Origin of the sequence: Pseudomonas sp. LAMO17WK12:I1, assembly GCF_900177315.1 — a bacterium.
GTDB lineage: Bacteria > Pseudomonadota > Gammaproteobacteria > Pseudomonadales > Pseudomonadaceae > Aquipseudomonas > Aquipseudomonas marginalis.
On record NZ_FWZV01000007.1, the window covers coordinates 281,784 to 338,418 of the forward strand.

Genomic DNA, 56,635 nt, shown 5'->3' on the forward strand with positions numbered 1-56,635 from the left:
CCGGTGACCGTCACCGACCCGCAATCCCACACCTACCTGCCGGACGTGGCTGCCAACGCCTGGGATGCCGGTGTTGACCGCAGCATGATCCCGATCTGCCAGGACGGTGACGATTACTACTGCGTCGAAGAAGACGGCACCGTGGTGCTGTGGTCCGGCGAAGAAGAACTCGTCACCGAAGAGACCTGGGAATCGGTGTGGCACTGGGCGCGGGACGTCTGGCTGGAAAGCTGACACCTACCCCCCGTGGCGAACGGGCTTGCGGTGGTGAGCGGGCTTGTCCCGCGCCGGGCCGCGTAGCGGCCCCCACTAGTGCTCCGGCGTATCCTTATGGTTATCCAGCGTCTCCAGCAAGGCGACCTGCATCCGCGTATGCACACGGATGAACCATCGCCAGAGCACCGCAGCCACCGCCGCCGTGACCACGGCAATCAGCACCAGCAACTTGTTGGTCGGCAGAATACTGGCCGACAAGGCTGCCAATAGCACAAAGATCACCAGCAGCGACAAAATCGGGATCAGCTCCGCAATCACCCGTCGCACACGCTGGGTATGCCGCCCGGCCATTTCCGGCTTCACACTCATCTCCGCCAGCAACATCGACAGCGCCTTGAGCTTGCGGTACGCCGCAATCAGGAACGGCAGCGACAACAGCAATGCCCCACCCCAGATCAACGCCTTCTGCCAGCTTGGATCACTGATCCAACCTTCCAGATACCCACCAATGCGCACCGCGAAAAAGCTTCCGGCGAAGAAAATCGCGATCACCAGCGCTAGGTTCACGCCCACCTGCAGGATGATCTTGCGGATCATCGACGCCAGCATTGCGCCCTCGCCTTGCGGCTGAATACTGCGCAACCATTCGCCGTACATGCCGAACACCCGGCTCAGGCGCTTGGGCATCACGGCGGCGATCTTCAATGACAAAGGGTCGGCGCCGCGAATCAGGTACGGCGTGAGCAGCGTCGTAATCGCCGAAACCGCCACCGCTACCGGATACAGGAAGTCGCTGGTCACCTGCAAGGTCATGCCCAGCGCGGCGATAATGAAGGAAAATTCGCCAATTTGTGACAGCCCCATGCCTACGCGCAGTGAGGTACGGCCGTCATTGCCGGCGATAAAGGCGCCCAGGCCGCAGGACAGCATCTTGCCCAGCACCACGGCCACGGTGATCACCGCGATCGGCCAGGCGTATTGCAGGAGGATCTGTGGGTCGATCATCAAGCCGATCGCCACGAAGAAAATCGCGCTGAACATGTCGCGAACCGGCTCGATCAGGCGCTCGATCTTAACCAATTGCCGGGACTCGGCCATGATCGCACCGATCAGAAACGCCCCCAGCACCATGCTGTACTCCAGTTTGACCACCAGCAGGCAGAAACCGAAACACAGGCCCAGCACGGTGATCAGCAGCATTTCGTTGCTTTCGAACTTGGCCACGTAGGCCAGCAGGCGCGGCACCAGCAAAATACCGATGACCAACGCGACGATCATGAACAGCGAGAGCTTGCCGACCGTGGAGAACACCTCGCCGGAACTCACCGTACCGCTGACGGCGATGCTCGAGAGCAAGGCGATGATGCCGATGCCGAGGATGTCTTCCACAATCAGCACGCCAAAAATAAGTTGGGCGAAGCGCTGGTTTTTCATCTTCAGGTCATTGAGTGCCTTCACGATGATGGTGGTGGAGGAAATCGCCAGGATCGCGCCGAGGAACAGCGAGTCCATGGTGTTCCAGTCGAACCAGCGGCCAATCTCGTAGCCGATCCAGATCATCAGGATGATTTCCAGGAAGGCTGCGATAAACGCCGTGGCCCCCACCTTGAACAGCTTGCGCAGGCTGAACTCCAGGCCCAGGCAGAACATCAGGAAGATCACCCCCAGCTCGGCGAGGGTCTTGATGGTGTCTTCGTCGTGGATCAGGCCGAACGGCGGGGTGTGCGGGCCAATGATGAAGCCGGCGACGATGTACCCCAGCACTACGGGTTGCTTGAGGCGGTGAAACAGGACGGTGACCACCCCTGCCACCAGCATGATCACGGCCAAGTCCTGGATAAAGCTGATGGCGTGCATGGTGAGGGGCTCCTTGAGGGTACTGGCGCTTTTCCCACTTCCGCACGCGCCTTTGAAAAATCGCAAAGTGCGGAAGGAAAAGTCTGCCTTGATCGTAAGAAATGCCCTGAGATGGGCTTTTGAAGGTTAACACCGCGACTTCCGCCGGAAAGCCGGTGCAATATATGGAAACAGATCGGTGAACGCGTGACGGCAAGCCGCCCACCGGCGTCCCGTAAGGGATGGCGCTGCAAAGATCCCAGCACCCGCAGAGGTGCCCCCCAACCAATGCCTACAACCCGTGAGTGTGCTATGGAACCCGGAAACGCCCAGCTGTCGATGACGGTATTGATGACCCCTGACATGGCCAACTTCTCAGGCAATGTCCACGGCGGCACCTTGCTCAAGTACCTCGACGAAGTGGCCTACGCCTGCGCGAGCCGTTATGCCGGTCGCTATGTGGTGACGCTGTCGGTGGATCAGGTGATTTTTCGCGAGCCGATCCATGTCGGCGAGCTGGTGACATTCCTTGCATCGGTCAACTACACCGGCAATACGTCGATGGAAGTGGGCATCAAGGTGGTGACCGAGAACATCCGCGAGCGCTCGGTGCGTCATACCAACAGCTGCTTCTTCACGATGGTGGCCGTGGACGACCAGCGCAAACCCGCTGCCGTGCCACCGCTGCAACCCCATAACAGTGAAGACAAGCGCCGGTTCGTGCAGGCCCAGCAGCGCCGGCAGATCCGCCAGGAACTCGAGAAGCGCTACCAGGAAATCAAGGCTGACGCGCTGTAAGTCCAACCAAAAATGGGGGAGGTTTGCCCCCCTCCCACATTGGGTTCTGTGTACTTACAGGCTGATCGGCGTCGCCTCGAAACGTACGCGAGGATGGGCGATGCGGTCCTGGGCGCGGACCAGTTCCAGCTCGTAACTGGCGCAGGCCTGGGTTTCCAGCAGCACTTCGTGCACCGCCGCGGCCGTGAACTCAAAAGCCGCCAACAGACTGTCGCCCAGCAACACCCGCGCCAGGAACAGCCCCGACGTCAGGTCGCCCACGCCCACCGGCTGGCGCGGGAACGCCAGCAGCGGCCGACGCAGGTGCCAGCTGCCCTCAGCGGTTACCAGCAGCATCTCGAAACCATCCGGCAACTTGCCCGGGTAATCCAGGTGCTTGACCAGCACCGCCTTCGGGCCACGGGCCAGCAATGCCTTGGCCATGCCCAGGCAGTCGAACAGCGATTGCGGCTTGCGCCCGGCAAAGCTGTCCAGTTCCAGTTGGTTGGGGCACAGGAAGTCGGCCATGGCCGCCGCTTCATCCAGCAGGAAATCGCTGACCTCCTGCGGCACGATGCAGCCCTTTTCCGGATGGCCCATCACCGGGTCGCACAGGTACAGGGCCTTGGGGTTGATGGCCTTGATGCGCGCCACACCGGTAAGAATCGCGCGGCCCTGATCCGCACTGCCCAGGTAGCCAGACAGGATCGCATCGCAGTTGCCCAGCTCGCCGATGGCGGCAATGCCTTCCACCAACGCAGGAATCTGCTGCGGCGCCAGCACTTCGCCCGCCCACTGACCATACTGGGTATGGTTGGAGAACTGCACCGTGTTCAGCGGCCAGACGTTCACCCCGACCCGCTGCATGGGGAACACGGCGGCGCTGTTTCCGGCGTGGCCAAAGACCACATGAGACTGGATCGCAAGCAGATGAGGTGTGCGTTTCATGCAGGAGATTTCCGTAAAGCCATTGAAATTCTGGCCGCGCAGTATGCGACTAAACGCAGCCTGTACGACAGACCGACGACACAGTTAAGCTGCTCTCACTTTGTTGGAGTTTTTCGCATGCTGACCCTGGGAAACATCTTCGTGTTGATGCTGCTGGCGACCGGCGCCGCCTGGGTATGGCACAACCACGGCCTGCGAGAGCGGGCGTTGGCGCGGGTCAAGCAGCATTGCGCCAAGCTCGATATCGAATTGCTCGACGGCGCCGTGGCGTTGAAGCGCATCGGTTTTGTGAGGGATGCCAACGGTCGGCGACGTCTGGCGCGTATCTACAATTTCGAGTTCACCGTCACGGGCGAGACCCGTCACAGCGGGACCATCACGCAATTCGGCGCCCACAGCGCGCAGATCGAACTGGCGCCCTACCCGTTCGAGGTCAAGGAAGCACTGCCCAGCGCCAATGTGATCGAGCTGAGCCAATGGCGCCAGGACCACGCCACCAAGAACCGTCAGTAACGGCAGGCGGCCAGTGCAGCCTGCAACGCGGCTACGTCCTGGGGTGCACTGAAGATCAATTCGATACGTGAGTCGCGACGCCATTCGCTGGGTTGCCAGGTCAGCGGGCTGTTATCCACAGCGTTGGCCGAGATCCATCCATCACGGCTGTGGATAACCAGTTTGGCGCGGCGCCACTCAAGGGATGTCAGCCACAGGTGCAGACGCTCGGAATCGAATTGCTGGCTCGGGTGCCAGCGCCAACCGATACTCCAACCGCCCTCCTGGACCTGGCTCAGGCAGATCGGCGATGCTGGATCGCTCCAGATAGCCGGTAATTGAGCCAACCCCTTGGGCACTGCGAAATTATCCACAGCCGCTTCAGCCTGCGCATTCAAGCCTGGCAGTTTGCCGAGCGGCACGTGCGCCTGGCGCGTCCAATAAATATCGCGGTCGGGTAGCTGTCGTTCGACGGCCTCGCGTTGCGCAGCATCCAACCCCTCATCCTTGTTCAACACCAACAGCCCGGCACTGGCCAGCGCTTCCTGCTGCGCTGGCGGCAAGGGTTTGCCCGCTGCCAGCGCCTGGGCATCCAGTACCAACACACAGGGCTGAACCGCCAGCACCTGCTGCCACGGCGCTTCGCGCAACTGCTTGAGCAACTGTGCAGGATGGCCCAGGCCCGAGGGTTCGATAAACAACCGATCCGGCTTGGCCTTACGCAGCAACCGGCCCAGGCCGACCTGGAACGGTGCGCCATTCACACAACAAAGGCAGCCACCGGCGACTTCACCCAGGGCAATGCCATCGTCACCCAGGCTCAGCAATGCCGCGTCCAGGCCGATCTGGCCGAACTCGTTGATCAACACCGCCCAGCGCTCGTTGGCCGGGCGTTGGGCAAGCAGGTGCTTGATCAGGCTGGTCTTGCCGGCGCCCAAGGGCCCGGCAATCACGTGGGTGGGAATGTTCTGCAGCATGGGTGCCATCTTTCGGACCGTGTAGAGGGTTTGATCCTACGCGGTTACGCGAGCCAATCCAGCGTCAGAATCAATCGGCGCTCATCCGCTTTCAGCGCGGGGGAGCGATGGATCAGGCCGTGATCTTCGTTGCCATGCCATTTGCTGCCTTTGAGCAGGGCCACTTCACCGCACTGGATCTGTTCGATGCGCTCACTCGGTTCGGCGTCCGGTTGGCTGAGCTTGCGGCGGTCCATCACCCCTTCGCGCAACCACTGGCTGCCGATGCCGGCATAGGTGGTGATCAGCCGTACCGGCACATGGTCAACGTGAAAACGCGGGCACATGGCTTTATCCAGCAGCCGCAGGCGCACACCGATGCGCTTGGCGCCGAGCAGGCACGCAAAGGCGCTGACCAGCCACGACACATCGGCGACAAAACCTTCGTAGCCTTCAAGATCGCGGCAACTGGATGCCAGACCGCACAGGTTCGGCTCGGCGTCTTCGTTGTTGAGTTCGATCACCAAGGACTCGGCCAACGGCTCATTGAGCGCCACCAGCAAGGCGCCGAACTCGGCAATATGCAACGGCAATTGGCGCTGCCACAGCGCCAGGTTCACGCCGTCTTCGAGAATATCGGACAGCGCCAGCGGGGTTTCACCACGGGTCTGGCGAACCATCGGGCGCAAAGGGATAAGCGGTGCCAGCATCAGGCGGCCTCTTCATACCAGGGACCAAACGGATCAGCCAGCAGGCGCCAACCTTCGACACCCAGGGCCAGTTCTTCATCGGTGAGCAAGCACGCGTCCAACTCGGCACGCATCCGCGCGAAGTCGATGTTTTGTCCGATAAACACCAGTTCCTGACGGCAGTCGCCGGTACTGAGCTGCCAGTTGCCCATGATGGCGGCGACGCTTTCTTCGTCCTGGGGCCATTGGCTTTTTGGCACAAAGCGCCACCAGCGTCCGGCAAAGCCATGGCGCATCAAGCCACCGGCCTGGGACCAGCTGCCCGCATCCTGGTGCTTGCTGGCCAGCCAGAAAAAGCCCTTGGAACGCAGCAATTTGCCGTTGACCCAAGGCCGGTCGATAAAGTCGAAGAAGCGTTGCGGGTGGAAGGGCCGACGTGCGCGGTAGGCCGTGGAGGCGATGCCGTACTCTTCGGTTTCCGGTACATGTTCACCCCGCAACTCCTGCAACCAGCCCGGCGCCTGCGCGGCACGTTCGAAGTCGAAGCGGCCGGTGTTGAGGATCTTGTGCAGCGGCACCTCGCCCATGACCATCGGGATGATTTCCGCCTGGGCGTTGAGACGTTCAAGGATCGCCATCAGTTCCTCGCGCTCATGGCTGCTGATCAGGTCGATCTTGCTGATCAGGATCACATCGGCGAATTCGATCTGCTCGATCAACAGGTCGGTGATCGAGCGTTCGTCTTCCTCACCGAGGGTTTCGCCCCGTGAGGCTAGGCTTTCGGCAGCCTGGTAGTCGATCAGGAAGTTCATGCCGTCGACCACGGTGACCATGGTGTCCAGGCGCGCGATGTCGGCCAGGCTTTGCTCGTTTTCATCACGGAAGGTGAAGGTTTCAGCCACCGGCAACGGCTCGGAGATACCGGTGGATTCGATCAGCAGGTAATCGAAGCGACCTTCCTTGGCGAGTTTTCCGACTTCTTCGAGCAAGTCTTCACGCAAGGTGCAGCAGATACAGCCGTTGCTCATCTCCACCAGTTTTTCTTCGGAACGGTTGAGGGTAACGTCGCGCTGTACCTCGCTGCCGTCGATGTTGATTTCGCTCATGTCGTTGACGATCACCGCCACGCGCAGGTTTTCGCGGTTGCGCAGGACGTAGTTGAGCAGCGTGCTTTTACCGGCGCCGAGAAAGCCGGACAACACGGTAACGGGGAGACGATTGGGCATCAGGTAATCCTCATCAGGGTTGGCCGGTCAAATCGCCCGTTTATGGCGTTCGCGCAGCTCTTCACGTTCTTTGGCTTCGATACACAGGGCGGCGGTGGGGCGCAGCAGCAGGCGTTGCAAGCCGATGGGCTCGCCCGTTTCGCGGCACCAGCCGTATTCGCCGCGGGCGAGCAGTTCGAGGGCGTCGTCGATTTTGTCGAGCAGCTTCTTTTCCCGCTCCAGCAAGCGCAGTTGCCACTGGCGCTGTTCTTCGGCGCTGCCCACATCGGCCGGGTCGCTGTTGGGCTCCTGCTCGCGCAGCACCAGGAATTCGCCCTCGATGCGCGCTTGAAGTTCATGGCGCTGAGTCAGCAGCAGTTCGCGGAAAAAGCCCTGCTGGGCTTCATTCATGTAGTCGGCGGGCGGTTGGGCCAGCAGGTCTTGTTCGGTCATGGGGAGCGGTTCACGGGTCAGGCTGCGCATTTATGTTATAGTATAACAATACAAATAAGCCAATCCCCCTTGCTCATTACGATGAAGGGCGCAATGCTTGAACACTTCCCAGCCCCGAGCCCCCCTATGAAATACCTGGTGTGCGCCCTGTTACTGGCAGTCGCAGGGCCTGCCTGTGCCCAAGCGCCAAGCTTGCTGGCCACGTGCACGCGCAGCGCCAACCTGTTGGCCTGTGTGGACCCCCTGGGCAATGCCTACAGCGTGGCTACGGTGGGCACCACCACGTATTTGCGTGGTTTCGAGGTGATCGGGAAACGTTATTGGGCACAAACCAACAGCCGCTACGGGCAACTGACGTTCTTTACCGGCCTGGCGTCGGATGGAGAGGCATGGGTCGGTTACACACGGCGCGTGGGCTGGACTACGATCAACCGGTTTTCCAGCTCCGGTGGCGCCACTGCCAAATTCACGTGCAGCCGAATTACCGGCTGTTAGGCCTGGGCATTCTTCTGTTCCTGAACCCAGGCCATATAGCTGTTCATCGGCGGGTTCTTCTGGAAGTAATTTTTCAGGCCTTCGAACAAGCCATCCGCAACCGCTTGTTGATGACGCGCCGTCACCAGGCGCTGGGCGTCCTGGGCATTGGAGATAAAGCCGGTCTCCACCAGGATCGACGGCACATCCGGTGACTTGAGCACCGCGAACCCCGCCTGTTCCACACGCTTCTGATGCAGGCTGGTGATGCTTTGCAGACTCCCCAGCACCGAGCTGCCCAGTTGCAGGCTGGAAGCGATGGTGGCGTTCATCGACATATCAAGAATCACCCCGGCCAGCATCGGGTCCTTATCCTTGAGATTGAGCAACGTGGTGGCGCCCAGCAAATCCGCGCCGTTTTCACGCTGGGCCATAAAGCGCGCCGTGGCCGAGGTCGCGCCGCCCTCCGACAGCGCATACACCGAGGCGCCCGAGGCCGTGAGCCGTGGCGCGGCATCGGCATGCACCGAGATGAACATATCGGCCTTGTGCTGACGGGCGATGTCCACACGCTTGCGCAGCGGCACAAAGAAGTCGTCGTTACGCACCAGTTTCACGTCAAAACCCTTTTCGCGCTTCAAGCGCTTGGCCAGCAGTTGGGCGATAGACAGCACCACGTCTTTTTCGCGCTGGCCCTTGGACCCGACAGCGCCGGGGTCTTTGCCGCCGTGGCCGGGGTCGACCACCACGATAATGTCGCGCTTGGGGTGCGCCTTGTTCACCGCGGCCACCAAGGGCACCGCCTCAGCCGCGATTTGACGCGGTGCACGGGTGGCGCTGGTCAGGTCCAGCACCAGGCGATGCCCCTGCCCGTCCTGAGGCGGCAATACAAAGCTGTTGAGCTGCATCGGCGCGGCCAGGTCGAGCACGATGCGCGTATCCGCCTTGCCGAAATGCCCCGAGCGAATCGAGGTGATCCCGCTGTTCTTCAGCTCAAGTTGAGAAAAGTCACCACTGAGACCGGCGCCGCTCAGGTCGATGATCAGGCGTTCCGGAGCAGTCAGGGAGAAGGTCTTGTATTGCACTGGGCCGCTAAGGTCGAACACCAGGCGCAGCTTGTCGTCCGAACGCCACAGGCGTGCATTGCGGATCTGGGTCGCGTGGGCGGCGAACGGCAAAGCAAATAAAGGGCTGGCCAGGAGCAGGTTGAGGAGCTGACGTCTGTGCATGACAAATACCGCAAATGGAGGAGCGTCCGTACTCCACATGAGTGAAAAAAGGCCGGGGCAGAAATTCATCGTCGACTCTATTGTTATACTATAACATGTCGAATTATTTCCAACGATGGACCTGCTTATGAATGCGCTGACTCTGCCGGATATTGCCGCGCAGGCTTCACGCCAAGCCTTGCCACTCGACTGGGTGGGCATGTGCGGCATCGCCCTGCCGATCCTCATTGACGGCCAACGCCTGAGCGCCAGCGCCGATGCCGGCGTCAGCCTGGACGATGGCGCCGCCCGTGGCATTCATATGTCACGCCTGTACCTGGCACTGGAGATGCTCGAACAGCAGCCCGTTACGCCTGCACTTCTGCGCAATGTACTGCAGCGGTTTCTCGACAGTCATGAAGATTTATCTAAGAACGCCTACCTGCGTCTGCACACGAATTTACTGCTGAAACGCCCAGCACTGGTCAGCCCATTGGCCGGCTGGAAGGGCTACCCGGTGAGCATCGAAGCGCGCCTGGAAAACCAGATGTTCCACGTGGAACTAAAAATTGACGTTACCTATTCTTCAACCTGCCCCTGTTCCGCCGCCCTCGCCAGGCAGTTGATTCAGCAGCAATTTCTCCAAGACTTCGGTAACACGCCGTTGCAGCATGAAGACGTGCTGTCCTGGCTCGGCAGCGCCAACGGTATCGTCGCCACGCCCCACAGCCAGCGCAGCAGCGCGCAGTTGCACGTGCACCTGCAAGGCGAGCATCTGGCGCTGACCGAGCTGATCAACGCTGCCGAAGCCGCCCTCGGCACCGCCGTACAAACCGCCGTAAAACGCGCGGACGAACAAGCCTTCGCCCTGGCCAACGGGCAGAACCTGATGTTCTGCGAAGACGCCGCCCGCCGCCTTAACCTCGCCTTGAAACGCTCGGATGCGGTCAAAGCCTTCCACCTCAAAGTGATCCACGCCGAAAGCCTGCACGCGCACGATGCCGTGGCTGAAAGCCGCTGGACGAGAAACCCTGCATGATCACCTGCACCGCTTTACGCTGGGGCGCCCCTGGCCAACCGCTCACTCCCGCCGTGGATTTCACCCTGGAAAAAGGCAGCCTCACCGGCGTGATCGGCCCCAACGGCTGCGGCAAAAGCAGCCTGCTCAAAGTCATCGCCGGCCTGCAAAAACCGTTGGCGGGCAAAGTGACCGTGGATGTTCCACGCCGAGGTGGCCTGTCGTTCCTGCCGCAGCAACAGCACCTTGACCGCCAGTTCCCCATCAGCCTGCAAGAACTGGTCGCCGCCGGCTTCTGGGGCACGCGCCTCACCCCGCAGCAAAGAAGCGAGCGCCTGCAAAAAGTGTTGGAAGACTGGTGCCTCAGTGGCCTGGAACAGCGCCCGCTGATGGCGTTGTCAGGCGGCCAACTACAACGCGCATTGCTCGCTCGCATGAGCCTTGCCGAGTCGCCAGTGTTACTGCTTGACGAGCCCCATGCCGCTCTGGACGAAGAAGGCCAGGCGCTGTGCTGGAGCCATATCCACGCCTGGCACGCCGAAGGCCGGACGTTGGTGGTGGTGTGCCATGACCTGGCTTCCGTACGCCAACACACCCAACAAGTGGTGCAGATCAAAAGCAGCGGCTGCGTGTTCGGTTCCAGCAAAGAGTTGATCCGCCCGCAGCCGCACATGCAGGTGGCCTGATGCACTTCGCCGCCCACCTGTGGATGCCTTTCCTCGACTTCGTCTTCATGCGTCGCGCCCTGATCGGCGGGCTGGTGCTCGCCTGCAGCACCGCTCCGCTCGGCGTATTTCTGATCCTGCGCCGCATGAGCCTGATCGGTGACGCCGTCGCCCACGGCATATTGCCCGGCGCCGCACTGGGCTTCTGGTTCGCGGGCTTGAGCCTCCCCGCGCTGACCATCGGCGGCCTGGGCGCTGGCCTGGGCATGGCCGGCCTGTCGGCGTGGATCACCCGCCGCACCGGCCTGCGCGAAGATGCCAGCCTGGCGGCCATCTATCCTATCTCCCTCGCCGCCGGCGTATTGATCCTGGGTCTGGCCGGCAAGCGCCTGGACCTGCTGCACCTGCTGTTCGGCTCGGCCCTGGCCGTCGACGAAACCACCCTGACCGGCATGCTCTGGGTTTCCGGGTTCAGCCTGATCGCCATGGCGCTGATCTACAAACCGCTGCTGCTGGACACCCTCGACCCGCTGTTCCTGCAAACCGTCAGCCGCCTTGGCCCCCTGGCCCACGGCTTGTTCCTGACCCTGGTGGTCCTGAACCTGGTGATTGGCTTCCAGGCCATCGGCGCCTTGATGGTGGTGGGTTTGATGATGCTGCCGGCCATCGCTTCACGCTTCTGGAGCCGGCGCCTGCCGGTGTTGATCGCGGTATCGGCGGTGCTGGGATGCCTGTCGGTGTGGTTGGGTTTATTGCTGTCGTTCTACTTCTCGCTGCCCAGCGGCCCGGCGATTGTGCTGGTGGCTGGCGGTGGGTACCTGCTGTCCGTGGTCTTCGGTCCGGTGCACGGCTTGCTGCGCCGCCCGCCTTTGCTTACATCCCAATGAGGTGTTTCCCGATGCGCGCTCTACTCGTGCTGTTCAGTCTGCTGCTGCCGTTGTCGATGGCCCAGGCCGCCGACAAACTCCAGGTGGTTACCAGCTTCAGTATTCTCGATGACATCACCCACCAGATCGGTGGCGACCACATCCAGATCAGCAACATGGTCGGCCCCGACGCCGATGCCCATACCTACGAACCCACCCCTGACGACGCCAAGGCGCTGCTCAAGGCCAAGCTGATCATCAAGAACGGCCTGGGCTTCGAGCCGTGGCTGGACCGCCTGGTGACCAGCACCGAAACCAAGGCCACGGTGGTCACCGCCAGCAAAGGCGTGATTTCCCACACCATGGAGGAAGACGGCGAAACCATCCCCGACCCGCACGCCTGGCACAACCTGGCCAACGCCGAAATCTATGTGAACAACATCACCAAGGCGCTGGTGGCTGCCGACCCGGCCAACAAGGCCGACTACCTGCGCAACAGCCAGGCCTACCTGAAAGAAATCTACCGCCTGCTGGCCGAAGCCAAGACCAAGTTCGGCGCGCTGCCGCCGGGTAACCGTCGCATCGTTACCTCCCATGACGCCTTCGGCTACCTGGGCCAGGCCTATGGCATCCAGTTCCTCGCGCCGCAAGGCCTGTCCACCGAACGTGAACCGTCGGCCGCCGAAGTCGCCGCGCTGATCACCCAGATTCGCAAGGACAAGGTCAAGGCCGTATTCATGGAAAACATCAAGGACTCGCGCCTGCTCAAACAGATCGCCGATGAAAGCGGCGCGCAGATTGGCGGCACGCTGTACTCCGACGCCCTGGCCGCAGAAGGGCCGGCGAGTTCCTTCACCGGGCTGTTCGAGTACAACCTCAACACCCTGTGCGCAGCATTGAGCAAGCCATGACCCTGAGCATGCTCGAACTGGAAGGGGCTGCCGTCGGCAGCCGCTTTCCACTCGCCGCCGTGCTCGACGCCCTGCCGTGGAACAGCGACGGCCTGATCGCCGCCATCGCCCAGCAACACGGCAGCGGCGAAGTGCTGATGCTGGCCTGGATGAACCGTCAGGCCCTCAACGAAACACTGGATACCGGGCAGGTCTGCTATTGGTCGCGCTCGCGTCGACAGCTGTGGCGCAAAGGCGAAAGCTCCGGCCACTGGCAACAGTTGGTGGAAGCGCGCCTGGATTGTGACGGCGACGCGGTACTGCTGATCGTCGACCAGCAAGGCCCGGCCTGCCACACCGGCCGCCCCACCTGTTTCTACAACGCCATCGACGGCGCCTACGTTCACATCATGACGGAGCCAGTTGCATGATCCGCAAGAACCCTTCCGGCGATCTGCCGGTGATTGCCGAATCGGCCTACGTCGACAAGACCGCGATCATCTGCGGCAAAGTCATCATCGGCGAGAACGTGTTTGTCGGCCCCTACGCCGTGATCCGCGCCGACGAAGTCGACGCCGGCGGCGCCATGGACCCGATCACCATCGGCGCCAATTCCAACATCCAGGACGGCGTGGTCATCCACTCCAAGTCCGGCGCCGCCGTGACCATCGGCGAATTCACATCCATCGCCCACCGCTCCATCGTCCACGGCCCCTGCACCGTCGGCGACCGGGTGTTTATCGGTTTCAACAGCGTGCTGTTCAACTGCGCCGTCGGCGATGGCTGCGTGGTACGCCACAACTCGGTGGTCGACGGCCGTGATTTGCCCGCCGCCTTCTACGTACCCTCCACCACCCGCATCGGGCCGAATACCGACCTGTCGCAATTCCCGCCGGTGAGTGTCAGCGCCTCGGAGTTTTCCGAAGACGTGGCACGTACCAACGTCGACCTGGTGCGCGGTTACAAAGCCCTGCAAAACGAGTTCTGAGCCATGAGCCGCCTGCTGATCCGCAACGCCCGCCTGGTGAACGAAGGCGAGGAATTCGACGCCGACGTGCTGGTCGCCCATGGCCGTATCGAAAAGATCGCCAGCAGCATCGGCGGGAATGCCGCGCCCGTGTCCATCGACGCCCACGGGCAGTGGCTGCTGCCGGGCATGATTGACGACCAGGTGCACTTTCGCGACCCCGGCGCGCCGGACAAGGGCAGCTTCTACAGCGAGTCCCGCGCAGCGGTAGCCGGCGGCATCACCAGCGTCATGGACATGCCCAACACCAACCCGGCCACGCTGAACCTGGAAGCCCTGGCCGATAAAAAGCGCCGCGCGGCCCTGCACTCGGTGGCCAACTACGGCTTTCACTTCGGGGTCAGCAACGACAACCTCGACACCGTCGCCGCCCTCGACCCGCGCGAAGTGGCCGGGGTCAAAGTGTTCATGGGCGCCTCTACCGGCAATATGCTGGTGGACCACCCACGGATCCTGGAACGGCTGTTTGCCGAAGTGCCGACCATTCTGCTGGCCCACTGCGAACACACGCCGAGCATCCAAGCCAACGAGCAGCGCATGCGTGAGCGCTTTGGTGACAGGATCCCCGCCGTCGCCCACCCGCTGATCCGCGATGCCGAAGCCTGCTATCGCTCATCCTCCTTCGCGGTGGAACTGGCCAAGCGTCACGGCACGCGCCTGCATGTACTGCACCTGACCAGCGCACGCGAGTTGGCATTGTTCGAAGACAAACCCCTGGCGCAAAAACGCATTACCGCTGAAGTCTGCGTGCACCACCTGCTGTTCGATGACCGTGACTATCACCGCCTCGGCCACCAGATCAAATGCAACCCGGCGATCAAGACCCGCGCCGACCGCGACGCCCTGCGCCTGGCCTTGCTGAGTGATCGTCTGGATGTAATAGGTACTGACCATGCGCCGCATACCTGGGCGCAAAAACAGTTGGGGTATCGTGAAGCGCCCGCGGGTCTGCCCCTGGTGCAACACGCGCTGCCAGCGTTGTTGGAATTGGTCGCCGATGGGCTGCTGCCCCTGACCACCCTGGTGGCCAAGACCAGCCACCGTGTCGCCGACCTGTTTGCCATCCCGGACCGGGGTTACCTGCGCGAAGGGTATTGGGCCGACCTGGTGCTGATCAAACCGGAGCCCGAAGGAAAACCGGTCAGGGACGAGCCGATTCTTGCCCGCTGCGGCTGGACGCCGTTCGCCGAACGCAGCTTTCGCCACAGCGTGAGCACCACCCTGGTCTCCGGCCACCTGGCCTGGCACAACGGCCAGGTGGTCGATAGCTGCCAGGGTTTACCGCTGTACTTTCTGCGTTAAGCGCGAGGCTTGACCGTGCCGCAATCGGTGCCCAGCCATTGGGCGTGGGTATCCAGGCTGCCCTTCTGTTGAACGCCGGTGGCATTGAAGGTGCCGTTGACGGTGGTGGTGAATTCTTTCTGGCTCTGGAAGGTAGCGACGCCGGTGCCCTGGGCTTTCGGGCAACTGAAACGGAATTTCCACTGGTTACCGGTCTTGTCGGTCACTTCCTGTTTGCAGCCCGATTGCGGGTCGGTCAGGGGGATCGAATCAGAGGCGACTTGTGCCGGGGTGAGGCACACCTGCACGCCTTTGCCGGCCATGGTGATGCCTTGTTTTTCCAGCATGGCGCGCTGTTCGGGGGTCATCTGTTGCTTGAGCTGACCGAGGATCAGCGACAGGTCCGGCAGGTCCTGGTTATCGACTTTCATATTGCTGGTGGTCAATTCCCACAAGCCCGGCGCCAGCATCTGCGCCTGCGCTGCCAGCGGCAACGACAAACCTACAACCATGGCCAAACCAAGCAGACGAGCATTCATCGGGTAACTCCTGGGCAATTGTGGGCGTTAGACGCCGCAAAAGTGCCAGTGTTGCACGGCAAATAAAATAGCGACATTCGCCGCCGTTCATGGTCTGTTAGGCATTGGATTGTCTGGAGTACCGTCGTCCATGGATTTCTTTGGCCCGCACCTGCTCGCCTACTTCATCGCCACGCTGCACTTGCTCGGGACTCTCGCCGCGATCCACGCGGTGCTGACCGTCAGGACCGCCCAAGGCTCGATCGCCTGGGCCCTGTCACTGATGTTCATGCCCTATCTCACCTTGATCCCCTACCTGATCTTTGGCCGCAGCACCTTCGACGCGTATATCCAGGCCCGTCGCCAGGCCAACCAGGAAATGCACACCGCGATCACCGAGCTGAACTGGCGCCCGTGGGTCGAGGAGGCTCTCGCCGCGCGCAACTCCAGTGCCTACGCGTCGTTGCGCGCCATGCCCAAGCTGGGCCGCATGCCGTGCCTGGCAAACAATGAAGTGCACTTGCTGATCAACGGCGAGGCCACTTTCCGTGCAATCTTCGACGCCATTCGCGGTGCCAAAACCGCCGTGCTGTTTCAGTTCTTCATCATTCATGACGATGAACTCGGTCGTCAGTTACAGGCGCTGTTGAAGGAAAAGGCTGCCCAAGGCGTGGGCATCTACGTCATGTACGACCGCATCGGCAGCCACGCCCTGCCCCATCAGTACGTGCAATCGCTGCGCGACGCCGGGGTGCAGGTCAAGGCATTCGCCACCCGCAGCGGTTGGCTCAACCGTTTCCAGGTCAACTTCCGCAACCATCGCAAGATCGTGGTGGTGGACGGTGTCACCGGGTTTGTCGGTGGGCACAATGTGGGCGATGAATACCTGGGCAAAAAACCGCCGCTGGCGCCGTGGCGCGATACCCATGTGCAAGTTACCGGCCCGGTAGTGGCCTGCCTGCAGGAGTCGTTTGCCGAGGACTGGTTCTGGGCTGCGCGCGAGCTGCCGCCGCTGATCCTGCCGGACGCCTACCCCGAAGACGGCGTGCTCTGCCAATTGCTCGCCAGCGGCCCGGCCGATCCCTATGAAACCTGTTCGCTGTTTTTCGTCGAGGCCATCCATGCGGCCACCGAGCGCGTGTGGATCACCAGCCCGTATTTCATCCCCGACGAAGCGGTGTTCGCCGCCCTGCGCCTGGCGGTCCTGCGGGGCGTGGACGTGCGCCTGCTGTTGCCATCGCGGCCCGACCACCGCATCGTGTACGCCGCGTCCAGCCTGTATGCGATCGAGGCGGTGCGCGCCGGTGTCCGGGTGTTCCGCTATACGCCGGGTTTTTTGCATCAGAAGGTGGTGCTGGTGGACAACGAGATCAGCGCCATCGGCAGTGCGAACATGGACAACCGTTCATTCCGGCTGAATTTCGAAGTGATGTTGCTGACGGTCGACGAAGCCTTCGCCAAGCAGGTTGAACAGATGCTGCTGGACGACTTCGCCCAGGCCCATGAAGTGAGCCAGGAAGAAAGCCGCGAGACCCGCCGCCTGCAGCAACTGGGCATGCGGGTGGCGCGCTTGATCTCACCGATTCTGTAGGAGCGAGGCGTCCCCCTCGCTCCTACAGTAATCATTCACTTTCAGCGATAAATGTCTTCCCGCGTCCACGGCAGTTCATGGCTGCCATCCGCGTGAGGCTTCACCGCGAGGATCTGGTGCAGGTTGATCCAGCCCCGCGCAAACGCATAGGCACACCCGGCCAGGTACAGCCGCCAGATGCGCAACGCCTGCTCCGGCACCAGCTTCGCCGCCGCTTCCAGGTTGTCTTCCAGGCGCTCGCTCCAATGGTCCAGGGTGCGCGCGTAATGCAGGCGCAGGCTTTCGACATCGACCACTTCCAGCCCGACTTCGCTGATCTCGGCAGTCATCATCGCCAGGTGCGGCAGCTCGCCGTTGGGGAACACATAACGCTCGATAAACTCCCCGGCGCCACGGCCTACGGGCCGGCCGTCGGTGTGCTTGGCGGTAATGCCATGGTTCATCACCAGGCCGCCTTCGCGTACGGCACCAAACAGGGTCTTGCAGTATTGCGCCAGGTTGGCGTGGCCGACGTGCTCGAACATGCCCACGCTCACCACTTTGTCGAAACGACCATCCTGGGGCAGATCGCGGTAGTCGAGCAGTTGCAGGTCGATCTGGTCTTCCAGGCCCTCGGCTTTCACCCGCTCCTTGGCCAATGCCAGCTGTTCCTTGCTCAGGGTGATACCAAACACTTTCACCCCGAACTCACGCGCCGCAAAACGTGCCAGCCCGCCCCAGCCACAGCCTACGTCGAGCAGGTACTCGCCGGGCTGCAAGCGCAACTTGCGACACAGGTGGCGGAATTTGTCTTGCTGGGCCTGGTCGATGGATTCGCTGCCGGTTTCGAAATACCCGCAGGAGTACGCCATGTCCTGGTCCAGCCAGAGCTGGTAGAACGCGTTGGACAGGTCGTAATGGTAGGAAATAGCCGCGGCGTCGGTGACCTTGTCGTGAATCGAGCGCACCGGCAGACTCCCGCCCTCATCCTCGACCAAGGCATGACTCAGCTCATCACAGACCCGGATCACTTCACTGATGGAGCCTTCCAGCTCCAGTTTGCCCTCGACGAAGGCTTCGCCCAACGAGTCGAGCGTGGGGTGGGACAGTTTGGGTACGACCGTGGGGTCCTTCACCACGATGGTCACACTGGGCTCGGGGCCCAAGTTGAATTCATGGCCATCCCAGAGTCGAAGACGCAGCGGCAGCTGTAGATTCTGTAAGGCCGGTGGAAGTTGCGCGAGCATGAGTAGTCCCCCCTTGTTTCAGACGTCTGGAATGAGGGTAGACCATCCCGATAAAAAGTAGGAGGCTATCGATTTGATAGCGTTCTTCTATGGGGCCCGGCGCTGGAGCAAACCGTCCTGGATCCACTGTTTCAGCCATGTCACCGCTTGCAGTGGTGCACCCTCTCCATAAGTGACTGCCAGTTGCGCACACAGTTCTGCGAAGCGCCAACCGGTCGTCACCATCCCCGCCAGCGCAAACGCCTCGGCCGGTCCCAGGCTGCGATAACGGCACACATTCTGATCGCGCCATACCAGGCAGATCTGTGCGAAGTCCAAGGTGTGGCTGTCGGGGAAATCCGCGCCATCCTTGCTGGCACGCCAGATGGCCACGGTGTTGAAGTGGCAAAGCCGCTGCTGTACGGATGGTGTCAGGAAGACCTGCAAACCGGGCCAATCCTCGGGCGGCAGCACCGCCATATCATCCTGGGTCAGCGGCTCACCCTGCGGCGCATCGAACGCCAGGGTGAAGGCCCACTCCAACTGGGCCAGTTCAACCAGCGGCGCACTTTGCTCGGCCACCAGGTGCTCGTGGATAAACGCCGGAAACCGTTCGCCCAGCCAGCGCAGGCTGTAGTGAGCCGAGGGATAACGACGCACATAGGCTTGCGTCAGCAGCGCAAACTCATCATCCCCCAGCCAATACCGGATGGCGCTGAAGTCGTGCCGCAACACCTCCTGCAGCCGTGCCAGATAAGCGTTGTGGTAGATCGCCAGGCCGGTGTCCACGTCCAGCGTCGGCCCACCCAATAACGTGGCGGCAAAGCCATTGGTGGTATCTGGCGTCTGCGCTGACAGGTGCTGTTCAAAGGCCAACTGCCAGTCGATCAGGCGCATAACGACCTCCGGGCCAAGGCTGCGGCGCCTAGCTTGCGGGCCTTTTCCAGCTCGGTGAGGAGCTCTTCGAACGGCGGGAAATGGTCATCGCGCTCCAACAGCGTCGAGACCGGCCCGAAATGCTCCAGGGTCTGTTGATACAACGCCCACACCGGATCGCACACCGGATGGTCGTGGGTATCGACCACGTAGTCGCCGTAATCCATATGCCCTGCCAGATGCAGCTGGCGGATGCTGTCGGGCGGCAGGTTGCGGATAAAGGTCCAGGCATCGAAGCCATGGTTGCGCGCACTGACATACACATTGTTAACGTCAAGCAGCAACTGGCAGCCCGACAGGTGGGCCAGGGCATTGAGGAATTCCCATTCGGTGAATTCATCCGCCTTGGCACGCACATAACTGGAGACGTTTTCCAGCACCAGCGGGCGCTGCAACACATCCTGCACTTGGCGAACGCGAGCAGCTACGTAGTAGAGGCTTTCTTCGGTGTAAGGCAGGGGCAGCAGGTCATGCAACTGGTGCGCGCTGCCACGACTCCAGCACAAATGATCGGAAATCCACGCGGGCTGGATGCGCTCCGCGAGCTGCTTGAGGTGTTTCAGGTAGTCCATGTCGACGGGGTGGGGGCCGCCGATGGACAGGGACACACCGTGCATCACCAACGGGTAACGCTCGGCTATCGCATCCAGGTAGTACAAGGCTTTACCGCCCTGCACCAGATAGTTCTCGGAGATCACTTCGAACCAATCCACGGCCGGCGCTTGTTCAAGGATCTGCTGGTAGTACTCACTGCGTAAACCCAGGCCGTAACCCAGACTTGGAAGGGACGCGGACATGACTCGCTCCTGGGCAAAGTGTCCGCAGCGGTGGGGGCTGCCGCTGCGGTTGCACTCGTTTGCCGGTTATTCGCCGACTTTGCCGCCCGCTGCGTCACAGGCGGCCTTGGTCATGGCCTTGAAGCCGTGGCCCTTGCACACCGCCTGGCCTTTGCAGGCGTTTTCAGCGGTTTTGCAGTCGTTCATGCCTTTGCAGGACGTCACGCCGTAGCAATGCACTTGCGCATCGGCGGCTTGTACCTGGGTCGCAACACCAGCAAACATGGTGGCGGCGGCCATCGCCAGGGCAGCACCAGCAGCAGCGGATTTAATCTTCATTCTCGTATTCCTCATGATCGGTAGTGGCGTCGGTCTGAACGGATTGCCCAGTCTCGACACAGCACTAGAGTGAGGCCCCTTATCGGCGTTACAGCCGTGTGCAAATATTTCTGAAATTAATCCTCAAGCTTCGACAGCGGCTCCTGAAACCGCAGCAAACGCCCGGCATTGCCCAGTACCAGCAAGGTGCTGAGGTTATGCAGCACCGCCGCAATCATCGCCCCCGCAGCACCCAACCAGCCAAAGGCGGCAAACACCACGATAGCCAAGGTCCAGCCCAGGCCGATGACCACGTTGACCTGCAACGTACGCCGGCACTGGCGACTCAAGCGCACACAGGTGCCCAGGCGCCGCAGGTCGCTGCCGATCAACACCACATCCGCCGAGGCCAGCGCAATGTCCGCCCCACCCGCGCCCATGGCCACCCCAACCACGCCAGCCTTGAGCGCCAGGGAATCGTTGATCCCATCACCGACCACCATGGGCCGGAAGCCGCTGCCGATTTCCCCCAGCACGCGGTTGAGCTTGTCTTCCGGCAACGCCTGGGCTTCGACATCGCTGATGCCCACGTCCAGCGCCAGGCTGTCGGCCACGCTTTGACGGTCGCCAGTCAGCAGCAGTTGGCGACCCAGGCCCAAATCCCGCAACTCTTGCAGGGCCTGGCGCGCCTCCGGCTTGACGCTGTCGGCCAGCAGCAGCCAGGCCAGGAACTGCCCGTTCAGGGCCAGCCCGGCAATCGGGCCGTCATGGTTCGGCACCGTCGTCGTGACAATACCCAATTGCTCGAACAACTCGGGACGGCCCAACGCCGCTTCGCCCTGCTCGGTCTGTGCCACAACGCCTAAGCCCTGGCGCTCGCGAATATCCGTGAGCGCCAGCAGTTGCGCCTGAGTCGCCAACCCCGCCAACGCACGGCTGACCGGGTGGCTACTGGCCGAACCGAGGCTGGCCGCCAGGTTGAGCAGCGCCTGGCGGTCGGTCGACGAGGTCTCGATGGACTGCAAGCGCAGGGTGCCGAAGGTCAGGGTGCCGGTCTTGTCCACTACCAGCGAGGTCAGGTCCGCCAACTCTTCGAGGAACGCCGAGCTGCGAATCAGGATCCCGTGCCGGGCCGCCACGGCAATCCCGGCAATCGCCGTTGCCGGTGCCGACAGCACCAGGGCGCAGGGGCACGCCGCCACCAGCACCGCGAGCATCGCCTGGGCGTCATTGGTCACAAACCAGGTTACTGCCGCCAGCAGCAACACCAACACCATATAGCTGCCCGCGTAACGCTCCAGCAGCCGCGTGATCGGCGGCTTGGAACGTTCGGCGTTCTGCATCAGCGCGATGACTTTGCCCAGGGTCGACTCATTGCCGGTACGCGTCACTTGCAGGCGCAACAGGCCATCGAGGTTGATCGCCCCGCCAAACACCTGCACACCCACACTGGCTTCCAACGGCACCGACTCACCGGTGATCGGCGCCGTGTCCAGGCTCGCCTGGCCCGACAGCACCACGCCATCGGCGGGCACCCGATCACCGGCACGCACCTCGACGATATCGCCGGTGCTCAGGGTGCCGTTATCCACTTCGATGATGCTGCCGTCGGCCTGCACCCGCCGCGCATGGCTGCGGGTCAGTTTACCCAGGGCATGAATCGCCTCCTGGGAGCCGATCACGCTGCGCTCTTCCAATACGTGGCCGAAGATCATGATGATCGGCAGCAGCGCGGCGGTGAGCAGATCGCCGGTGGCCCAGGCGCCGAGCATCGCCAGGGCGATCAGTTGGTCGGTAATGCCATGCAGGCTGGGAAAACGCAGGCTGTACCAGGCCGAGCGCATCACCGGCACCGCCACCAGCAACGAGGCCACACCGAGCAGCAACTGGCTGACGCCCGTCTGGTCCGGCGCCAGCCAGCGCCATACCAGCCCCAGCATCAGCAAGCCCAGGGCGAGCATGGCCAGGGTCAATTGCCGGGCAGCGCTGCGCTGTTCGGCGGAGGTCAGCATGGGTGCGCTCATTGTTCGGCTCCCTGGATGATCAAGCGGGAGTCGTCTTCAGGATCGACCGTGGTCACCGAACCGGCCTGGCCGAGAATCTTCGGCATACGCTCGCGGTACAGGCGCAACAGCAAGCCCGGGTCTTTGACCTGGGCCAGGCTGGCGACCGTGGCCGTTTGCGCCTGGGCATTGGCCAGGCGTTCACTGGCCTGGGCGTGGGCAACCTGCACCAGGCGGTCGGCCTGCTGGTTGGCGGTCTGGGTGAGTTTTTCCGCTTCGGTCCGGGCGTTTGCCACGGCTTTGTCGGCTTGTTGACTGGCGGTGAGTACGGCGTTGAATGCGTTCACCGCCGGGCCCGGCAGGCTCGATTGCACATCGACCCGCGTCACCTCGATGCCCAGCCCCAGACCGGTGGCGGCCAACTCGGCCAGGCGCTTGTTGATGCCTTGCACCAAGTCACCCCGCAGCCGCTCGCGACGCTCGGCGGCGCCGTTGTCGGTACCGATCAATTCGGGGCGCGCCACCAGGATCGTGTCCAGATCGCGCACCGCCGTCAGGGCCACGGCGCTGCGGGTCACCAGGCGATCCAGGGCCGGCAGCACATGCGCGCCCTGCAACACAAAGGCGTAGGGTTCGGTGACCTTGTAGAACACCCGCACATCCAGCTGCACCACTCCGGCATCGCCGGTCAGCAGGTAGCCGGAGCCGGCCAGGGCATCGCTCAAGGGCGTGGAGAAACTGGCCACACGATCAGCCTGCACCGCCGCATCGGAACGCAACAGGTTCTCCACCCGACGCTCGATCACCCGGTCGGCCGCCGGCAATAACACCACCTGCTCGAACGGCTGCGGCCAGGCCAGCAGCAGCCCGGCATTCTGGATGCGGTCGAGGGCGCCGAAGTGCAGCACCACCGCACGGTTCTGCGGGTCGATCTGCCGCACATTGGAAAACGCCCATGCCAATGCGGCCAACACCGTCACCGCGTACAACGCCAGGAACGTCAGGCGCCCGGCCTGGATCCAGGGGCTGTCCGGGCTGTCACGCTCGGTCATGGCTGAACGTCCTTGGGCCCGTCCACCAACGCGCGAAAGGGCGCGGCGTCGGTGCGCAGGATGATTTTGGTGCCGGGGGTCACGACCGTGCCCAGGGTATCCAGGGAGCGCAGCAGGTTATACAGCTGCGGATTGCCGGCGTAGGCACGCCCATAAATCTGCGCGGCTTCGACCCGCGACTGGGCTTCGATGTCGGCGGCTTTCACCGTGGCATCGGCCTGCACGATGCGCGCATCACGCTCAGCCGCGGAGCGAATCTGCGCGGCCTCGCGCTTGCCCACGGCCGTGCGTTCGGTGGCGATGGTTTCACGCTCGGCACGCATGCGGTCGACGGTGGCGGTCAGCGTGACCGACGGCAACGTCAGGCGCTCGATCCCCACCTGCGCCACTCGTACGCCATAGGTGGTGAGCAATTGTTGATCAATCTGCTGGCGCAACTGCGCCTCGAAATCGGCGATGCGCACCTGGCTGGCGTCGGTGTTGATCAAGCTCGACAGGTCAAAACTGGCCGCCGTGGTTTCCAGCGCCGAGCCGACAAAGGTGCGGATCTGCCGCGCCGCCTCATCCGGCTGGTTCTGCACGGCGCGCATAAAGCGCTGCACATTGTCGGCATCGCCCTGCACCTGCCACGCCACATAGGCCTGCACGATAATCCGCAGGCCGTCGCGCGTGCCCACATCCTGCAAGCCGCTGGAGGTGGTGCGCAGGCGCAAGTCCACCGGGATCGCCGCTTCGAACGGCGCCGGCCAACGCCAGCCCAGGCCCGGTTCCAGCAACACCCGCGACGGGTTGCCGAAGCGGGTAATCACCGTGGCCTCGCCGGAGCGCACCTGCACCAGGCTCGCCGCCGCCACCGCGAACAGCACCAGCAACACCGCCCAGGCCATACGCCGCCAAGGGAAAGGACCCGCCGCCTGTTCATCACCGTGATGAGGGTGATGGTGGCCGTGGTGGTGACCATGATCGTGAGAATGAGCGCTCAACAGACAGACTCCTTATTGAACGGCTTTACGCGGCAGCGAAGGGTCGGCCGGCAAAGTAAAAGAACGCAGATCAATCGTCGGTGCACCTTCGGCGCCCAGGCGGTGATCCAGAATAAGCAGCTTGGCGTGGGCCAGGCCCAGGCTGAGTTGGCCCAGGTACTGTTCCAGCACAAAGGCCCGACCGGCCGCGGCGTAGGCCTTTTGTTCGGCGGTAAAGCGCAGGTCGGCGGCTTGGGCACCGGCATTCACTTCGCGGGCGGTGGCCAAGGCCTGGTCGCGGGCGGTGCTGGCTTGCAGCAAGGCCTGGTTGGTGTGTTCGCTGGCGGCGCCGCGCTCGCGGGAGATCAGGGCCTGGGCGCCGATCTGCGCGGCTTGCACGCCGTGGTAGGCATTGGCCGCGCCGGCCGGTGGGTGGATGGCTTCCACGACAGTGGCGAGGATTTCCACGCCGCTGTCGAGTTTCTGCAAATCCGCCTGCACGGCGCGGCCGATTTCGTCGGCCAGGCGGGTGCGTTGTTCGCCGAGCAATTCGTCGAGGGTACGCGAGGCAAAATCGTGCACCAGGATGCGGCTGGCGGTGCTGCGGATCAGGGTCGGCACATCCGCGCTGTTATAGGTGGCGGCGAGCGCGGCCTGGTCGGTGAGGCCAATGCGGTAAACGAAGCGCACATCCATATTGACGATCTGGAAGCTCTGTTTATCGCCGCTGCTGCTGGCGATCACCTGGGATTTGTCATTCACATGGCTGGCGTCCCACAGCCGATTGGCAACCAGCGGTGCCGGGCCTTCGGCTGACGCCAGCTCCGGTGCGGCGGCCTCGCTGACGCTGGTGGCCAACTCATGCACCACGCCGTTCTCGATGTTTAACACACGACCCAAAGGCCACGGCAACCCGGCATGCAGGCCAGGGCCGAACACCTCGACGGGTTTGCCAAAGCGCTCATAAATCCCACGGCCTTGCAGGGGCACTTCATGCACGCCGGTCAGCGCCCAGCCGACCGCCAGCACCACCAGCAGCACCGGCAAAAACGCCCGGCGCATGTAGGTAAACGCCCAGATCTGGCGCAGGTCGATGCCGAAACGGTTGTGTAATTCGCGCTGCAACGCCAGCAGCGGTTGTGGCGGCCAGCGCAGCAACCCGGCGATGAAGCTTTGCGCCATCAACCGTGGTTCAAGGCGCGGCTGGCGCGGGCTGAACAGCGACAGCAGGCCTCTTAATAGAAACTCCACCGCCACCAGCGCCGGCAACAGCCCGACCAGCACCGCCAGGCGCAACGGCCAGACCGACTCGGCCCCGGCAAACAGCAGGCAAATGGCACTGACCACCAGGCAGGTAATCGCCACCCGGCTCAACTGCGCCAGTTGCGCGGCTTCCGGCCACTGGGCCGTGGTTTCCTGAGCCAGGCGCCGTTCGAACACCAGCAAGCCAAACGCCAGGGCCAACGCCAATGCCGCCCCCACGCTGGCCGCTTGGCCGACAGGCGCCGAGGACAGGCCCAGGTTCCAGAATTCGATGATGCTGACCAGCGCCAGCAGCGACCAGCCGCCCAGCCACAAGACCGGGGCGCCGATCTGCCGGCCAAAGCGTTCCACAAGGCGCGCGTAGCGACCCGTTTCTTCAACGGGCAATTCGGCCGCCGGCGCCTCCAGCGCCTGGGCCCGCCAATCGGCCACCCACCACGCCGACTGCAGCCCTGCCACCAGCACCAGCAGGGCCGATGCGCAGTTGATCAACACCACCGGCCAGATCGACAACGGTGCAAACAGCGCGACAAACAACGCCAGCACCCAACCGACTACGGCCAGTACTGTCAGACTGATACCGGCTTGCCGCAATCGGCGGGCATGGAACAGCCCTTGCTGAAAACGCGGCAGGCCTTCCACCGAAGCGCCGTCCGCCTCTAGATCCACTTGCATCCACTCACGCCCGCTTGTACACAATTCGTTACGATATAACACGCGGCGTGAAATTTTTGTTCGTTAAACAGGGTTTTTGAACATGGCAGAAATCTCCTGTGGGAGGGGGCTTGCTCCCGATGGCGATGGGTCAGCCGGCACATGCATCAACCGGTAGACCGCCATCGGGGGCAAGCCCCCTCCCACATTTGTCCTTCAGTGCTTTCCAGATCGTGACTAAACCCCCATAAACACGCGCCATCACTGGTATAGGCCATGAATAATCGGCACACTCCAGGCAGTTTTTCGCGGGCTCTCGGACAAGGAAGCGTCACCCCCATGATTTCGATCTATCAGCTCAAACCGCGGTTTCAGAACCTGCTGCGTCCCCTCGTGCAGCGCCTCTATGACAATGGCACCACGGCCAACCAGATCACCGTGCTCGCCGGGGTCATTTCCCTGCTGGTCGGCCTGTTGATCGCCAGCTTCGCCCAGCACCTGTGGCTGTTTGCGCTGATCCCGCTGTGGATGATCCTGCGCATGGCCCTCAACGCCATCGACGGCATGCTCGCCCGGGAATTCGGCCAGCAGTCGCGCCTGGGCGCCTACCTCAATGAATTGTGCGACGTGATTGCCGACAGTGCGTTGATCCTGCCCTTCGCGCTGATCCCCGGCGTGAGCCTGGTGCCGGTGCTGCTGGTGGCGCTGCTGGCGGTGTTCAGCGAATACGCCGGGGTGCTGGGGCCGATGGTCGGCGCGTCACGGCGCTATGACGGGCCGATGGGCAAGAGTGACCGCGCGTTTGTCCTCGGCGTGCTGGCCACCGGTGTAGCGCTGGGCTGGCTCGGCGCTGGCTGGGTCGACACTGTGATGTGGCTGGTCGCCGCCCTGCTCGCCTACACCCTGGTCAACCGGGTGCGCCAGGGTTTGAAAGAAGAACAACCTATCTCCCCTTCTGCATAAGGATTTTGCAATGCGCGAACAGCAAGAGCACACCTTCAGTACCCATGACGGCGTCGAGCTTTTCTACCGTCATTGGCCGGCCAGCGCGCCGGCGGACGGCGAGCCGCGCAAGGCGATCCTGCTGTTCCATCGCGGCCATGAGCACTCGGGGCGTATCGCGCACCTGGTGGATGAACTGGACTTGCCGCAGTTCGACTTCTTCGCCTGGGACGCACGGGGTCACGGCCAATCGCCTGGCGAACGCGGCGACAGCCCGAGCTTCGCCACCAGCGCCCGTGATGTGCAAACTTTCCGCGACCATATCGGCGCCACCTATGGCATCGAGGAAGAAGACTGTGCCGTGATTGCCCAAAGTGTCGGCGCGGTGATCGCAGCCACCTGGGTGCATGACTACGCGCCGAAAATCCGCGCCCTGGTGCTCGCGTCCCCGGCGTTCAAGGTCAAGCTGTACGTGCCCTTTGCCCGGCCGGGCCTGGCGCTCATGCGCAGGTTTCGCGGCAACTTCTTCGTCAACAGCTACGTCAAGGCCAAGTTCCTCAGCCATGACCCGGAGCGCGTGGCGTCCTACGACAGCGACCCGCTGATCACCAAGGCCATCTCGGTGAACGTGCTGCTGGGCCTGTACGAAGCCGCCGACCGGGTTGTCGCCGATGCCCAGGCGATCCAGGTGCCGACCCAAGTGCTGGTCTCGGGCGCCGACTTTGTGGTGCACCGCAAACCCCAGCAGCAATTTTTCGACCGCCTTGGCAGCCTGAAAAAAGAACTGCATATCCTCCCCGGTTTTTTCCACGACACCCTCGGCGAGCGTGACCGCGCGGTGGCCGTGAGCAGCGCCAGGCGCTTTATCCTGCAGAACTTCGCACACCCGCTGGACCGTGCGTCCCTGCTGGACGCCGACAAACTGGGCGCCACCTGCGCCGAATCCGAATCCCTCGCAGCACCCTTGCCGCGCAATTCCCTGCGCGACCTGTACTGGCGCCTGACCCGCGCCAGCATGGGCCTGGGCAAGAACCTGTCGGACGGCGTCAAGCTGGGCTTCGACACCGGCTTCGACTCCGGCAGCACCCTGGACTACGTGTACCGCAACACGCCCACCGGCAAAGGCGGGCTGGGCCGCATGATCGACACCAACTACCTCAACTCCATCGGCTGGCGCGGTATTCGCCAGCGCAAGTTGAACGTCGAGGAACTGCTGCGCCTGGCCATGGCCAAGCTGAGGGATGAACAGCGCGAAGTGCGCATCGTCGACATCGCCGCCGGCCACGGGCGCTACATTCTTGAAGCCTTGCAGGGCGTGTCGCCGCTGCCGGAATCGATCCTGCTGCGCGACTACAGCGACATCAACGTGCGTGACGGTGGCGCGCTGATTCGTGAGAAGGGCCTGGGAGACATCGCGCAGTTCGTCAAAGGCGATGCGTTTGACCGCTTGGATTTGGCGGCACTGCAACCCAAGCCGACGCTGGCGGTGGTGTCCGGGTTGTATGAATTGTTTGCCGATAACGCCATGGTCGGTGGTTCGTTGGCCGGCCTGGCTGAAGCCGTGGAGCCCGGCGGTTACCTGGTCTACACCGGCCAGCCATGGCACCCGCAACTGGAACTGATCGCCCGCGCACTGACCAGCCATCGCCAGGGCCAGGCCTGGGTGATGCGCCGTCGCAGCCAGGCAGAAATGGATCAGTTGGTAGAAGCCGCGGGCTTTCGCAAGATCACCCAGCGTGTGGATGAGTGGGGCATCTTTACCGTGTCCCTGGCCCAGAAGATCTGACCATGCGCGAACCCGGTCTATTGAAACCAGCGGTGCTGTGGCTGCTGCTGTTGGCGCCGCTGTTTTTCAGCACCTACGGCTTCGCCACGTGGGTTACAAGCCAGCGCAGCGATGTCGGCACCCTGGTGTTCGGCTGGGAAACCCATATGCCGTTCTGGGCATGGACCATCGTGCCCTATTGGTCCATCGACCTGCTTTACGGTTTCTCCCTGCTGCTGCCCAACAGCCGCCATGAGCTGAAGCAACACGCGCTGCGCCTGCTCAGCGCGCAGGTCATCGCCGTAAGTTGCTTCCTGATCTGGCCGCTGCGCTTCACCTTCGAGCGGCCGGAGCTGGATGGTGTGTTCGGCTGGCTGTTTGCCGTATTGGCGGGGTTCGACAAACCCTTCAACCAGGCGCCCTCGCTGCATATCGCGCTGCTGGTGATCCTGTGGGTCATGTATCAGCGCCACACCCAAGGGTTATGGCGCTGGCTGGTGCATGGCTGGTTCGCCTTGATCGGTATTTCGGTGCTGACCACTTATCAACATCACTTTATCGACTTACCCACAGGCGCCCTCGCCGGCTGGCTATGCGTGTGGCTGTGGCCGGTGGAACACCCAAGCCCCTTGCTGAATGCACGGCTGACCCGGGATTCGAAGCGCTGGCGCGTGGGCCTGCGCTACGGCCTGGGAGCCTTGGCACTGGCGATTCTGGCGTTTTCCCTGGGCGGCGGCTGGTTATGGCTGCTCTGGCCCGCGGTGTCCCTGGGCCTGATCAAGGCGAATTACCTGGTGCTCGGCGCTGCGGGCTTTCAAAAACGCAGCGATGGCCGGCTTACACCTGCTGCGCGTTGGCTGTACGCACCCTACCTGGCCGCGGCGTGGATAAACTCGCGCCTGTGGACACGCAAACACCCACAGCCGGACCTGATTGTGGATAACGTCTGGCTGGGGCGAATTCCCAGTGCGAAAGAGCAAAATTCATTCAGCGCCATCGTCGACCTCTGTGCCGAATTGCCGATTAATCCACAAGGCCGTGCGTATCAAAGCATCCCGGTGCTGGACCTGATCGCCCCGACACCCGCCGACTGCCAGCAAGCCGCCGAGGCCATCGAGCGCCTGCGTGCAAGCGGCCCGGTGCTGGTGTGCTGCGCCCTTGGCTACTCACGCAGCGCCACCGCCATCGCCGCCTGGCTGCTGCACAGTGGGCGCGCTGCCACGGTGGACCAAGCGCTGGCTATTATTCGTACAGCGCGGGCCCATGTGGTCCTGCATCCTGCTCATCGTCAAGCATTGGAGGGTTTGCCCCATGCCCGCTGATATGGAACTCCAGGTGGTCGCCAGCCTGCTGCGCCGTGGCCGTTCGCTGGATCAGTTATCCACAGGCTTGACCGTGGCCGGGGTGTTATTCGGCCTGGCCCAGTTGCTGATGGCGAGTGTTTCAACCATCTGCCTGCTGCTCAGCCTGTGGATGATTATCCTGGGGCTGCTGCAAAAGTACTGGGCGCTGCGGGTGGCCTTTGACGCCGACCTGTTCGCCCTGCTGGCCCGCGACATCGAGCGCACGGCGGACCTCGATCAAGCCCTGCAGACCCTTGGCCTGCAATCGCCCAAGCGGGCCGGCCGGCCCTGGACCGAGCGCCGTCGCGGCGCCCTCAAATTGCTGCGCAAACAAGCCTGGCTGCTGGGCGCGCAAGCGCTGCTGACCCTCGCCGTGATCCTCGCCAGTCCCTGGCTGCCTTTCGCCGCATAAGGAACCCCCATGTTCGAACCCGTGGTCGCCACGCTGATTACCTCCATGGCCCGCACCGTCACCGGCGCCCGCAGCCTGTGGCTGGGTTGCGCGCCAGTGCCGGTGCAACGTATCTATTTCGCCAACCACAGCAGCCACGGCGACTTCGTGCTGCTGTGGGCCTCACTGCCACAGAACCTGCGCAAATTCACGCGCCCGGTGGCCGGCAGCGATTACTGGAACAAAAGCGCCCTACGCCGCTACATCATCAACCGCGTGTTCAATGGCGTGCTGATCGACCGGGAGCGCAAGGACCCTGTGGATAACCCCTTGCAGCCCATGCTCGCCGCGCTGGAAGGCGGCGACTCGCTGATCATCTTTCCCGAGGGCACGCGCAACCTGGAGGACGGCTTACTGCCGTTCAAAAGCGGCATCTACCATCTGGCCAAAAGTTACCCACAGGCCGAATTGATCCCGGTGTGGATCGCCAACCTGAACCGGGTCATGCCCAAGGGCCGCGTGCTGCCGCTGCCTTTGCTGTGCACCACCAGCTTCGGCGCCCCCTTGCAATTGGAAGAAGGCGAAGACAAAGCCGCGTTCCTTGCCCGAACCCGCGACGCCCTGCTCGCCCTCGCCCCGGAGCACTCCTGAGATGGATAGCCAAACCCTGATGTTATTCGGCGGCATCGGCGCGATCCTGGTGCTCGCTTCGCTGATCGGCCTGATCCTCAAACTGCGCACCCGTGGCACGCCCAATGCGGTGATCGACAACCTCAACGCCCGCATCAACGCCTGGTGGGTGATGGTGGTGGTCATCGGTATCGCCTTCTGGCTTGGTACCGGTGCGGTGATCCTGCTGTTCTATGCAGTGTCGTTCTACGCCCTGCGCGAATTCCTGACCCTCACGCCCACCCGGCGCAGCGACTACCCGGCCCTGGTGGCCGCGTTCTACCTGGCGTTGCCGTTGCAATACCTGCTGATCTACTCGGACTGGTACGGGCTGTTCTCGATCTTTATCCCGGTGTATGTGTTCCTGCTGCTGCCGATCCTCGCCTCCCTCGGCGGCGACAGCACGCACTTCCTGGAACGCGCCTCCAAAGTGCAATGGGGCCTGATGATTGCGGTGTTCTGCGTATCCTTCGTGCCCGCCCTGCTGACCCTCGACATCCCCGGCTACGAAGGCCGCAACCTGCTGCTGATCGCCTACCTGGTGATCGTGGTGCAACTCTCGGACGTGCTGCAGTACGTGTGCGGCAAGCTGTTCGGCAAACACAAGATCGCGCCCAACCTGTCGCCGTCGAAAACCGTGGAAGGCTTTGTCGGCGGGATTCTGTTGTCCTCCCTGATCGGTGCGGCGCTGTGGTGGACCACGCCGTTCAACCCGTGGCAGTCGTTCCTGATCGCCTTGCTGATCAACCTGCTCGGCTTCGCCGGCGGCATCGTCATGTCGGCAATCAAGCGCGACCGGGGGGTGAAGGATTGGGGGCATATGATCGAAGGCCACGGCGGCATGCTGGATCGCCTGGATTCGGTATGTTTTGCGGCGCCGATTTTCTTCCACCTCGTGCGCTACTGGTGGACCTGAACTTCTTGAAAGCTAACAAATTGAATTGCTTTGTAAGCCTATAGGCAAACAGAATCCTGTATTTTGTTAGCTTATAGGCTTATTTTTTGTGATTAATGTATACCTATAGGCTAATATTTATTTCAATATTGATAGCCTATAGGCTTACAAAGGTCTTTCACCATGGGTACTTCCAACCTCTACAAGCTGCGCCTTTCTCAAGTAGAACGCGCTATTGAACCCTTTAACACCGTTAAAGGCGCACCCGTTCCGCCAGGCGGATGGTTGCGTTCTATCAGAGAATCGTTGGGTCGCTCATTAAGAGCCCAGGCCGAAATGGCGGGCGTGTCTTCAGTGACGTTGACCAAGTCCGAGCGTTCCGAAGCTGAGGATCGCATTTCGCTTGCACAGCTAAGAAAGCTCGCGGCAGCACTGGACTGTGAACTCGTGTACGGCCTTGTCCCCAAAAAGCCCCTGCATGAAGTCATCCAAGACCGCGCCGAACTCATGGCCAAGCAAGAAATCCTAGGCGTCGCTCATTCCATGAGCCTCGAAGATCAACGTCCTTCTGATGCCTTCATCGAACGTCAGATTGATGAACGTCGCAAAGAATTGCTCGACGGTCCATGGACACGCCTATGGCAATAGAACTGGAACTTAAACCCGGTCAAACCCCGCTCGATCCGGACGAAGTCGCTGGGCTGAAACCGAGACACATCGCCACCCAAGGCGAACTGGATGAATGGGAGGCGCAAAACATCCTCAAAGCCTCGCGTTGGGTAGCTCGGCAAAAAAAGCTGGATGTGCTGAATGATCATTTCTGCCGCGAACTGCACGTGAAAATGTTCGACGACACTTGGAAGTGGGCCGGCACTTTCCGCAAATCCGATAAAAACATTGGCTGTGACTGGACGCAGATTGCCGTCAACTTGCGTCAATTGCTCGACAACGTGGCTTATTGGCTGGAGCACAACGTATTCCCGCCAGAAGAGATTGCCGTGCGCTTTCATCATCGACTTGTGTGGCTACACGCTTTCCCCAATGGCAACGGTAGACATGCTCGCCTCATGACCGATTGCCTGCTGAGGCAATGTGGTCTTGCTCCCTTCTCCTGGGGGCGCGGTAACCTGGTAATCGTGAACGAAGTTCGCCACCGCTACATCCAGTCGCTTCGCGCTGCCGACGCCAATGATTACGCGCTGCTGTCGGCATTCGTGCGCAGCTGACTCGGTAAACATCCCCGCCGTGCGGCGTATCGGCGTCATCTTTTGTATCAAAGACCCTGTAAGATACGCCGCACTTAGCCAGGGATGCTCACCATGTTCGATTCGCTCAAAGCCATCAGCCGTCGTGTTGTCGGTGTGTTTCTGACTGTGGTGGGGGCCGTTTTCGGCCAATGGCATCCGCCGCTGTGGCTGCGCGCCATCGCCCGTGGCCTGGCGAACCTGGGTAACAAAGCCCGCGCTTATCCGCGCCAGGCCGGTGCCGGCATATTGGGCCTGGTGCTGCTGGCGGCCGCTGGCTTCTATGGCTGGCACTGGTACTCCAACCTGCCGCAACCCCACACCGTGGGCTATTCGCTGCACAAACCCAACCTGACGGACTACACCCAGCAACCGCCGGTTGTGGATAACTTGCAAGTGCGTTTTGCCGAATCGGTGGCCCCGCTGGCCGCCATTGGCAAGCCGGTCACCGAAGGCATCACCCTCAAACCCAATGTGGCCGGGAGCTGGCGTTGGTCCGATGACCGCACGCTGCTGTTCGTGCCGGAGAAAGACTGGCCCATCGAAGCGGGTTACACCCTTGATCTGGCCAGGAAAGGTTTGCTGGCCGATGGCGTACTGCTCAGCCAGTACAGCAGCCAGTTCTCCACCCAGCCGTTCCGCGCGACCCTGGCACACAACGAGTTGTATCAAGACCCGTCGAACCCGACGCTGAAACAACTGGTGGCGACCTTCCATTTTTCCCACCCGGTCGATGAAGACAGCCTGCGCAAGCGTGTTTCGGTCACCCTCGGCAAAGGCCTGGCCTACCGCGACGCCCAGTTGCCCAACCGCCCGGACATCAGCTTCGACGAGACCAGGCTGAACGCCTACGTACGCTCCGCCGCCCTGGCCACACCGCTGGAAAGCACGCCGGTCAGCGCCAAGTTGGATGAAGGCATCAAGGCCCGCGACGGCGGCAACGCCAGCACCGCGCCGCTGGTGGCGGAAGTCACCGTGCCCGGCCGCTATCGCCTGACCTTTACCGGCGCCGAAGTGAGCTTTGTGGATAACGAACGCGGCGAGCCTGAGCCGGTGCTGATGTTCAGCAGCTCCAGTGCCGTGGCCGATGACACCATTGCCGGTAAGGTCCAGGCCTGGCTGTTGCCGGAAAAAGCCCAGGACGACACCCGTCCCTATAACAGCAACGACATCGACGATGCCCTGCTGGCCCGCAGTACCAAGGTTACGCTGACCCACGTGCCCAGCGTCGAACCGCTGAACACCCTGCACGCCTTCAAGTTCAAGGCCCCGGCCGGCCGTGCGCTGTATGTGCGCGTGCCCGCCAACCTGGAAGCCATCGGTGGCTACCTGGCGAAAAACCCGACGGCCTCGCTGATCAGCATGCCGGCTTATCCGCGCACCTTGCAGTTCCTCTCCGACGGCGCGTTGCTCAGCCTCAATGGCGAAAAACGCCTGGGTTTCATGGCCCGTGGTGTACCTGGCGCCCATGTGGAAATCGCGCGCTTGCTGCCCAACCAATTGCAGCACCTGGTGGACCAGAGCAGCGGCAGCTTTGCCCGGCCCAATTTCGGCAACGAGTATTTCGACCGCATGGTTGAACGCCAGTCCCTGGATATTGCGCTGTCGTCCTCGGACCCGGCGAAAACCGTGTATGACAACGTCGATCTGAGCCACTACCTCACCGCCAACGGTGGCCGTCGCGGCATTTTCGTGCTCAAGCTCAGCCCTCAGGATGAGCCGGCCGAACGCACCTTCGACTATTCGCGCAGCACCACCTCTGACCTGCGCTTTATCGTGGTCACCGACCTCGGCATCATCGCCAAGCGCTCCAGCGATGGCAGCCATGACGTGTATGTGCAATCCATCGGCAACGGTTCGCCGGTGTCCGACGCCCAGGTCGACATCATCGGCCGCAACGGTCTGCCGGTAAGCAGCGGCCACACCGACGGCGAAGGCCACGTGCATTTCGCCAAGCTGGATGAACTGCGCCGTGAGAAGACGCCGCTGATGTATGTGGTCACCCGCGGCAATGACCAGTCGTTCCTGCCGATCGCCCGTCAGTCCCAGCAGCTGGATTTGTCGCGCTTCGACGTAGGTGGTTTGGAAGAAGACGGCGCGATTGATCGCCTCAGTGCCTACCTGTTCACCGACCGTGGCCTTTACCGCCCTGGCGAGACCGCGCACCTGGGCATGATCGTGCGCAGCGGCAACTGGAAAGGTGCCCTGCAAGGCCTGCCCGTGGAGCTGCAGATCACCGACCCGCGCGGCCTTGAAGTGATTCGCCAGCCGCTGAAGCTGTCCGCCAGCGGTTTTGAAACCTTTGATTTCCCCAGCAGCGAAGTCGCCCCCGCCGGTGACTACACCGCGACCTTGCAGTTGATTGGCCAGAAACAGACCCGCACCGACCTCGGCAGTGTCAGCTTCAAGGTCCGCGATTTCGAACCGGACCGCATGAAGGTCAGCCTGAGCCTGCACGACACCCTGGTACAGGGCTGGATTCCACCGGACCAGGTGGTGGCCAAGGTCACCGCGATGCACCTGTTCGGCGCCCCGGCGGCCGGCCGTCGCGTTACCGCGAAGATGTCCCTGAGCCCGACGCTCGCGGCATTCGAGCGTTACCCCGACTACCGTTTCCGCCTCAACGATTCCCTGGAAGAGGCCAGCACCGAAGACCTGGCCGAAACCACCGTCGACGACAACGGCCAGGCCGTACTCGACCTCAACCTGCAACGCTTCGCCAACAGCACCTATCGCTTGCAGGTGATGACCCAGGTGTTCGAGGCCGAAGGGGGCCGTAACGTGGCGGCGCAAAGTGCCTTGCTGGTGTCGTCCGCGCCCTACCTTGTGGGTGTGAAAAGTCAGGACTCGCTGTCGTACGTCGCCAAGGACGCCCCGCGCCAGGTGCAATGGCTGACCGTCGCGCCAGACCTCACCCCGTTGGCGGTGGATGGCCTGACCAGCGAAGTGGTCGAGCACCGCTACGTGTCGGTACTGGTGAAACAGTCCAACGGCACCTACAAGTACGAGTCGCGTATCAAGAACATCAGCCAACCGGCCTCGCCGCTGGTGATGACCAAGGACGGCGCCAGGCAGGCCCTGAACACCGCCACCCCAGGGGATTTCACCCTGCAAGTGAAGGACGCCAACGGCAACCTGCTCAACCAGATCGACTACAGCGTGGCCGGACGCGGGAATACCTCGCGCTCCCTGGAACGCAATGCCGAGCTGCAACTGCGCCTGGATAAACGCAGCTACGCCACCGGCGATGAGATCGCGATCAGCATCCGCGCGCCTTACACCGGTGCGGGCCTGATCACCATCGAGCGGGACAAGGTCTACACCCAGCAGTGGTTCAAGGCCGACAGTACCAACAGCGTGCAACATATCCGCGTGCCTGCGGGGCTTGAGGGCAATGCCTACGTCAACGTGCAGTTTGTGCGCGACATCGGCTCGTCCGAGGTCTACATGAGCCCGCTGTCCTACGGGGTGGTGCCGTTCAGCATCAACCTGGATGCACGGCGCATGGCGTTGAAGGTCGAGGGCCCGGCGAAAATCGAGCCGGGGCAGACGCTGGACATCAAGGTCAACGCCGACCGCCCCGGCCGTGCTGTGGTGTATGCAGTGGACGAAGGCATCTTGCAGGTAGCGCGCTACCAGACGCCGGACCCGCTGGGCTTCTTCTTCCAGAAACGTGCGCTGGAAGTCGGCACCAGTCAGATCCTTGACCTGATCCTGCCGGAATTCAGCCGCCTGCTCAGTGGGGCGGCGCCCGGTGGCGATACGGAAGGCGCCCTGGCCAACCACCTCAACCCGTTCAAGCGTAAACACCAGCCGCCAGTGGCCTGGTGGTCCGGGCTGGTGGACTTGCCCGCCGGTGAAACCGTGCTGCATTACCAGGTGCCGGACAGCTTCAACGGCAAGCTGCACCTGTTCGCGGTGGCTGTGGACGCCGACAGCGTGGGCGTCAGCGAGGCCAATACCGAGGTCCGTGGCCCGATCGTCATCACGCCGAACGTGCCAGCCTTCGTGGCGCCGGGTGATGTGTTCAACGTCAGCGCCGGAGTATTCAGCAACCTCGAGGCGGCAGCGGACGTGAAGTTTGAAGTGCAGACCAGCGCCGGCCTGGTGGTGCAGGGCGACAAAGCCAGCACCTTGTCCCTGCAACCGCGCAAAGAGGGCACCGCAGAGTTCAAGATCAAGGTCGGCGAAACCCTCGGTTCGGCGGATTTGCGCTTTGTCGCCGTGTTGCCGGATGGCAAGCGGATCCAGGTGGCGGAAACCACCTCGATCCGTCCCCTGAGCGAGCATCGCGTAGCCCTGAGCCTGGGCCGTTTCGACAGCGCCAGCAAAGAGCTCAAGCCCACCCGTGAACTGTTCAGCCAGTTGCGCGACGTACAACTGGGTGTGGCCGCCTCGCCGCTGGTATGGGCCAACGGCCTCAAGCATTACCTGGATGACTACGGTTATGCCTGCACCGAACAACTGGTGTCCAAGGCTATGCCGGCGTTGATCTGGGGCGGCACCGCACCCGAGGCAGAACAGGCCTTCAGCAGCGCGGTGCGCATGTTGCGTCAGCGCCAGAACCAGGCCGGTGGTTTCGGTTTGTGGGCCGCCAACCCGGATGTGGCGCCCTACGCCAGCCTGTACGCCACCGATTTCCTGATCGAAGCCAAGGAGCGCGGGCTACCGGTGCCGGAAGACCTGCTGGTGCGCGCCAACAGCTATCTGACGGACCTGGCCAACGGCCCGAGCGAAGGCCTGTCTGAATTGCGCAACCGCGCCTACGCCAGTTACCTGTTGAGTCGTCAGGGGATTCTGGTGAGCGGCGCCTTGAGCGATATCCGCGAGCGTTACGAGAGCTACTTCAAGGACAGCTGGCAGAACGACCTGGGCGCCGCCTACCTGGCGGCCAGCTACAAACTGCTCAAGCAGGATCGCCAGGCCGACACCTTGTTCCGCAAGATCCCTTGGCGTTCGCTTGTGGATAAGTGGGACAGCGACGGCCTGTATTACGACCCGCTGGTCCACGATGCCGAGCACCTGCATCTGCTCGCTCGCCATTTCCCCGAGTTGCTGGACGATGTTCCTACCGCCCTGCTGGATAAACTCGGCAAGCGCCTCAACGAACAGCGCTACAACTCGCTGTCGGCGGCGCTGTTACTGCGTGCCTTGGACAACTACGGCCAGCGCGCGCAAAGCGATATGACCCTCAAGGCCACTGCCTGGCTGGGCGACAAGCAGCAACAACTGCTGGAAATGGCCGGCCAGCCACCGCGCGCGGCGGTACCGGGCGCCACGCAAAAACTGCTGATGGAAAAATCCGACGGCCCGGCGGCGTTCTACATGCTCAGCGAAGCCGGTTTCGACAAGGGTGCCAAGCTCAAGCCGATCAACAACGGGCTGGAGATCATCCACGAATACCTCGACCTCAAAGGCGACCCAGTGAGCACAGTGGCGGTGGGCGATGAGTTCCTGGTGCGCTTGCGCCTGCGTGCCACCGACCGTGACCAGGTGCAGCAAGTGGCGGTGGTCGACCTGCTGCCCGGTGGCGTCGAGCCTGTGTATAACTTGCCGCCGGAGCCGGAAGCCGCCAGCAGCGAGGAAAGTGAAGGCGAAGCGTCCGAATACGTAGAAGAAAGCGAACAAGAAGCCGATGCCTGGCAAGCGCCCATCGGCGAAACCGAGCTGAGCAACTGGCAGCCGGACTACGTGGATGTGCGTGATGATCGGGTGGTGTTGTACGGCACGGCACTGCGCGACGTAGGCACCTTCGTCTATCGCGTGCGCGCCACCAACGCCGGCACGTTCAATACGCCACCGGCCTACGCCGAAGGCATGTACGAACCCACCCTGCAAGGGCGCGGCAAAGTAGGCCAGCTTGAAATTACCAAGCCTTAAACACCTGGCGCCGCTGCTGGCAGCGGCGCTGGTGCTGGCGGGGCTGCGGCTATGGCCCCACGCTCCGCTGGAACAGGCTGTGACGTCGTCACGGGTGGTGCTGGCCGATGACGGTTCGCTGCTGCGCATGACCCTGGCGGATGACGGCCAATACCGCTTATGGCTGCCGCTGGAGCGCATCTCGCCGTCACTGGTGGAGGCCTTGCTGCTCAAGGAAGACCGCAATTTCCATTGGCACCCGGGGATCAATCCCCCGGCGTTGCTGCGCGCGGCCCTGGCCACCTACAGCGGCGGCCAACGCCAGGGCGGCTCGACCTTGAGCATGCAATTGGCACGACGCCTGTGGGATCTCAACACCCGCCAGGTACCCGGCAAATTGCAGCAGATGGCCTTGGCCCTGTGGCTGGAGGCGCGCTACAGCAAGCACGACATTCTTGAGGCGTACCTGAACCTGGCGCCCATGGGCGGCAATATCGAAGGCGCCGAAGCGGCCAGTCGCATCTACTTCGGCAAGGCAGCGGCGCAGTTGTCGTTGTCCGAAGCCTTGGCGCTGGCGGTGATTCCCCAGCAGCCGGGGCGGCGCGCACGCTTCGGGCCGTCACTGCAAAACGCGCGACTGCGCTTGATGAATGACTGGCGCGAAACATATCCACAAGACCCGCGTAACGCCAGTTTGCTCGAGCTGCCCCTGGAAGCCCGCAATCGCCAGCAGATCCCCTTCCTGGCGCCGCATCTGAGCGAGCAGCTGTTGGCATCCCAGCCCGGCAACGAACTCAACAGCACCCTCAACCTGCCCTTGCAGCAACTGCTCGAACGCCTGATCAGCGGCTTTATCGCCGAGCGGCGCAGCACCGGTGTGGAAAATGCCACGGCCATCCTGATCGACAGCCGCGACCAGAGCGTCAAGGCGCTGGTGGGCTCGGCGGATTACTTATCCACAGGCATCCACGGCCAGGTCAACGGCGTGTTATCACGCCGCTCGCCGGGGTCGACCCTCAAGCCGTTTCTCTACGGGCTGGCGCTGGATCAAGGGGTGATCCACCCCATGAGTATCCTCAAGGATTTGCCCAGTAACTTCGGCTACTTCCAGCCGGAAAATTTCGACGGCAGTTTTGTCGGGCCGCTGACCGCACGGGATGCATTGATCCGTAGCCGGAATATCCCGGCGGTGTGGCTGGCCAGCCAGGTGAAGTCGCCGTCGTTGTATGGGTTGCTGCAACGCGCCGGGGTCAAGGGCCTGCGCGGTGAAAGCCATTACGGCTTGGCCCTGGCCCTCGGTGGCGGTGAGATGACCCCCGAGGAACTGGCGAGGCTGTACGTGATGCTGGCGGGCGACGGCCATCTGCGGCCGTTGCGCTATCTGCAGGAGCAGCCCCAGGCTACCGGCCCGCAGCTCCTCACCCCGCAGGCGGCCTTTATGGTGCGTGACATGCTGCGCCGTAACCCACGCCCGGATGGCCTGCCCGCGCGGCACTGGCGCACCGCCTGGAAAACCGGCACGTCCTGGGGGTTCCATGATGCGTGGAGCGCAGGCCTGGTCGGCCCCTACGTGCTGGTGGTGTGGGTGGGCAACTTCGATGGTCGCCCCAACCCGGCGTTTATCGGTGCCAAGACCGCCGCGCCGCTGTTCTTCCGTATCGCCGACGCCCTGCCCCTGGCCTTGCCCAACGTCGTGATCAAGGCCGACAAACCACCCGCCGGCCTGGTGCGCATCGACGTCTGCGCCGCCTCGGGCGAATTGCCCAACCGCTGGTGCCCGCAAACCCGCAAGACCTGGTACATCCCCGGCGTGTCACCGATTCGCGTGTCCAACCTGCACCGCCCGGTACTGATCGACACCCGTACCGGCAAGGCCGCATGCCCGCCGTTCGAGGCGCAATACACCCGCGAGGAAGTCTTCGAATTCTGGCCCAGCGACATACAACGCCTGTACCGCGCCGCCGGCCTGCCCCGCCGCACGCCACCCAACGTGATGAAAAACTGCCAGCCCAACCGCATCAGCGACCAGAGCGAAGCCCCGCAGATTCGCTCGCCGCTGACTCAAGTGAGCTATCAGTTGCGCCTGTCCCAACCCCAGGAAAGCATCCCGCTGAACGCGAATGCGGCCAGCGATGCGGCGACGCTGTACTGGTTTGCTGATCAAACCTTGATCGGCCAGGGCCCGCCGCAAGCCACATTGAACTGGCGGCCGGTTAAGTCGGGGGAGTATCGGCTGCGGGTCAGTGATGATCAGGGGCGCAGTGCGAGTCGGGGGTTGAGGGTGGAGTTTGTGCCGTGATAAGCCGCCTCTGACCCCTGGCTCAGTAAAAGCGCCGATGAAGATCAGGGAATATCATCTGCGCGAACCATACGGGTAGGCCGGGAAAAATCGAGCGTGACTTGGCAGACGGCGCTTCAACTACGCCCAAATCAATTAACTTTTTAAGCTGATCACTTGCTACGCGATCATGCAGCCCAGAAAAGATTTTGAAGTCCGCTCGGGCAATCTCACCTTGAGTTAGCAGGATATGGATGGCCTTGGCCATTTCCGGCTTCACTCCAGCCCCAATGAATCGCTCCTCAAGCCCAATCACTCTCTCAAGCCGCTGACGCAGACTTACCAGGCCCATCGCTTGTTCTACATACTCCATCTGATCAATGCAGACTTGCAGCATGAACTCTACAAATTCGAACAACCCACTTTGAGTCAGCTGACCACGACCGTCGAGATCACCGCGACGCGGCTGGTCCGCTGCACGCAAGCGTCCATAGTACTCATCCTGTTTTCGTGCCAGCCCCCGAGAAAGTGACCAAAGTGGGGACGCTAGCCCAAGGCGCATCAACTGCAAGTGCGTAATCATGCGCACGACTCGGCCATTGCCATCTTCAAATGGGTGAATAAACGCAAGACGATGGTGATAAGCAAGAGCGCTGAGAATTCGCGACGTCAGATCAGGTTGCCCCCCATATACCTGTTGAAGGCGGGTGAGCATGGGGGCGACGGATTCCCAGGCAGGCGCTGCATGATCACCCACCAAGACATTGCGTTGTGCACTATCACGCAATTGACCCGGCACCATTAAGCGCCCATCACTCAGCCGCAAGTCGTCGTCGCTGGCACCTGTAAAAAGGCGGCGATGAATGACAGAAATGAATTCAGGGGCAAAGAACACGCTCCAAGGCGCGTCAATTGATTTCGGCCGACGTACTGTTCGCTCCAGTAACGCCTGAACGCCGATGTGACTTTCGGCCAGCTCACGCAGTTCTTTGGAGTCGCGCCTGGGTACTCGTGTAGATAACGTAGCAGGCTCGGTGAATTGGCCTTCAATCAGGTTGCTGTAGTAACTATTGGTGATCCGCATCAGGCCGCCGATGCGAATAGCGGTGTTTTCGGGGAGCAAACCCGTGAGTTTTCCGGCACGAAACGATAGCGTCTCTGCCGTACGTAAAATCGACGCAGGAAAACCTGGCGATGGCCAGACAGGTTCCAACCAGTGATTACCGGACATGAACTTCTGCGTCATTTTTCTCACCATTTTCCGATTTTTTTTCGAATCTGTTTTCCTTTAAGGTCCAATAATAACGGGATAAATCCAAGATTTTATACAACTATCTGCTAAACATTTTTCTGATTTTTTTTCTGATTCTTTTTGGCCTATACAACCAGCTCCACGTAGTTCGACTCCCCGCCTCCCGTCGCCCCCGACAACCAACCCCACACGAAACTCAGCGTGGTACGCCCGGCAGCATCGACACCGATGATGCCCCGCGACCAGCCGGCCAGCAGCTCACCTTCCAGTGTCAGGCACTGATACAGCAGCTCGATAGCGTCTGGGCCTGTGACGCGGCCGACCTGCGTACCCAGGCGGATGCGACCGCCTTGGTAGGTACTGGAAATGGCATCTCCCTCAACAAGGTAATGAAACACCGTTCCCGCGCCGGATAGCCCGTGGGTGTTATTGGCGACGGTGAATCGGCGGTTGTGCAAACGCTCGTGGATTTGCGAGGGGGTGTTCATCGAAGGCGCGTCCTTTCGCGGGGACCTGGAGACCCGGGCGGGCCTCCAGGGTGGAGCGGGTTACTCCACCGTCACCGACTTCGCCAGGTTGCGCGGCTGGTCGACGTCGGTGCCTTTGAGCACGGCGACGTAGTACGACAGCAGTTGCAGCGGGATGGTGTAGAGGATCGGCGACAGGGTGTCGTGGATGTGCGGCATGTTGATGACGTGGGTGCCTTCGCCGTTGGTCATGCCGGCTTTTTCGTCGGCGAACACGATCAGTTGGCCGCCACGGGCGCGGACTTCCTGCAGGTTGGACTTGAGCTTCTCCAGCAGTTCGTTGTTCGGCGCGACGGTGACCACCGGCATGTCGTCGTCCACCAGGGCCAACGGGCCGTGCTTGAGCTCACCGGCCGGGTAGGCTTCGGCGTGGATGTACGAAATTTCCTTGAGCTTCAGGGAGCCTTCCATCGCCACCGGGTACTGCGCGCCACGGCCGAGGAACAGGGTGTGGTTCTTGTCGGCGAACAGCTCTGCGACTTTTTCCACGGTGCTGTCCATGGCCAAGGCTTCGCCCAGGCGGGTCGGCAGGCGGCGCAGTTCTTCCACCAGAGTGGCTTCGACGCCGGCAGCCAAGGTGCCGCGAACCTGGCCCAGGGACAGGGTCAGCAGCAACAGGCCGACCAACTGGGTGGTGAAGGCTTTGGTGGAGGCCACGCCGATTTCGCGACCGGCCTGGGTCAGCAGGGTCAGGTCGGACTCACGCACCAGGGAGCTGATGCTGACGTTGCAGATCGCCAGGCTGGCGAGGAAGCCCAGCTCTTTGGCATTGCGCAGCGCGGCCAGGGTGTCGGCGGTTTCGCCGGACTGGGAAATGGTCACGAACAGCGTGTCGGGCTGCACCACCACCTTGCGGTAGCGGAACTCACTGGCGACTTCGACCTGGCACGGGATGCCGGCCAGTTCTTCCAGCCAGTAACGAGCAACCATACCGGCGTGGTAGCTGGTGCCACAGGCCACGATCTGCACATTGCGCACTTTGGCGAACAGCTCGGCGGCTTGCGGGCCGAAGGCGTTGACCAGCACTTGCTTGTCACCAAGGCGGCCTTCCAGGGTGCGCTGCACCACGGCCGGTTGTTCGTGGATTTCCTTGAGCATGAAGTGGCGGAACTCGCCTTTGTCGGCAGCCTCGGCACCGTCGCGGTATTGCACGGCTTCGCGTTCGACGGAATTACCGTTCACGTCCCAGATCGCCACGCTTTCACGGCGAATGTCAGCAATATCGCCCTCCTCCAGGTACATGAAGCGGTCGGTCACCTGGCGCAGGGCCAGTTGGTCGGAGGCGAGGAAGTTCTCGCCCAGGCCCAGGCCGATCACCAGCGGGCTGCCACTGCGGGCGGCGACCACGCGGTCAGGTTGGCTGGCGCTGACCACGGCCAGACCATAGGCGCCGTGCAGCTCCTTGACCGTGGCCTTGAGGGCGGCGGTCAGGTCACTGTGGTCCTTGAGCTTGTGGTTGAGCAGGTGGGCGATGACTTCGGTGTCGGTATCCGAGGTGAACACGTAGCCCATGCTCTTGAGCTGTTCGCGCAGCACTTCGTGGTTTTCGATGATGCCGTTGTGCACCACGGCCAAGTCACCGGAGAAGTGCGGGTGGGCGTTGCGCTCGCACGGTGCGCCGTGGGTGGCCCAGCGGGTGTGGGCAATCCCCAGGCGACCCACCAGCGGCTCGCCGGCCAACGCCTGCTCCAACTCGCTGACCTTGCCTGGGCGGCGCATGCGCTCAAGCTTGCCGGCGTTGGTGAAGACGGCCACACCCGCGCTGTCGTAGCCCCGGTATTCCAGGCGCTTGAGACCTTCGAGCAGGATGGCAGTAACGTTACGTTCGGCGACTGCGCCAACAATTCCACACATGGTGCTTCTCCTAGATGATTGCCGCGCATATCAGCGTAATGCCGCGGGCTTGGATCTGGTCGCGGGCCTCAAGCGGCAGGCGATCATCGGTAATAAGGGTATGGACGCTGCTCCAGGGCAGTTCCAGGTTGGGAATCTTGCGGCCGATCTTGTCGGATTCGACCATCACCACCACTTCACGGGCGACCTCGGCCATCACACGGCTCAAGCCCAGTAATTCGTTGAAGGTGGTGGTGCCACGTTGCAGATCGATGCCGTCGGCGCCGATGAACAGTTGATCAAAGTCGTAGGAACGCAACACCTGCTCGGCGACCTGGCCCTGGAACGAGTCCGAATGCGGGTCCCAGGTGCCGCCGGTCATCAACAGCACCGGTTCGTGCTCCAGTTCGCTCAAGGCGCTGGCCACGTGCAGGGAGTTGGTCATGACCACCAGGCCGGGCTGGTGGCCCAGTTCCGGGATCATGGCGGCGGTAGTGCTGCCGCTGTCGATGATGATGCGGGCGTGTTCACGCAAACGCATCACCGCAGCACGGGCGATCGCACGTTTGTAGGCCGAGACCGGTTGGGCGGGGTCGCCCACCAGTTCCTGAGGCATGGTGATCGCGCCACCGTAGCGACGCAGCAACAGGCCGTTACTTTCGAGCGCGGCCAAGTCCTTGCGGATAGTGACTTCCGAGGTTTCGAAACGCTTGGCCAGTTCGTCCACGCTGACTTCGCCCTGTTCGTTGAGCAAGGTCAGGATGTTGTGGCGTCGTTGGGGTGTATTTCGTTTCGACATGGTAATTATAAGTTTCGTTTCGAAAGATAACGAAGGCAATCAAAACCTATTGAGAAGATATCGTCAAGCGTCGGAAACAGATTTTTCAAGCAACACACACAAATGTGGGAGGAGGCTTGCCCCCGATTGCAGTAGATCAGTCGACTGAAACATTGACTGAAAATCCGCCATCGGGGGCAAGCCCCCTCCCACATCTGGATAACGCTGCTGATAAGGCTGTGGATAACTCAGGTCTTCTTGATTTTGACCGGGCGTTTCCAGCCGTCGATGTTACGTTGGCGTGCACGGGCCACGGCCAGTTGGGACTTATCCACATCCTGGTTGATGGTTGAGCCCGCAGCAGTGTTCGAACCATCACCTATCGTCACAGGTGCAATCAGCGAGTTATTCGAGCCGATGAAGACGTCCTCACCAATAGTGGTCTGGTACTTATTGGCACCGTCGTAGTTGCAGGTGATCGCGCCTGCGCCGATGTTGCTGCGCGCACCGATCACCGCATCCCCCAGGTAAGCCAGGTGGCCGGCCTTTGCATCATCGCCCATGCGTGCGTTTTTCAGTTCGACGAAATTGCCGACGTGCGCCCTGGCGCCCATCACAGTGCCCGGACGCAACCGCGCAAAAGGCCCGGCATCGCTGCCCTCGCCCATTACGGCGCCGTCGATATGGCTGTTGGCCTTGACCACCACGCCCTTGCGCAGGGTGCTGTCCTTGATCACGCAGTTCGGGCCGATGACCACGTTGTCTTCGATGATCACGCGGCCTTCGAGGATCACGTTGATGTCGATCAGCACATCGCGGCCGACGGTGACCTCACCGCGTACGTCAAAACGCGCAGGGTCGCGCAGGGTCACGCCCTGGGCCATCAGGCGGCGGCCTTCACGCAGTTGGTAGTGACGCTCGAGCTCTGCAAGCTGCTTGCGATCATTGGCGCCCTGTACTTCCATCGGGTCGTGGGGCTGCTCGGTGGCGACCAGCAGGCCATCACTCACGGCCATCTCGATCACGTCGGTGAGGTAGTACTCGCCCTGGGCGTTGTTGTTAGACAGGCGGCTCATCCAGTCGGCGAGCTTATTGGCAGGCACCGCAAGGATGCCGGTGTTGCCTTCGGTGATAGCCCGCTGGGCTTCACTGGCGTCCTTGTGCTCGACGATCGCCGCGACCTTGCCGTCGGCACCGCGCACGATGCGCCCGTAACCGGTGGGGTCATCCAGCTCAACGGTGAGCAGGCCCATCTGGCCGGGCACCACATGCTTGAGCAGGCGTTGCAGGGTTTCCACTTCGATCAGCGGCACGTCACCGTAGAGGATCAGCACGGTGTCGGCGGTAATGAACGGCACAGCTTGCGCGGTGGCGTGGCCGGTGCCCAGTTGTTTGTCCTGTAATACGAAATTCAGGTCATCCGCCGCCAGGCGCTCGCGCACCACATCAGCACCGTGGCCGATCACCACGTGGATACGTTGCGGGTCCAGTTGACGAGCGCTGTGGATAACATGCCCAAGCATGGAATTGCCCGCGACCGGGTGCAGCACCTTGGGCAGGGCCGAACGCATGCGGGTGCCCTGGCCTGCGGCGAGAATGACGATTTCAAGAGACATGAATGGCTACCAATCCTGGGCGGTCCGGCTTCAGACCAAAGATGTGTTGTGCTAAAAAAGAAAAAGGGTAGCCGAGGCTACCCTTTTTAATCAATCGCGCATAAGCATCACGGCGTCGCCGCTTACTTCTTGCGGATCTGCTGGAGCGTGCGCAGCTGAGCTGCAGCCTCGGCCAGACGTACAGCAGCAGCGCTGTAGTCGAAGTCCGCACCCTTTTCGTTCAGGGCCTTCTCGGCAGCCTTGACGGCTTCCTGAGCGGAGGCTTCATCCAGGTCGCCAGCACGTTGCACGGTGTCGGCAAGTACCTTGACCATGTTCGGCTGAACCTCAAGGAAACCACCGGAGATGTAAAACACCTCCTTTTCCCCGCCTTGCTTGGTCAGAGTGATCGGACCTGGCTTCAAGCTGGTGATCAATGGCGCGTGGCCCATGGCAATACCCAGGTCACCGAGTTCGCCGTGTGCAATCACCATTTCTACCAGACCGGAGAAGATTTCCCCTTCCGCGCTGACGATATCGCAATGGACTGTCATAGCCATCTGATTGCCTCAACCTGATGAGCGCCCGTTTCCGGGCGCCTGGATTACAGTTTCTTGGCTTTCTCGATCGCTTCTTCGATGCCGCCGACCATGTAGAACGCTTGTTCTGGCAGGTGGTCGTAGTCACCGTTGAGGATGCCTTTGAAGCCAGCAATGGTGTCTTTCAGGGAAACGTATTTACCCGAAGCACCGGTGAAGACTTCAGCCACGAAGAACGGCTGCGACAAGAAGCGCTGGATCTTACGAGCACGGTTTACCAACTGCTTGTCGGCTTCCGACAGCTCGTCCATACCCAGGATCGCAATGATGTCCTTCAGTTCTTTGTAACGCTGCAGCACGTACTGAACGCCGCGAGCGGTGTCGTAGTGCTCCTGGCCGATCACGTTCGGGTCCAGCTGGCGCGAAGTCGAGTCGAGTGGATCGACCGCTGGGTAGATACCCAGGGAAGCGATGTCACGGGACAGAACGACGGTGGCGTCCAAGTGGGCGAAGGTGGTCGCAGGCGATGGGTCGGTCAAGTCATCCGCAGGTACGTATACCGCTTGGATCGAAGTGATCGAACCTTCCTTGGTCGAAGTGATACGTTCCTGCAGAACGCCCATCTCTTCAGCCAGGGTCGGCTGGTAACCTACTGCGGAAGGCATACGGCCCAGCAGTGCGGATACTTCAGTACCGGCCAGGGTGTAACGGTAGATGTTGTCGACGAACAGCAGAACGTCGTTACCTTCGTCACGGAACTTCTCGGCCATGGTCAGGCCAGTCAGTGCTACGCGCAGACGGTTTCCCGGCGGCTCGTTCATCTGACCGTAGACCAGTGCCACTTTGTCCAGAACGTTGGAGTCCTTCATCTCGTGGTAGAAGTCGTTACCCTCACGAGTACGCTCACCCACACCGGCGAACACGGAATAACCGCTGTGCTCGATGGCGATGTTACGGATCAGTTCCATCATGTTTACGGTCTTGCCTACACCGGCACCACCGAACAGACCGACTTTACCGCCCTTGGCGAACGGGCAAACCAGGTCGATAACCTTGATGCCGGTTTCCAGCAGGTCGTTGCCGCCAGCCTGTTCCGCGAACGAAGGTGCTGGACGGTGAATGCCCCAGCGCTCTTCGGTGTCGATCGGGCCAGCTTCGTCAATCGGGTTGCCCAGTACGTCCATGATCCGGCCCAGGGTCGCTTTACCGACCGGTACGGAGATGGCAGCGCCAGAGTCGATAACGTCCAGACCGCGCTTCAAGCCTTCGGTGGAACCCATCGCAATGGTACGAACTACGCCGTCGCCCAGCTGCTGCTGAACTTCCAGAGTAGTTTCCGCGCCTTGTACTTTCAGCGCGTTGTAGATGCTCGGTACGCTGTCGCGTGGAAATTCCACGTCGATAACGGCGCCGATGATTTGAACGATACGTCCGCTACTCATAGCTGGATCCTCTGAATATTTGAACCGTTAAACCGCGGCAGCGCCGCCGACGATTTCCGAGATCTCTTGGGTGATCGCAGCCTGACGCGCCTTGTTGTAGATCAGCTGCAAATCGCTGATCAGATCACCGGCGTTATCGGTAGCGTTTTTCATCGCGATCATCCGCGCCGCTTGTTCAGCTGCGTTGTTCTCGACCACCGCCTGGTACACCTGCGACTCCACGTAGCGCACCATCAAGCCGTCAAGCAGCTCTTTGGCGTCTGGTTCGTAGAGGTAGTCCCAGTGGTGCTTGAGTTCCTGATCCGGAGTCGCCACCAGTGGAATCAATTGCTCCACGGTTGGCTGCTGGGTCATGGTGTTGATGAACTTGTTGGATACCACGGAGAGGCGGTCGATCCGGCCTTCCAGGTACGCATCCAGCATCACCTTCACACTGCCGATCAAATCATTGATCGACGGCTCTTCACCCAGGTGGCTGATAGCTGCAACGACGTTACCGCCGAAGTTGCGGAAAAAGGCCGCACCCTTGCTACCAACAACACACAGATCGATCTCGACGCCGTTTTCGCGGTTTACCGCCATGTCCTTGACCAGGGCCTTGAACAGGTTGGTATTCAAACCACCGCACAAACCACGGTCACTGCTCACTACCACATAACCCACACGCTTGACGGCGCGCTCGATCATGAAGGGGTGGCGGTATTCCGGGTTGGCGTTGGCCAGATGCCCAATTACCTGGCGGATACGCTCCGCATAAGGACGGCTAGCAGCCATGCGCATTTGTGCCTTGCGCATTTTGCTGACCGCCACTTTTTCCATGGCGCTGGTAATTTTTTGCGTGCTTTTGATGCTCGCAATCTTACTGCGAATCTCTTTTGCGCCTGCCATGTAACACCTATCAGGTTAGCAAGCGGGAGCCTTGCGGCTCCCGCTGCGGCTTACCAGGTTTGGGTGGCCTTGAACTTCTCGATACCGGCTTTCATGCCAGCGTCGATATCGTCATTGAAGTCACCCTTCACGTTGATCTTCGCCATCAATTCGGCGTGATCGCGGTTGAAGTAAGCAATCAGCGCTTGTTCAAAGCTGCCGACCTTGGCGATTTCAACGTCGGTCAGGAACCCACGCTCAGCGGCATACAGCGACAACGCCATGTCAGCGATCGACATTGGGGCGTATTGCTTCTGCTTCATCAGCTCGGTAACGCGCTGACCATGCTCAAGTTGCTTACGGGTCGCTTCGTCCAGGTCAGAAGCGAACTGGGCGAATGCGGCCAGTTCACGGTACTGAGCCAGAGCGGTACGGATACCACCGGAGAGCTTCTTGATGATCTTGGTCTGAGCGGCACCACCCACACGGGATACCGAAACACCGGCGTTCACTGCAGGGCGGATGCCCGAGTTGAACATGGCCGATTCCAGGAAGATCTGACCGTCGGTGATGGAAATCACGTTGGTCGGAACGAACGCGGAAACGTCGCCAGCCTGGGTTTCGATGATCGGCAGTGCGGTCAGGGAACCGGTTTTGCCGGTCACTGCGCCGTTGGTGAACTTCTCTACGTACTCTTCCGAAACGCGGGATGCGCGCTCCAGCAGACGGGAGTGGAGATAGAACACGTCGCCTGGGTAGGCTTCACGGCCTGGTGGACGGCGCAGCAGCAGGGAAATCTGGCGGTAAGCCACTGCTTGCTTGGACAGATCGTCATAAACGATCAGCGCGTCTTCACCGCGGTCGCGGAAGAATTCACCCATGGTGCAACCGGAGTACGGTGCCAGGAATTGCAGCGCAGGAGATTCCGAAGCACTGGCAGCCACGATGATCGTGTTGGCCAGGGCGCCGTTTTCTTCCAGCTTGCGAACCACGTTGGCGATGGTCGATTGCTTCTGACCGATCGCTACGTAGACGCAGAAAATGCCGCTGTTCTTCTGGTTGATGATCGCGTCGATCGCCAGAGCGGTTTTACCGATCTGACGGTCACCGATGATCAGCTCACGCTGGCCACGGCCGACTGGGATCATGGCGTCGACAGCCTTGTAGCCAGTCTGTACAGGCTGGTCTACCGACTTACGCCAGATCACGCCTGGAGCAACTTTCTCGACCGCGTCGGTCTCGGTGTTGCCCAGTGGACCTTTACCGTCAACAGGGTTACCCAGTGCGTCGACTACGCGACCCAGCAATTCCTTACCAACCGGAACCTCCAGGATGCGGCCAGTGCACTTGGCGCTCATGCCTTCAGCCAGACTGGTGTACGCGCCCAATACCACGGCACCTACGGAGTCTTGCTCCAGGTTGAGGGCCATACCGTAGACGCCGCCCGGAAACTCGATCATCTCGCCGTACATAACGTCGGCCAGACCGTGAATCCGCACGATGCCGTCAGATACGCTGACGACAGTGCCTTCGTTACGGGCTTGGGAGGTCACATCGAGCTTGTCGATGCGGCCCTTGATAATTTCACTTATTTCGGAAGGATTGAGTTGCTGCATTGCTCTGCTGCCCCTTCAAACTCAAGATTTCAATGCTTCGGCAAGATTCGCGAGTTTGCCGCGAATCGAGCCATCGATAACCAGGTCGCCGGCGCGAATGACAACACCCCCAATAAGGGATGGGTCTTCCGCAACTTGCAGGCGCACTTCCCGGTCGAGTCGTGCACTGAGAACCTTGGCGAGTTTGTCTTGCTGTTCTTGGTTCAATGCAAAAGCACTGGTCACTTCAACGTCTACCGATTTCTCTTGCTCGGCCTTGTACAGGTCGAACAGAGCGGCAATCTCCGGCAAAAGCAGGAGACGGTCGTTTTCGGCGATGACATTGATGAAGTTCTGCACTTTCACATCAAACTTGTCGCCGCACACTTCAATAAAAGTGGCGGCCTTGTCTGCGCTCGTCAGTCGCGGGGCCTTGAGCACGCGCTGCATGGTGCCGTCTTGCGACACTGCTGCAGCCAGGCCGAGCATGGCTGACCAAGAGGCCAGCTGCTGGTGGGCCTGGGCGTGCTCGAAGGCTGCCTTAGCGTAAGGTCGGGCCAACGTGGTCAATTCTGCCATGATCGCCCTCGCTTAAATTTCAGCAGCCAGTTTGTTAACCAGCTCCGCGTGCGCGTTTTGATCAATTGTGGCACCCAGGATCTTCTCAGCACCGCCGACGGCCAGAGCACCCAGTTGGGCACGCAGCGCATCTTTGACACCGTTCAGTTCCTGCTCGATCTCGGCTTGAGCCTGAACCTTCACACGGTCAGCGTCGATACGGGCTTTTTCAACAGCCTCTTCAACAATCTGGTTACCGCGTTTCTTGGCTTGCTCAATGATTTCGGCTGCTTGAGCTTTCGCTTCGCGCAGTTGCTGACCCGCTTTATCTTGGGCCAACTCCAGGTCGCGAGCTGCTCGTGCGGCAGCGTCCAGTCCATCCGCGATCTTCTTTTGACGTTCGTGCAAAGCCGCGATGACCGGAGGCCATACGAACTTCATGCAGAAAACGACAAAAATCAAGAACGCTAAGGACTGACCAATAATGGTTGCATTAATGTTCACGCCAATACCTCGCTCATTCGTTGCACAACACACCAATCACTCGAAAAACGAGTGATTAACCGGCGAGTTGACCAACGAAGGGGTTCGCGAAGGTGAAGAACAGAGCGATACCAACGCCGATCATGGTCACGGCGTCGAGCAGGCCGGCAACGATGAACATTTTAACTTGCAGCATTGGAACCATTTCTGGCTGACGCGCTGCGCCTTCCAGGAACTTGCCGCCCAGCAGGCCGAAACCAATGGCAGTACCCAGGGCGCCCAGGCCGATCAACAGTGCAACAGCGATAGCGGTTAGACCAACTACAGTTTCCATCTTTCCTCCCGACTTTTACGTCGTATGGTTTAGGTTTTTTAGATTTTAAAGCGGTAAAACAAATCGTTTCATAGCCCTGGTGGGCCACCTTCCCGTTTCACCGGGAAGGACATCAGGCTAGTCGAGACTGGCCTTAATGGTTCTCTTCGTGCGCCATCGACAGGTAGACGATGGTCAGCATCATGAAGATGAAGGCCTGCAGGGTGATGATCAGGATGTGGAACACAGCCCACGCCCACTGCAGAACAATGCCCAGGCCGCTAAGCCAGAGCAGGCCGCTGCCGAACATCACAGCGATCAGAATGAACACCAGCTCGCCGGCATACATGTTGCCGAACAGTCGCAGGGCCAGGGAGATCGGCTTGGCGATCAGGGTGACGAATTCCAGCAGGAAGTTCACCGGGATCAGCAGGGCTTGAACGAAGATGTTCTTGCTGCCGAACGGGTGCAGGGTCAGTTCGCCGATGAAGCCGCCGATGCCCTTGATCTTGATGCTGTAGAAAATGATCAACGCAAATACCGACAGGGCCATGCCCAGGGTAGCGTTCGGGTCAGTGGTCGATACGGCACGGAATGGAATGTGCGGGTCGCCGGAAATCGCCATGGCCAACTGAGGGATCCAGTCAACCGGGATCAGGTCGACGGCGTTCATCAGGAACACCCAGACGAAGATGGTCAGTGCCAACGGTGCAATCACCGGGCTACGGCCATGGAAGCTGTCTTTCACGCTGCCATCGACGAATTCGACCAGTACTTCAACGAAGTTCTGCAAAGCACCTGGCTGACCGGAAGTCGCCTTCTTTGCCGCCATGCGGAAAATCAGGACGAAGATCAGACCCAAAGCGACCGACCAGCCCAGAGTATCCAGGTGGAAAGCCCAGAAGCCCATTTCTTTGGCTTCTGCTGCGGAGTGGGCAAAGCCCCAGCCGCCGTTGGGAAGCTGACCGAAGGTCAGGTTCTGCAAGTGGTGCTGGATATAGCCCGAAGCGGTTGTTTCTGCCATGGTTGCCTCAAACGCCCTAAGGTTTCGAAAGTCTTGTTTTCATCAGCAGGGGAGCGAACCAGCTGACCAGTTGGGTCAACACGAAGACGCCGAATACAGCCAGCGGCGCCAATGGCTTCACACCTGCAAAGGTCAGTGCAAACAGCACTGCCGTCAAAATCAGTTTCCCCGCCTCGCCGGCATAAAAAGACCGGACGATAGCCTGGGCTGCTCGGGCGCCGGAAAACCGAAAGGCCCTGTGAGCAAAATACATATTGGGCAGCAAGGCTATCAGGCCTCCGCAGAGTCCTGAATATCCGGCTACGACTCCATGCCAGTACCAAAGCGCCAATGCGGCGATCAGCAAGATGACAAATTGAGCCAATAAAACCGGAAAAACAGCCAAGCGATGGAAGGGCAACGTGTTTGGCGTGCGGGTTTCCATCACTCTTGCTCCTCAATAGTCGGCTGCCGGAAATCAATAACTTGGCATAATTTGTGCCGACAAAATGCGCGCAGAGTATAGGGGCGGTTCTGCCCCTATTCAACTGCCGGGTAGTGATTTCCGATCACGCGCTACATAAGCAAATGTTTCAGCGGATGTGGGCAAGGACGCCCTGAAGCTCATCAAGGGAGTTATATCCGATGACCAATTGCCCTTTGCCTTTCTTACCGTGGCGAATTTGTACCGCAGAGCCCAGGCGCTCGGCCAGGCGCTGCTCGAGACGCGCAATATCCGGATCAGGTTTGGCTGTTTCGACCGGTGCAGGTTTGCCGCTGAGCCACTGGCGAACCAGGGCCTCGGTCTGACGAACGGTGAGCCCTCGTGCGACAACGTGTCGCGCCCCTTCAACCTGTTGATTTTCCGGCAGACCGAGCAAAGCACGGGCGTGGCCCATCTCGAGGTCGCCATGGGACAACATGGTCTTGATGACTTCCGGCAGCGCGATCAGGCGCAGCAAGTTGGACACGGTGACACGGGATTTACCCACGGCCTCGGCGACCTGTTGCTGGGTCAGCTGGAATTCCTGCTGCAAACGCTGCAAGGCGATCGCTTCCTCGATGGGATTGAGGTCTTCACGCTGGATATTCTCGATCAACGCCATGGCGATGGCGGTTTCATCCGTTACATCGCGCACCATCGCCGGGATGGTGTCCTTGCCCGCCTGCTGGCTGGCGCGCCAGCGGCGTTCACCGGCAATGATTTCAAAGCGGCCGCCGCCGATCGGGCGCACCACAATCGGCTGCATCACGCCCTGGGCCTTGATCGAATTGGCCAGTTCCTCCAGCGCCTGGGGGTCCATGTCCCGGCGTGGCTGGTATTTGCCGCGCTGGATCAGGTCCAGGGGCAGGTGCTGCAGCTCGCGTTCGTCAGCCTGCACCGCTTGTTCTTCAAGCGATGTGACGGTCGGACCACTCAGCAGTGCATCCAGTCCACGTCCGAGACCTCGTTTCTTGACGGCCATGGGGATTCCTTAAGTTGGCTGGGCTGCAGCGGTGCGTGAGTTGCGGCGTTGACGACGAACCATCTCGCCGGCCAATGCCAGGTAGGCAATGGCACCACGGGATGATTTGTCGTACGCCAGCGCGGGCATGCCATAGCTTGGCGCTTCGGCCAGGCGGATGTTGCGTGGAATCACGGTGTCGTACAGCTGGTCGCCAAAGTGTTCCTTGAGCTGCGCCGACACATCGTTCATCAGGCTCAGGCGCGGATCGAACATGGTTCGCAGCAGGCCTTCGATCTGCAGGTTCGGGTTGAGCAGCTCGGCGATACGCTTGATGTTATCCACAAGGTCGCTCAACCCTTCCAGCGCGTAGTACTCGCACTGCATGGGGATAATCACCCCATCGGCAGCCACCAATGCGTTAAGCGTGAGCATCGACAGCGACGGTGGGCAGTCGATCAAAATGTAGTCGTAGTTCTCGCGGATCGGTGCCAACGCGCTGCGCAGACGGCTTTCCTTCATCTGCATTTCCAGCAGCACCACTTCCGCCGCAGTCAAATCGCGGTTGGCCGGCAGCAGTTGATAACCGCCATGCTCGGAGTAGTGCATGGCCTGGGCCAGGTCGCACTCGCCAATCAGCAAGTCGTAGACCGAGTTTTCCAGGCCGTGTTTATCCACACCGCTACCCATGGTGGCGTTGCCCTGTGGATCGAGATCGATCAACAGCACCCGGCGCTTGG

The 56,635-nt window shown here is 61.4% G+C and carries 54 protein-coding genes (2 of these 54 only partly in view); 22 read left to right on the plus strand and 32 right to left on the minus strand.

Features of this window, described 5'->3' with window-relative positions:
- Positions 1 to 234, plus strand: partial view of an SMI1/KNR4 family protein gene (locus B9N88_RS15695; RefSeq protein ID WP_017739032.1) — the 3' portion only. The gene continues 174 nt to the left of window position 1, outside the view; only the last 234 of its 408 coding nucleotides appear in the window; its start codon lies off the left edge, out of view; its stop codon occupies positions 232 to 234.
- Between the two features lie 75 nt (positions 235 to 309).
- Here the strand turns inward: B9N88_RS15695 and B9N88_RS15700 are convergent, their stop codons facing one another.
- Complete coding sequence (locus B9N88_RS15700) at positions 310 to 2,073, minus strand: cation:proton antiporter (protein WP_027608216.1); 1,764 nt, start codon at positions 2,071 to 2,073, stop codon at positions 310 to 312.
- A gap of 291 nt (positions 2,074 to 2,364) precedes the next feature.
- On the opposite strand from B9N88_RS15700, the gene B9N88_RS15705 reads away from it, so the two are divergent.
- On the plus strand, positions 2,365 to 2,850 hold the full coding sequence (locus tag B9N88_RS15705) for an acyl-CoA thioesterase (RefSeq protein WP_003177014.1): 486 nt from the start codon (positions 2,365 to 2,367) through the stop codon (positions 2,848 to 2,850).
- A gap of 54 nt (positions 2,851 to 2,904) precedes the next feature.
- Here B9N88_RS15705 and pdxY read toward each other — a convergent pair whose 3' ends face one another.
- Positions 2,905 to 3,777 carry a pyridoxal kinase PdxY gene (pdxY, locus tag B9N88_RS15710; protein ID WP_027608215.1) on the minus strand — a complete coding sequence of 291 codons (873 nt, stop codon included), beginning with the start codon at positions 3,775 to 3,777 and terminating at the stop codon, positions 2,905 to 2,907.
- 117 nt (positions 3,778 to 3,894) lie between these two features.
- Here pdxY and B9N88_RS15715 point away from each other — a divergent pair, with 117 nt between their 5' ends.
- Complete coding sequence (locus B9N88_RS15715; protein ID WP_027608214.1) at positions 3,895 to 4,290, plus strand: DUF3301 domain-containing protein; 396 nt, start codon at positions 3,895 to 3,897, stop codon at positions 4,288 to 4,290.
- Here the strand turns inward: B9N88_RS15715 and B9N88_RS15720 are convergent.
- The 4 genes from B9N88_RS15720 to dksA are packed head-to-tail and all read right to left on the minus strand — an operon-like array spanning position 4,284 to position 7,572.
- Complete coding sequence (locus tag B9N88_RS15720; protein WP_027608213.1) at positions 4,284 to 5,246, minus strand: CobW family GTP-binding protein; 963 nt, start codon at positions 5,244 to 5,246, stop codon at positions 4,284 to 4,286. The genes B9N88_RS15715 and B9N88_RS15720 overlap by 7 nt on opposite strands.
- A 44-nt stretch (positions 5,247 to 5,290) precedes the next feature.
- Positions 5,291 to 5,935: a DUF1826 domain-containing protein gene (locus B9N88_RS15725; protein ID WP_027608212.1), complete on the minus strand. Its 645-nt coding sequence runs from the start codon at positions 5,933 to 5,935 to the stop codon at positions 5,291 to 5,293.
- Positions 5,935 to 7,140, minus strand: a complete 1,206-nt coding sequence (zigA, locus tag B9N88_RS15730) for a zinc metallochaperone GTPase ZigA (protein ID WP_027608211.1) — start codon at positions 7,138 to 7,140, stop codon at positions 5,935 to 5,937. The genes B9N88_RS15725 and zigA overlap by 1 nt, the downstream gene beginning before the upstream one ends.
- 27 nt (positions 7,141 to 7,167) lie before the next feature.
- Positions 7,168 to 7,572 carry an RNA polymerase-binding protein DksA gene (dksA, locus tag B9N88_RS15735; protein WP_027608210.1) on the minus strand — a complete coding sequence of 135 codons (405 nt, stop codon included), beginning with the start codon at positions 7,570 to 7,572 and terminating at the stop codon, positions 7,168 to 7,170.
- Between the two features lie 126 nt (positions 7,573 to 7,698).
- Here dksA and B9N88_RS15740 point away from each other — a divergent pair, with 126 nt between their 5' ends.
- A complete protein-coding gene (locus B9N88_RS15740) occupies positions 7,699 to 8,067 on the plus strand; it encodes a hypothetical protein (RefSeq protein WP_027608209.1) in 369 nt (122 codons plus the stop codon).
- Here the strand turns inward: B9N88_RS15740 and B9N88_RS15745 are convergent.
- On the minus strand, positions 8,064 to 9,275 hold the full coding sequence (locus B9N88_RS15745; protein WP_027608208.1) for an N-acetylmuramoyl-L-alanine amidase: 1,212 nt from the start codon (positions 9,273 to 9,275) through the stop codon (positions 8,064 to 8,066). The two genes, B9N88_RS15740 and B9N88_RS15745, sit on opposite strands and share 4 nt — an antisense overlap.
- A gap of 127 nt (positions 9,276 to 9,402) precedes the next feature.
- Between B9N88_RS15745 and folE2 the strand changes: the two genes are divergently transcribed.
- The 7 genes from folE2 to B9N88_RS15780 are packed head-to-tail and all read left to right on the plus strand — an operon-like array spanning position 9,403 to position 15,022.
- Complete coding sequence (gene folE2 / locus B9N88_RS15750; RefSeq protein WP_027608207.1) at positions 9,403 to 10,293, plus strand: GTP cyclohydrolase FolE2; 891 nt, start codon at positions 9,403 to 9,405, stop codon at positions 10,291 to 10,293.
- Positions 10,290 to 10,958 (plus strand): metal ABC transporter ATP-binding protein, encoded by a 669-nt coding sequence (locus tag B9N88_RS15755; protein WP_027608206.1) that lies wholly within the window; start codon positions 10,290 to 10,292, stop codon positions 10,956 to 10,958. Before folE2 ends, B9N88_RS15755 begins: the two co-directional genes overlap by 4 nt.
- Complete coding sequence (locus tag B9N88_RS15760) at positions 10,958 to 11,824, plus strand: metal ABC transporter permease (RefSeq protein ID WP_027608205.1); 867 nt, start codon at positions 10,958 to 10,960, stop codon at positions 11,822 to 11,824. Before B9N88_RS15755 ends, B9N88_RS15760 begins: the two co-directional genes overlap by 1 nt.
- Before the next feature lie 11 nt (positions 11,825 to 11,835).
- A complete protein-coding gene (locus tag B9N88_RS15765; RefSeq protein ID WP_027608204.1) occupies positions 11,836 to 12,714 on the plus strand; it encodes a metal ABC transporter substrate-binding protein in 879 nt (292 codons plus the stop codon).
- A complete protein-coding gene (hisI, locus tag B9N88_RS15770) occupies positions 12,711 to 13,124 on the plus strand; it encodes a phosphoribosyl-AMP cyclohydrolase (RefSeq protein WP_027608203.1) in 414 nt (137 codons plus the stop codon). The genes B9N88_RS15765 and hisI overlap by 4 nt, the downstream gene beginning before the upstream one ends.
- Positions 13,121 to 13,681: a gamma carbonic anhydrase family protein gene (locus B9N88_RS15775; RefSeq protein ID WP_027608202.1), complete on the plus strand. Its 561-nt coding sequence runs from the start codon at positions 13,121 to 13,123 to the stop codon at positions 13,679 to 13,681. Before hisI ends, B9N88_RS15775 begins: the two co-directional genes overlap by 4 nt.
- Positions 13,682 to 13,684: 3 nt before the next feature.
- Positions 13,685 to 15,022, plus strand: coding sequence for a dihydroorotase (locus B9N88_RS15780; protein ID WP_027608201.1), 1,338 nt, complete (start codon positions 13,685 to 13,687; stop codon positions 15,020 to 15,022).
- On the opposite strand, the gene B9N88_RS15785 is transcribed toward B9N88_RS15780, so the two are convergent.
- The gene (locus B9N88_RS15785; protein ID WP_027608200.1) at positions 15,019 to 15,540 is read right to left on the minus strand and encodes a DUF3617 domain-containing protein; all 522 of its coding nucleotides are present in this window, start codon (positions 15,538 to 15,540) and stop codon (positions 15,019 to 15,021) included. The two genes, B9N88_RS15780 and B9N88_RS15785, sit on opposite strands and share 4 nt — an antisense overlap.
- 130 nt (positions 15,541 to 15,670) lie before the next feature.
- On the opposite strand from B9N88_RS15785, the gene cls reads away from it, so the two are divergent.
- Positions 15,671 to 17,110 (plus strand): cardiolipin synthase, encoded by a 1,440-nt coding sequence (gene cls, locus B9N88_RS15790; protein ID WP_027608199.1) that lies wholly within the window; start codon positions 15,671 to 15,673, stop codon positions 17,108 to 17,110.
- Positions 17,111 to 17,151: 41 nt separating this feature from the next.
- On the opposite strand, the gene cfaB is transcribed toward cls, so the two are convergent.
- From cfaB to hflK (B9N88_RS15830), 8 genes are all read right to left on the minus strand, one after another.
- Positions 17,152 to 18,336 (minus strand): C17 cyclopropane fatty acid synthase CfaB, encoded by a 1,185-nt coding sequence (gene cfaB, locus B9N88_RS15795; protein WP_027608198.1) that lies wholly within the window; start codon positions 18,334 to 18,336, stop codon positions 17,152 to 17,154.
- An 87-nt stretch (positions 18,337 to 18,423) separates the two neighbouring features.
- Positions 18,424 to 19,212, minus strand: a complete 789-nt coding sequence (locus B9N88_RS15800) for an HvfC/BufC N-terminal domain-containing protein (RefSeq protein ID WP_027608197.1) — start codon at positions 19,210 to 19,212, stop codon at positions 18,424 to 18,426.
- Positions 19,203 to 20,048, minus strand: coding sequence for an MNIO family bufferin maturase (locus B9N88_RS15805; protein WP_027608196.1), 846 nt, complete (start codon positions 20,046 to 20,048; stop codon positions 19,203 to 19,205). Before B9N88_RS15805 ends, B9N88_RS15800 begins: the two co-directional genes overlap by 10 nt.
- A 66-nt stretch (positions 20,049 to 20,114) precedes the next feature.
- Complete coding sequence (locus B9N88_RS15810; protein WP_027608195.1) at positions 20,115 to 20,366, minus strand: BufA2 family periplasmic bufferin-type metallophore; 252 nt, start codon at positions 20,364 to 20,366, stop codon at positions 20,115 to 20,117.
- 116 nt (positions 20,367 to 20,482) lie between these two features.
- Positions 20,483 to 22,369 carry a cation-translocating P-type ATPase gene (locus B9N88_RS15815; RefSeq protein WP_027608194.1) on the minus strand — a complete coding sequence of 629 codons (1,887 nt, stop codon included), beginning with the start codon at positions 22,367 to 22,369 and terminating at the stop codon, positions 20,483 to 20,485.
- Entirely contained in the window at positions 22,366 to 23,400 is a 1,035-nt protein-coding gene (hflK, locus tag B9N88_RS15820; protein WP_027608193.1) for a protease modulator HflK, read from the minus strand. The genes B9N88_RS15815 and hflK (B9N88_RS15820) overlap by 4 nt, the downstream gene beginning before the upstream one ends.
- Positions 23,397 to 24,383 (minus strand): protease modulator HflC, encoded by a 987-nt coding sequence (gene hflC, locus B9N88_RS15825; RefSeq protein ID WP_027608192.1) that lies wholly within the window; start codon positions 24,381 to 24,383, stop codon positions 23,397 to 23,399. The genes hflK (B9N88_RS15820) and hflC overlap by 4 nt, the downstream gene beginning before the upstream one ends.
- A 12-nt stretch (positions 24,384 to 24,395) precedes the next feature.
- Positions 24,396 to 26,300 (minus strand): protease modulator HflK, encoded by a 1,905-nt coding sequence (hflK, locus tag B9N88_RS15830; protein ID WP_027608191.1) that lies wholly within the window; start codon positions 26,298 to 26,300, stop codon positions 24,396 to 24,398.
- Between the two features lie 318 nt (positions 26,301 to 26,618).
- Here hflK (B9N88_RS15830) and B9N88_RS15835 point away from each other — a divergent pair, with 318 nt between their 5' ends.
- The 10 genes from B9N88_RS15835 to pbpC all read left to right on the plus strand — a co-directional run bounded on the left by B9N88_RS15835 (position 26,619) and on the right by pbpC (position 41,686).
- A complete protein-coding gene (locus B9N88_RS15835) occupies positions 26,619 to 27,242 on the plus strand; it encodes a CDP-alcohol phosphatidyltransferase family protein (RefSeq protein WP_027608190.1) in 624 nt (207 codons plus the stop codon).
- A gap of 10 nt (positions 27,243 to 27,252) precedes the next feature.
- A complete protein-coding gene (locus B9N88_RS15840; RefSeq protein ID WP_027608189.1) occupies positions 27,253 to 29,007 on the plus strand; it encodes a bifunctional alpha/beta hydrolase/class I SAM-dependent methyltransferase in 1,755 nt (584 codons plus the stop codon).
- Positions 29,008 to 29,009: 2 nt separating this feature from the next.
- Positions 29,010 to 30,308: a phosphatase PAP2/dual specificity phosphatase family protein gene (locus tag B9N88_RS15845; RefSeq protein ID WP_027608188.1), complete on the plus strand. Its 1,299-nt coding sequence runs from the start codon at positions 29,010 to 29,012 to the stop codon at positions 30,306 to 30,308.
- Entirely contained in the window at positions 30,298 to 30,741 is a 444-nt protein-coding gene (locus B9N88_RS15850) for a hypothetical protein (protein ID WP_027608187.1), read from the plus strand. Before B9N88_RS15845 ends, B9N88_RS15850 begins: the two co-directional genes overlap by 11 nt.
- A 9-nt stretch (positions 30,742 to 30,750) precedes the next feature.
- Positions 30,751 to 31,371, plus strand: coding sequence for a lysophospholipid acyltransferase family protein (locus tag B9N88_RS15855; RefSeq protein WP_027608186.1), 621 nt, complete (start codon positions 30,751 to 30,753; stop codon positions 31,369 to 31,371).
- A gap of 1 nt (position 31,372) precedes the next feature.
- Positions 31,373 to 32,305 (plus strand): phosphatidate cytidylyltransferase, encoded by a 933-nt coding sequence (locus B9N88_RS15860; protein ID WP_017528659.1) that lies wholly within the window; start codon positions 31,373 to 31,375, stop codon positions 32,303 to 32,305.
- Between the two features lie 162 nt (positions 32,306 to 32,467).
- Complete coding sequence (locus B9N88_RS15865; RefSeq protein WP_027608185.1) at positions 32,468 to 32,932, plus strand: helix-turn-helix domain-containing protein; 465 nt, start codon at positions 32,468 to 32,470, stop codon at positions 32,930 to 32,932.
- On the plus strand, positions 32,923 to 33,510 hold the full coding sequence (locus B9N88_RS15870) for a mobile mystery protein B (protein WP_027608184.1): 588 nt from the start codon (positions 32,923 to 32,925) through the stop codon (positions 33,508 to 33,510). The genes B9N88_RS15865 and B9N88_RS15870 overlap by 10 nt, the downstream gene beginning before the upstream one ends.
- Positions 33,511 to 33,603: 93 nt before the next feature.
- On the plus strand, positions 33,604 to 39,408 hold the full coding sequence (locus B9N88_RS15875) for an alpha-2-macroglobulin (RefSeq protein ID WP_027608183.1): 5,805 nt from the start codon (positions 33,604 to 33,606) through the stop codon (positions 39,406 to 39,408).
- Positions 39,389 to 41,686 carry a penicillin-binding protein 1C gene (gene pbpC / locus B9N88_RS15880; protein ID WP_027608182.1) on the plus strand — a complete coding sequence of 766 codons (2,298 nt, stop codon included), beginning with the start codon at positions 39,389 to 39,391 and terminating at the stop codon, positions 41,684 to 41,686. The genes B9N88_RS15875 and pbpC overlap by 20 nt, the downstream gene beginning before the upstream one ends.
- 22 nt (positions 41,687 to 41,708) lie before the next feature.
- On the opposite strand, the gene B9N88_RS15885 is transcribed toward pbpC, so the two are convergent.
- The 16 genes from B9N88_RS15885 to B9N88_RS15960 all read right to left on the minus strand — a co-directional run.
- A complete protein-coding gene (locus tag B9N88_RS15885; RefSeq protein WP_256221397.1) occupies positions 41,709 to 42,911 on the minus strand; it encodes a Fic family protein in 1,203 nt (400 codons plus the stop codon).
- Positions 42,912 to 43,042: 131 nt separating this feature from the next.
- Complete coding sequence (locus B9N88_RS15890; protein ID WP_027608180.1) at positions 43,043 to 43,405, minus strand: hypothetical protein; 363 nt, start codon at positions 43,403 to 43,405, stop codon at positions 43,043 to 43,045.
- A gap of 60 nt (positions 43,406 to 43,465) precedes the next feature.
- Complete coding sequence (glmS, locus tag B9N88_RS15895; RefSeq protein ID WP_027608179.1) at positions 43,466 to 45,298, minus strand: glutamine--fructose-6-phosphate transaminase (isomerizing); 1,833 nt, start codon at positions 45,296 to 45,298, stop codon at positions 43,466 to 43,468.
- Positions 45,299 to 45,308: 10 nt separating this feature from the next.
- A complete protein-coding gene (locus B9N88_RS15900; RefSeq protein WP_027608178.1) occupies positions 45,309 to 46,076 on the minus strand; it encodes a DeoR/GlpR family DNA-binding transcription regulator in 768 nt (255 codons plus the stop codon).
- A gap of 227 nt (positions 46,077 to 46,303) precedes the next feature.
- Positions 46,304 to 47,671, minus strand: a complete 1,368-nt coding sequence (gene glmU / locus B9N88_RS15905) for a bifunctional UDP-N-acetylglucosamine diphosphorylase/glucosamine-1-phosphate N-acetyltransferase GlmU (protein WP_027608177.1) — start codon at positions 47,669 to 47,671, stop codon at positions 46,304 to 46,306.
- 122 nt (positions 47,672 to 47,793) lie between these two features.
- Positions 47,794 to 48,210 carry a F0F1 ATP synthase subunit epsilon gene (locus B9N88_RS15910; RefSeq protein ID WP_003177061.1) on the minus strand — a complete coding sequence of 139 codons (417 nt, stop codon included), beginning with the start codon at positions 48,208 to 48,210 and terminating at the stop codon, positions 47,794 to 47,796.
- A 44-nt stretch (positions 48,211 to 48,254) separates the two neighbouring features.
- The gene (atpD, locus tag B9N88_RS15915; protein WP_003177062.1) at positions 48,255 to 49,631 is read right to left on the minus strand and encodes a F0F1 ATP synthase subunit beta; all 1,377 of its coding nucleotides are present in this window, start codon (positions 49,629 to 49,631) and stop codon (positions 48,255 to 48,257) included.
- Between the two features lie 27 nt (positions 49,632 to 49,658).
- Positions 49,659 to 50,519, minus strand: a complete 861-nt coding sequence (gene atpG / locus B9N88_RS15920) for a F0F1 ATP synthase subunit gamma (RefSeq protein ID WP_003195829.1) — start codon at positions 50,517 to 50,519, stop codon at positions 49,659 to 49,661.
- Between the two features lie 50 nt (positions 50,520 to 50,569).
- Positions 50,570 to 52,114, minus strand: a complete 1,545-nt coding sequence (gene atpA / locus B9N88_RS15925) for a F0F1 ATP synthase subunit alpha (RefSeq protein ID WP_003177064.1) — start codon at positions 52,112 to 52,114, stop codon at positions 50,570 to 50,572.
- A gap of 21 nt (positions 52,115 to 52,135) precedes the next feature.
- The gene (locus B9N88_RS15930; RefSeq protein WP_027608176.1) at positions 52,136 to 52,672 is read right to left on the minus strand and encodes a F0F1 ATP synthase subunit delta; all 537 of its coding nucleotides are present in this window, start codon (positions 52,670 to 52,672) and stop codon (positions 52,136 to 52,138) included.
- A 12-nt stretch (positions 52,673 to 52,684) separates the two neighbouring features.
- Positions 52,685 to 53,155 (minus strand): F0F1 ATP synthase subunit B, encoded by a 471-nt coding sequence (locus B9N88_RS15935; protein WP_008439543.1) that lies wholly within the window; start codon positions 53,153 to 53,155, stop codon positions 52,685 to 52,687.
- 55 nt (positions 53,156 to 53,210) lie between these two features.
- The gene (atpE, locus tag B9N88_RS15940; protein ID WP_002555987.1) at positions 53,211 to 53,468 is read right to left on the minus strand and encodes a F0F1 ATP synthase subunit C; all 258 of its coding nucleotides are present in this window, start codon (positions 53,466 to 53,468) and stop codon (positions 53,211 to 53,213) included.
- 133 nt (positions 53,469 to 53,601) lie between these two features.
- A complete protein-coding gene (gene atpB, locus B9N88_RS15945; protein WP_017736231.1) occupies positions 53,602 to 54,471 on the minus strand; it encodes a F0F1 ATP synthase subunit A in 870 nt (289 codons plus the stop codon).
- A 16-nt stretch (positions 54,472 to 54,487) separates the two neighbouring features.
- Complete coding sequence (locus B9N88_RS15950) at positions 54,488 to 54,895, minus strand: F0F1 ATP synthase subunit I (RefSeq protein WP_010565865.1); 408 nt, start codon at positions 54,893 to 54,895, stop codon at positions 54,488 to 54,490.
- A gap of 148 nt (positions 54,896 to 55,043) precedes the next feature.
- Entirely contained in the window at positions 55,044 to 55,916 is an 873-nt protein-coding gene (locus B9N88_RS15955; RefSeq protein WP_027608174.1) for a ParB/RepB/Spo0J family partition protein, read from the minus strand.
- A gap of 9 nt (positions 55,917 to 55,925) precedes the next feature.
- Positions 55,926 to 56,635, minus strand: partial view of a ParA family protein gene (locus tag B9N88_RS15960; RefSeq protein ID WP_016978715.1) — the 3' portion only. Its footprint extends 88 nt past the window's final position; only the last 710 of its 798 coding nucleotides appear in the window; the start codon falls outside the window, past its right edge; its stop codon occupies positions 55,926 to 55,928.

Coding starts and splice junctions, on each gene's coding strand:
- B9N88_RS15815 (WP_027608194.1), bottom strand. CDS start 22,369: ATGAGCGCACCCATGCTGACCTCCGCCGAACAGCGCAGCGCTGCCCGG.
- B9N88_RS15860 (WP_017528659.1), top strand. CDS start 31,373: ATGGATAGCCAAACCCTGATGTTATTCGGCGGCATCGGCGCGATCCTG.
- cls (WP_027608199.1), top strand. CDS start 15,671: ATGGATTTCTTTGGCCCGCACCTGCTCGCCTACTTCATCGCCACGCTG.
- glmS (WP_027608179.1), bottom strand. CDS start 45,298: ATGTGTGGAATTGTTGGCGCAGTCGCCGAACGTAACGTTACTGCCATC.
- B9N88_RS15775 (WP_027608202.1), top strand. CDS start 13,121: ATGATCCGCAAGAACCCTTCCGGCGATCTGCCGGTGATTGCCGAATCG.
- atpD (WP_003177062.1), bottom strand. CDS start 49,631: ATGAGTAGCGGACGTATCGTTCAAATCATCGGCGCCGTTATCGACGTG.
- pdxY (WP_027608215.1), bottom strand. CDS start 3,777: ATGAAACGCACACCTCATCTGCTTGCGATCCAGTCTCATGTGGTCTTT.
- B9N88_RS15785 (WP_027608200.1), bottom strand. CDS start 15,540: ATGAATGCTCGTCTGCTTGGTTTGGCCATGGTTGTAGGTTTGTCGTTG.
- atpG (WP_003195829.1), bottom strand. CDS start 50,519: ATGGCAGGCGCAAAAGAGATTCGCAGTAAGATTGCGAGCATCAAAAGC.
- B9N88_RS15800 (WP_027608197.1), bottom strand. CDS start 19,212: ATGCGCCTGATCGACTGGCAGTTGGCCTTTGAACAGCACCTGTCAGCG.
- atpE (WP_002555987.1), bottom strand. CDS start 53,468: ATGGAAACTGTAGTTGGTCTAACCGCTATCGCTGTTGCACTGTTGATC.
- B9N88_RS15885 (WP_256221397.1), bottom strand. CDS start 42,911: ATGACGCAGAAGTTCATGTCCGGTAATCACTGGTTGGAACCTGTCTGG.
- B9N88_RS15870 (WP_027608184.1), top strand. CDS start 32,923: ATGGCAATAGAACTGGAACTTAAACCCGGTCAAACCCCGCTCGATCCG.
- B9N88_RS15780 (WP_027608201.1), top strand. CDS start 13,685: ATGAGCCGCCTGCTGATCCGCAACGCCCGCCTGGTGAACGAAGGCGAG.
- hflK (WP_027608193.1), bottom strand. CDS start 23,400: ATGACCGAGCGTGACAGCCCGGACAGCCCCTGGATCCAGGCCGGGCGC.
- B9N88_RS15805 (WP_027608196.1), bottom strand. CDS start 20,048: ATGTCCGCGTCCCTTCCAAGTCTGGGTTACGGCCTGGGTTTACGCAGT.
- folE2 (WP_027608207.1), top strand. CDS start 9,403: ATGAATGCGCTGACTCTGCCGGATATTGCCGCGCAGGCTTCACGCCAA.
- B9N88_RS15765 (WP_027608204.1), top strand. CDS start 11,836: ATGCGCGCTCTACTCGTGCTGTTCAGTCTGCTGCTGCCGTTGTCGATG.
- B9N88_RS15890 (WP_027608180.1), bottom strand. CDS start 43,405: ATGAACACCCCCTCGCAAATCCACGAGCGTTTGCACAACCGCCGATTC.
- B9N88_RS15745 (WP_027608208.1), bottom strand. CDS start 9,275: ATGCACAGACGTCAGCTCCTCAACCTGCTCCTGGCCAGCCCTTTATTT.
- hisI (WP_027608203.1), top strand. CDS start 12,711: ATGACCCTGAGCATGCTCGAACTGGAAGGGGCTGCCGTCGGCAGCCGC.
- B9N88_RS15755 (WP_027608206.1), top strand. CDS start 10,290: ATGATCACCTGCACCGCTTTACGCTGGGGCGCCCCTGGCCAACCGCTC.
- B9N88_RS15705 (WP_003177014.1), top strand. CDS start 2,365: ATGGAACCCGGAAACGCCCAGCTGTCGATGACGGTATTGATGACCCCT.
- B9N88_RS15850 (WP_027608187.1), top strand. CDS start 30,298: ATGCCCGCTGATATGGAACTCCAGGTGGTCGCCAGCCTGCTGCGCCGT.
- B9N88_RS15740 (WP_027608209.1), top strand. CDS start 7,699: ATGAAATACCTGGTGTGCGCCCTGTTACTGGCAGTCGCAGGGCCTGCC.
- B9N88_RS15720 (WP_027608213.1), bottom strand. CDS start 5,246: ATGCTGCAGAACATTCCCACCCACGTGATTGCCGGGCCCTTGGGCGCC.
- B9N88_RS15845 (WP_027608188.1), top strand. CDS start 29,010: ATGCGCGAACCCGGTCTATTGAAACCAGCGGTGCTGTGGCTGCTGCTG.
- B9N88_RS15855 (WP_027608186.1), top strand. CDS start 30,751: ATGTTCGAACCCGTGGTCGCCACGCTGATTACCTCCATGGCCCGCACC.
- glmU (WP_027608177.1), bottom strand. CDS start 47,671: ATGTCTCTTGAAATCGTCATTCTCGCCGCAGGCCAGGGCACCCGCATG.
- B9N88_RS15840 (WP_027608189.1), top strand. CDS start 27,253: ATGCGCGAACAGCAAGAGCACACCTTCAGTACCCATGACGGCGTCGAG.
- B9N88_RS15810 (WP_027608195.1), bottom strand. CDS start 20,366: ATGAAGATTAAATCCGCTGCTGCTGGTGCTGCCCTGGCGATGGCCGCC.
- B9N88_RS15725 (WP_027608212.1), bottom strand. CDS start 5,935: ATGCTGGCACCGCTTATCCCTTTGCGCCCGATGGTTCGCCAGACCCGT.
- hflK (WP_027608191.1), bottom strand. CDS start 26,300: ATGCAAGTGGATCTAGAGGCGGACGGCGCTTCGGTGGAAGGCCTGCCG.
- B9N88_RS15875 (WP_027608183.1), top strand. CDS start 33,604: ATGTTCGATTCGCTCAAAGCCATCAGCCGTCGTGTTGTCGGTGTGTTT.
- zigA (WP_027608211.1), bottom strand. CDS start 7,140: ATGCCCAATCGTCTCCCCGTTACCGTGTTGTCCGGCTTTCTCGGCGCC.
- B9N88_RS15700 (WP_027608216.1), bottom strand. CDS start 2,073: ATGCACGCCATCAGCTTTATCCAGGACTTGGCCGTGATCATGCTGGTG.
- B9N88_RS15760 (WP_027608205.1), top strand. CDS start 10,958: ATGCACTTCGCCGCCCACCTGTGGATGCCTTTCCTCGACTTCGTCTTC.
- B9N88_RS15865 (WP_027608185.1), top strand. CDS start 32,468: ATGGGTACTTCCAACCTCTACAAGCTGCGCCTTTCTCAAGTAGAACGC.
- B9N88_RS15910 (WP_003177061.1), bottom strand. CDS start 48,210: ATGGCTATGACAGTCCATTGCGATATCGTCAGCGCGGAAGGGGAAATC.
- atpA (WP_003177064.1), bottom strand. CDS start 52,114: ATGCAGCAACTCAATCCTTCCGAAATAAGTGAAATTATCAAGGGCCGC.
- atpB (WP_017736231.1), bottom strand. CDS start 54,471: ATGGCAGAAACAACCGCTTCGGGCTATATCCAGCACCACTTGCAGAAC.
- B9N88_RS15955 (WP_027608174.1), bottom strand. CDS start 55,916: ATGGCCGTCAAGAAACGAGGTCTCGGACGTGGACTGGATGCACTGCTG.
- cfaB (WP_027608198.1), bottom strand. CDS start 18,336: ATGCTCGCGCAACTTCCACCGGCCTTACAGAATCTACAGCTGCCGCTG.
- B9N88_RS15950 (WP_010565865.1), bottom strand. CDS start 54,895: ATGGAAACCCGCACGCCAAACACGTTGCCCTTCCATCGCTTGGCTGTT.
- B9N88_RS15835 (WP_027608190.1), top strand. CDS start 26,619: ATGATTTCGATCTATCAGCTCAAACCGCGGTTTCAGAACCTGCTGCGT.
- B9N88_RS15715 (WP_027608214.1), top strand. CDS start 3,895: ATGCTGACCCTGGGAAACATCTTCGTGTTGATGCTGCTGGCGACCGGC.
- B9N88_RS15930 (WP_027608176.1), bottom strand. CDS start 52,672: ATGGCAGAATTGACCACGTTGGCCCGACCTTACGCTAAGGCAGCCTTC.
- B9N88_RS15900 (WP_027608178.1), bottom strand. CDS start 46,076: ATGTCGAAACGAAATACACCCCAACGACGCCACAACATCCTGACCTTG.
- dksA (WP_027608210.1), bottom strand. CDS start 7,572: ATGACCGAACAAGACCTGCTGGCCCAACCGCCCGCCGACTACATGAAT.